Annotated in this window: 55 protein-coding genes and 1 pseudogene (1 of these 56 running past the window's edge); 42 read left to right on the plus strand and 14 right to left on the minus strand. The window is 36.5% G+C overall.

Annotated elements, in window-relative coordinates:
• Window positions 1–395: 395 nt before the first annotated feature.
• The 5 genes from ACQKII_RS18985 to ACQKII_RS19005 all read right to left on the minus strand — a co-directional run bounded on the left by ACQKII_RS18985 (window position 396) and on the right by ACQKII_RS19005 (window position 2560).
• A complete protein-coding gene (locus ACQKII_RS18985) occupies window positions 396–881 on the minus strand; it encodes a site-specific integrase (RefSeq protein ID WP_427461919.1) in 486 nt (161 codons plus the stop codon).
• Window positions 853–1062 carry an Arm DNA-binding domain-containing protein gene (locus ACQKII_RS18990; RefSeq protein WP_427461921.1) on the minus strand — a complete coding sequence of 70 codons (210 nt, stop codon included), beginning with the start codon at window positions 1060–1062 and terminating at the stop codon, window positions 853–855. The genes ACQKII_RS18985 and ACQKII_RS18990 overlap by 29 nt, the downstream gene beginning before the upstream one ends.
• A gap of 196 nt (window positions 1063–1258) precedes the next feature.
• Window positions 1259–1411, minus strand: a complete 153-nt coding sequence (locus tag ACQKII_RS18995; protein WP_427461923.1) for a hypothetical protein — start codon at window positions 1409–1411, stop codon at window positions 1259–1261.
• Window positions 1408–1977: a hypothetical protein gene (locus ACQKII_RS19000; RefSeq protein WP_427461924.1), complete on the minus strand. Its 570-nt coding sequence runs from the start codon at window positions 1975–1977 to the stop codon at window positions 1408–1410. Before ACQKII_RS19000 ends, ACQKII_RS18995 begins: the two co-directional genes overlap by 4 nt.
• Window positions 1978–2353: 376 nt before the next feature.
• Complete coding sequence (locus ACQKII_RS19005) at window positions 2354–2560, minus strand: hypothetical protein (RefSeq protein WP_427461926.1); 207 nt, start codon at window positions 2558–2560, stop codon at window positions 2354–2356.
• Window positions 2561–3006: 446 nt separating this feature from the next.
• Between ACQKII_RS19005 and ACQKII_RS19010 the strand changes: the two genes are divergently transcribed.
• Together ACQKII_RS19010 and ACQKII_RS19015 are read left to right on the plus strand one after the other, a co-directional pair.
• Window positions 3007–4644 carry a DNA/RNA helicase domain-containing protein gene (locus ACQKII_RS19010; RefSeq protein ID WP_427461928.1) on the plus strand — a complete coding sequence of 546 codons (1638 nt, stop codon included), beginning with the start codon at window positions 3007–3009 and terminating at the stop codon, window positions 4642–4644.
• 1 nt (window position 4645) lies between these two features.
• Window positions 4646–4984 carry a nucleotide pyrophosphohydrolase gene (locus ACQKII_RS19015; RefSeq protein WP_427461930.1) on the plus strand — a complete coding sequence of 113 codons (339 nt, stop codon included), beginning with the start codon at window positions 4646–4648 and terminating at the stop codon, window positions 4982–4984.
• A 96-nt stretch (window positions 4985–5080) separates the two neighbouring features.
• Here the strand turns inward: ACQKII_RS19015 and ACQKII_RS19020 are convergent, their stop codons facing one another.
• Window positions 5081–5434 carry a helix-turn-helix domain-containing protein gene (locus ACQKII_RS19020; RefSeq protein ID WP_427412229.1) on the minus strand — a complete coding sequence of 118 codons (354 nt, stop codon included), beginning with the start codon at window positions 5432–5434 and terminating at the stop codon, window positions 5081–5083.
• A 120-nt stretch (window positions 5435–5554) separates the two neighbouring features.
• Here ACQKII_RS19020 and ACQKII_RS19025 point away from each other — a divergent pair, with 120 nt between their 5' ends.
• Window positions 5555–5866, plus strand: a complete 312-nt coding sequence (locus ACQKII_RS19025) for a hypothetical protein (protein WP_427461932.1) — start codon at window positions 5555–5557, stop codon at window positions 5864–5866.
• Window positions 5847–6038: a hypothetical protein gene (locus ACQKII_RS19030; protein ID WP_427461934.1), complete on the plus strand. Its 192-nt coding sequence runs from the start codon at window positions 5847–5849 to the stop codon at window positions 6036–6038. The genes ACQKII_RS19025 and ACQKII_RS19030 overlap by 20 nt, the downstream gene beginning before the upstream one ends.
• A 534-nt stretch (window positions 6039–6572) precedes the next feature.
• Here the strand turns inward: ACQKII_RS19030 and tnpC are convergent.
• A pseudogene (gene tnpC / locus ACQKII_RS19035) lies at window positions 6573–8004 on the minus strand (IS66 family transposase); the annotation flags it as partial.
• A gap of 737 nt (window positions 8005–8741) precedes the next feature.
• Between tnpC and ACQKII_RS19040 the strand changes: the two are divergent.
• The 3 genes from ACQKII_RS19040 to ACQKII_RS19050 all read left to right on the plus strand — a co-directional run bounded on the left by ACQKII_RS19040 (window position 8742) and on the right by ACQKII_RS19050 (window position 12619).
• Window positions 8742–10265, plus strand: a complete 1524-nt coding sequence (locus ACQKII_RS19040) for a DNA cytosine methyltransferase (protein WP_427461936.1) — start codon at window positions 8742–8744, stop codon at window positions 10263–10265.
• Between the two features lie 634 nt (window positions 10266–10899).
• Complete coding sequence (locus ACQKII_RS19045; RefSeq protein WP_427461938.1) at window positions 10900–11931, plus strand: ABC transporter permease; 1032 nt, start codon at window positions 10900–10902, stop codon at window positions 11929–11931.
• 1 nt (window position 11932) lies between these two features.
• Entirely contained in the window at window positions 11933–12619 is a 687-nt protein-coding gene (locus ACQKII_RS19050; RefSeq protein ID WP_427461940.1) for an ABC transporter ATP-binding protein, read from the plus strand.
• 174 nt (window positions 12620–12793) lie between these two features.
• Here ACQKII_RS19050 and ACQKII_RS19055 read toward each other — a convergent pair whose 3' ends face one another.
• Window positions 12794–14347, minus strand: coding sequence for a bifunctional metallophosphatase/5'-nucleotidase (locus ACQKII_RS19055; RefSeq protein WP_427461942.1), 1554 nt, complete (start codon window positions 14345–14347; stop codon window positions 12794–12796).
• A gap of 190 nt (window positions 14348–14537) precedes the next feature.
• Here ACQKII_RS19055 and ACQKII_RS19060 point away from each other — a divergent pair, with 190 nt between their 5' ends.
• From ACQKII_RS19060 to ACQKII_RS19080, 5 genes are all read left to right on the plus strand, one after another.
• The gene (locus ACQKII_RS19060) at window positions 14538–15623 is read left to right on the plus strand and encodes a phosphate/phosphite/phosphonate ABC transporter substrate-binding protein (RefSeq protein ID WP_427461944.1); all 1086 of its coding nucleotides are present in this window, start codon (window positions 14538–14540) and stop codon (window positions 15621–15623) included.
• Window positions 15624–15706: 83 nt separating this feature from the next.
• The gene (phnC, locus tag ACQKII_RS19065) at window positions 15707–16492 is read left to right on the plus strand and encodes a phosphonate ABC transporter ATP-binding protein (protein WP_427461946.1); all 786 of its coding nucleotides are present in this window, start codon (window positions 15707–15709) and stop codon (window positions 16490–16492) included.
• Complete coding sequence (gene phnE, locus ACQKII_RS19070; RefSeq protein ID WP_427461948.1) at window positions 16467–17282, plus strand: phosphonate ABC transporter, permease protein PhnE; 816 nt, start codon at window positions 16467–16469, stop codon at window positions 17280–17282. Before phnC ends, phnE (ACQKII_RS19070) begins: the two co-directional genes overlap by 26 nt.
• A gap of 10 nt (window positions 17283–17292) precedes the next feature.
• On the plus strand, window positions 17293–18099 hold the full coding sequence (gene phnE, locus ACQKII_RS19075; RefSeq protein ID WP_427461950.1) for a phosphonate ABC transporter, permease protein PhnE: 807 nt from the start codon (window positions 17293–17295) through the stop codon (window positions 18097–18099).
• A gap of 69 nt (window positions 18100–18168) precedes the next feature.
• On the plus strand, window positions 18169–19731 hold the full coding sequence (locus ACQKII_RS19080) for a DNA-binding protein (protein ID WP_427461952.1): 1563 nt from the start codon (window positions 18169–18171) through the stop codon (window positions 19729–19731).
• A gap of 262 nt (window positions 19732–19993) precedes the next feature.
• Here ACQKII_RS19080 and ACQKII_RS19085 read toward each other — a convergent pair whose 3' ends face one another.
• The gene (locus tag ACQKII_RS19085; RefSeq protein WP_427461954.1) at window positions 19994–20893 is read right to left on the minus strand and encodes a 3-hydroxyacyl-CoA dehydrogenase; all 900 of its coding nucleotides are present in this window, start codon (window positions 20891–20893) and stop codon (window positions 19994–19996) included.
• A 327-nt stretch (window positions 20894–21220) separates the two neighbouring features.
• A complete protein-coding gene (locus ACQKII_RS19090) occupies window positions 21221–21853 on the minus strand; it encodes a LexA family protein (protein ID WP_427461956.1) in 633 nt (210 codons plus the stop codon).
• Window positions 21854–21998: 145 nt separating this feature from the next.
• On the opposite strand from ACQKII_RS19090, the gene ACQKII_RS19095 reads away from it, so the two are divergent.
• The 17 genes from ACQKII_RS19095 (at window position 21999) to ACQKII_RS19175 (ending at window position 37332) form a co-directional block, all read left to right on the plus strand.
• A complete protein-coding gene (locus ACQKII_RS19095; RefSeq protein WP_427461958.1) occupies window positions 21999–22367 on the plus strand; it encodes a helix-turn-helix domain-containing protein in 369 nt (122 codons plus the stop codon).
• Between the two features lie 231 nt (window positions 22368–22598).
• On the plus strand, window positions 22599–22799 hold the full coding sequence (locus ACQKII_RS19100; protein ID WP_427461960.1) for a hypothetical protein: 201 nt from the start codon (window positions 22599–22601) through the stop codon (window positions 22797–22799).
• Window positions 22800–23035: 236 nt separating this feature from the next.
• Window positions 23036–23431 carry a DUF1492 domain-containing protein gene (locus ACQKII_RS19105; RefSeq protein ID WP_427461962.1) on the plus strand — a complete coding sequence of 132 codons (396 nt, stop codon included), beginning with the start codon at window positions 23036–23038 and terminating at the stop codon, window positions 23429–23431.
• 398 nt (window positions 23432–23829) lie between these two features.
• The gene (locus ACQKII_RS19110) at window positions 23830–24141 is read left to right on the plus strand and encodes a hypothetical protein (protein ID WP_427461964.1); all 312 of its coding nucleotides are present in this window, start codon (window positions 23830–23832) and stop codon (window positions 24139–24141) included.
• 55 nt (window positions 24142–24196) lie between these two features.
• Window positions 24197–24394, plus strand: a complete 198-nt coding sequence (locus tag ACQKII_RS19115) for a hypothetical protein (protein ID WP_427461966.1) — start codon at window positions 24197–24199, stop codon at window positions 24392–24394.
• A 78-nt stretch (window positions 24395–24472) separates the two neighbouring features.
• Window positions 24473–24814 (plus strand): hypothetical protein, encoded by a 342-nt coding sequence (locus tag ACQKII_RS19120; RefSeq protein WP_427461968.1) that lies wholly within the window; start codon window positions 24473–24475, stop codon window positions 24812–24814.
• 26 nt (window positions 24815–24840) lie between these two features.
• A complete protein-coding gene (locus ACQKII_RS19125; protein ID WP_427461970.1) occupies window positions 24841–25419 on the plus strand; it encodes a major tail protein in 579 nt (192 codons plus the stop codon).
• Between the two features lie 59 nt (window positions 25420–25478).
• Complete coding sequence (gpG, locus tag ACQKII_RS19130) at window positions 25479–25793, plus strand: phage tail assembly chaperone G (protein ID WP_427461972.1); 315 nt, start codon at window positions 25479–25481, stop codon at window positions 25791–25793.
• 210 nt (window positions 25794–26003) lie between these two features.
• Window positions 26004–30578, plus strand: a complete 4575-nt coding sequence (locus ACQKII_RS19135) for a phage tail tape measure protein (RefSeq protein ID WP_427461974.1) — start codon at window positions 26004–26006, stop codon at window positions 30576–30578.
• Window positions 30575–31390: a distal tail protein Dit gene (locus tag ACQKII_RS19140; protein ID WP_427461976.1), complete on the plus strand. Its 816-nt coding sequence runs from the start codon at window positions 30575–30577 to the stop codon at window positions 31388–31390. Before ACQKII_RS19135 ends, ACQKII_RS19140 begins: the two co-directional genes overlap by 4 nt.
• A 13-nt stretch (window positions 31391–31403) precedes the next feature.
• Window positions 31404–33587, plus strand: coding sequence for a hypothetical protein (locus ACQKII_RS19145; protein ID WP_427461978.1), 2184 nt, complete (start codon window positions 31404–31406; stop codon window positions 33585–33587).
• Window positions 33588–33599: 12 nt separating this feature from the next.
• Window positions 33600–33893 carry a hypothetical protein gene (locus ACQKII_RS19150; RefSeq protein WP_427461980.1) on the plus strand — a complete coding sequence of 98 codons (294 nt, stop codon included), beginning with the start codon at window positions 33600–33602 and terminating at the stop codon, window positions 33891–33893.
• Window positions 33893–34057 carry a hypothetical protein gene (locus tag ACQKII_RS19155; protein WP_427461982.1) on the plus strand — a complete coding sequence of 55 codons (165 nt, stop codon included), beginning with the start codon at window positions 33893–33895 and terminating at the stop codon, window positions 34055–34057. The genes ACQKII_RS19150 and ACQKII_RS19155 overlap by 1 nt, the downstream gene beginning before the upstream one ends.
• Before the next feature lie 72 nt (window positions 34058–34129).
• Window positions 34130–35947 (plus strand): phage tail protein, encoded by a 1818-nt coding sequence (locus ACQKII_RS19160; protein ID WP_427461984.1) that lies wholly within the window; start codon window positions 34130–34132, stop codon window positions 35945–35947.
• A gap of 16 nt (window positions 35948–35963) precedes the next feature.
• Window positions 35964–36164: a hypothetical protein gene (locus ACQKII_RS19165; RefSeq protein WP_010861291.1), complete on the plus strand. Its 201-nt coding sequence runs from the start codon at window positions 35964–35966 to the stop codon at window positions 36162–36164.
• A 95-nt stretch (window positions 36165–36259) separates the two neighbouring features.
• Window positions 36260–36664 carry a phage holin family protein gene (locus tag ACQKII_RS19170; RefSeq protein WP_427461986.1) on the plus strand — a complete coding sequence of 135 codons (405 nt, stop codon included), beginning with the start codon at window positions 36260–36262 and terminating at the stop codon, window positions 36662–36664.
• Entirely contained in the window at window positions 36661–37332 is a 672-nt protein-coding gene (locus tag ACQKII_RS19175) for a M15 family metallopeptidase (RefSeq protein WP_427461988.1), read from the plus strand. The genes ACQKII_RS19170 and ACQKII_RS19175 overlap by 4 nt, the downstream gene beginning before the upstream one ends.
• A gap of 138 nt (window positions 37333–37470) precedes the next feature.
• On the opposite strand, the gene ACQKII_RS19180 is transcribed toward ACQKII_RS19175, so the two are convergent.
• Window positions 37471–37782 (minus strand): multicopper oxidase domain-containing protein, encoded by a 312-nt coding sequence (locus tag ACQKII_RS19180; protein ID WP_427461990.1) that lies wholly within the window; start codon window positions 37780–37782, stop codon window positions 37471–37473.
• Window positions 37783–38270: 488 nt separating this feature from the next.
• Here ACQKII_RS19180 and ACQKII_RS19185 point away from each other — a divergent pair, with 488 nt between their 5' ends.
• From ACQKII_RS19185 to ACQKII_RS19195, 3 genes are all read left to right on the plus strand, one after another.
• Window positions 38271–39335, plus strand: a complete 1065-nt coding sequence (locus ACQKII_RS19185) for an S-layer homology domain-containing protein (protein ID WP_427461992.1) — start codon at window positions 38271–38273, stop codon at window positions 39333–39335.
• A 470-nt stretch (window positions 39336–39805) separates the two neighbouring features.
• Window positions 39806–40378 carry a branched-chain amino acid aminotransferase gene (locus ACQKII_RS19190; RefSeq protein WP_427461994.1) on the plus strand — a complete coding sequence of 191 codons (573 nt, stop codon included), beginning with the start codon at window positions 39806–39808 and terminating at the stop codon, window positions 40376–40378.
• On the plus strand, window positions 40375–41325 hold the full coding sequence (locus ACQKII_RS19195) for a TRM11 family SAM-dependent methyltransferase (protein ID WP_427461996.1): 951 nt from the start codon (window positions 40375–40377) through the stop codon (window positions 41323–41325). Before ACQKII_RS19190 ends, ACQKII_RS19195 begins: the two co-directional genes overlap by 4 nt.
• Before the next feature lie 307 nt (window positions 41326–41632).
• Here the strand turns inward: ACQKII_RS19195 and ACQKII_RS19200 are convergent, their stop codons facing one another.
• Window positions 41633–42316 (minus strand): ZIP family metal transporter, encoded by a 684-nt coding sequence (locus ACQKII_RS19200; RefSeq protein WP_427462053.1) that lies wholly within the window; start codon window positions 42314–42316, stop codon window positions 41633–41635.
• Between the two features lie 481 nt (window positions 42317–42797).
• On the opposite strand from ACQKII_RS19200, the gene ACQKII_RS19205 reads away from it, so the two are divergent.
• On the plus strand, window positions 42798–44486 hold the full coding sequence (locus tag ACQKII_RS19205; RefSeq protein ID WP_427461998.1) for an FAD-binding protein: 1689 nt from the start codon (window positions 42798–42800) through the stop codon (window positions 44484–44486).
• 343 nt (window positions 44487–44829) lie between these two features.
• Complete coding sequence (locus tag ACQKII_RS19210; RefSeq protein WP_427462000.1) at window positions 44830–46530, plus strand: GNAT family N-acetyltransferase; 1701 nt, start codon at window positions 44830–44832, stop codon at window positions 46528–46530.
• Window positions 46531–47111: 581 nt separating this feature from the next.
• Here ACQKII_RS19210 and ACQKII_RS19215 read toward each other — a convergent pair.
• Entirely contained in the window at window positions 47112–47717 is a 606-nt protein-coding gene (locus ACQKII_RS19215) for a 3-ketosteroid-delta-1-dehydrogenase (protein WP_427462002.1), read from the minus strand.
• 509 nt (window positions 47718–48226) lie between these two features.
• Between ACQKII_RS19215 and ACQKII_RS19220 the strand changes: the two genes are divergently transcribed.
• Entirely contained in the window at window positions 48227–49837 is a 1611-nt protein-coding gene (locus tag ACQKII_RS19220; RefSeq protein WP_427462004.1) for a Na/Pi cotransporter family protein, read from the plus strand.
• A 166-nt stretch (window positions 49838–50003) separates the two neighbouring features.
• On the opposite strand, the gene ACQKII_RS19225 is transcribed toward ACQKII_RS19220, so the two are convergent.
• On the minus strand, window positions 50004–50993 hold the full coding sequence (locus tag ACQKII_RS19225; protein ID WP_107924188.1) for an alpha/beta hydrolase: 990 nt from the start codon (window positions 50991–50993) through the stop codon (window positions 50004–50006).
• A 74-nt stretch (window positions 50994–51067) separates the two neighbouring features.
• Here ACQKII_RS19225 and ACQKII_RS19230 point away from each other — a divergent pair, with 74 nt between their 5' ends.
• From ACQKII_RS19230 to hutI, 7 genes are all read left to right on the plus strand, one after another.
• Window positions 51068–51511, plus strand: a complete 444-nt coding sequence (locus ACQKII_RS19230; RefSeq protein WP_427462006.1) for an SACOL1771 family peroxiredoxin — start codon at window positions 51068–51070, stop codon at window positions 51509–51511.
• Window positions 51512–51704: 193 nt separating this feature from the next.
• Window positions 51705–52340, plus strand: coding sequence for a sugar transferase (locus ACQKII_RS19235; RefSeq protein WP_427462008.1), 636 nt, complete (start codon window positions 51705–51707; stop codon window positions 52338–52340).
• Window positions 52341–52392: 52 nt separating this feature from the next.
• On the plus strand, window positions 52393–53487 hold the full coding sequence (locus ACQKII_RS19240) for a glycosyltransferase family 4 protein (protein ID WP_427462010.1): 1095 nt from the start codon (window positions 52393–52395) through the stop codon (window positions 53485–53487).
• Entirely contained in the window at window positions 53480–55162 is a 1683-nt protein-coding gene (locus ACQKII_RS19245; protein ID WP_427462012.1) for a GNAT family N-acetyltransferase, read from the plus strand. The genes ACQKII_RS19240 and ACQKII_RS19245 overlap by 8 nt, the downstream gene beginning before the upstream one ends.
• On the plus strand, window positions 55113–55901 hold the full coding sequence (locus tag ACQKII_RS19250; RefSeq protein WP_427462014.1) for a hypothetical protein: 789 nt from the start codon (window positions 55113–55115) through the stop codon (window positions 55899–55901). The genes ACQKII_RS19245 and ACQKII_RS19250 overlap by 50 nt, the downstream gene beginning before the upstream one ends.
• Window positions 55877–56872 carry a polysaccharide deacetylase family protein gene (locus tag ACQKII_RS19255; RefSeq protein ID WP_427462016.1) on the plus strand — a complete coding sequence of 332 codons (996 nt, stop codon included), beginning with the start codon at window positions 55877–55879 and terminating at the stop codon, window positions 56870–56872. The genes ACQKII_RS19250 and ACQKII_RS19255 overlap by 25 nt, the downstream gene beginning before the upstream one ends.
• 371 nt (window positions 56873–57243) lie before the next feature.
• Window positions 57244–57671: the 5' end (the start) of an imidazolonepropionase gene (hutI, locus tag ACQKII_RS19260; protein WP_427462055.1), read on the plus strand. The gene runs 835 nt beyond the window's last position; 428 of the gene's 1263 nt are visible here — the first part of the coding sequence; its start codon is at window positions 57244–57246; its stop codon lies beyond the right edge, outside the window.

The following is a 57671-nucleotide window of genomic DNA, read 5'->3' on the forward strand; positions in this document are numbered from 1 at the left end:
TAGCCGTATATCTGATAAAAAAATCAATGATATACGGCTATTCGTGATGCGTACCGAAAAGGTGCGCCTATTTTTTTATAATTCGGGCTTACGTTAAGAATACAAATGCCAAAAGTAAAAAAATTAATCAAAACAATGCCAAAAGTTATAGGTAAATTCAATTGAAATCAATATAACAATATTAAATACATTGGGTATTAAAACCAAGTAGCTTGAAAAGGTTGGTATTACTGTGGTGGCAAATATATCGTTAAGAAATTGGCGAAGATATACTTAAAATCACAAAGTGTCAAATTCCTTGATATATCAAGGGTTTGGCGCTTTTTTTATTTCAAAAACTTTCAACAGATTTCAATCGTTTTTGGGTCAAACTAGGTCAAAATTAGGTCAAAGAATTAGCGTGCATTGATGTATGCTTCAAACTTATCAATGGTGCTGGCTTTTGTTTTTTTGGTCACATGTGTATAAATATCCATAGTCGTTTTTACTTCTGTATGTCCTGGCCTTTCCTGTACTTCTTTAATACTTGCACCCGCTTCAAATAATAGTGAGCAATGAGTATGGCGTAAACCATGTGTAGTAATTGGTTGTAATTTATCAATGTAGCCGTGTTTAATGGCATAATCGAGAACTTTCGCAGCATACGACTTAACCATGCGAAACCGCTTTAGCTTCTTAGCCCACTGATTTACATGCTTTTGACAAGTTGCAATATCAATCTTGTCCACTTTATAAGAACCCATAGCAGGTAAAATGTGATTTTTAAAAATACCTATAGTTTTTACAAATGTACTTTCTTCAACGCTGTTTTCGTACTGCTCAACCCACGTGTTATAAATATCTTGATAAGTCTTATATTGTTGTTTTTTTATATGTGCCACTGTATACCTTGAGCTGTAACTGATTCATAGCATCTTGCGCCTCTTTACGTGATTTAAAGCCATGTCGAGTAGTAGTTAAAGGCTTTCCAGTTAATGAATCTGTACCAAGGTAAAACTTAAACATAAAACGCTTTTCGCCATCTTTTAATGTGTACTCTTTGATTTGGGGATTTCTCGCCAAAGTAATTCCTCCTCTGTACTGCTTACGGAGACAGAGTGTAAAGTGAGTAGTACCTTACATACTTATCATATTATTTATAGCGTTTAAAGACAAATTAGAGTTTGTAGAAAAAAAAAGAACAAGTCTAAAAAGACCTTGTTCTAATAGTTCATATGTTAAATATAATTTTCAAATATTGGATTTGATTTCCTCTGTTTCAACAATATAAACCATCACCGCTATATTTGTTTTCATCCTTCACTGTGCTACGATACCCTACCGCTTCACAGGAGACGGAGAATAATTCTCCGACCTCCCATCCCGGCATATAATCATTAGAAGTTACTCCCTTCACGTCATACATAGTCATTGGCAATTCTCCCATCTATGTTTATTTCCGTAGAAGTTATCAAGATCATCAAACGAAGCTCTGAAGATATTTAAATTAAAGTTATTCACCTCCTGCGTACCTTGAATGAATCCTAGCATGTCATCTGAGACGTTAGAAGCGTCCTCAGCCCATTCGTTCACCACTTTGTATACTTCTTTGTCGTAAGCCGTTGAGCGGGTCATAAGGACCGATGTAGCTAAGTTCTGAGTGATGCCGTTATAAGCGTTGATTGCGTTATCGAAATTTAGTGATCCATCTTCATTAAGTGCCACACGTTTAAACTCTAGGTAATTCGCATACATTTTGTCTAAAGTGATTGCGTTTTCAGGTGACAGACAAGATTTATCAGTAGCGGGCTCGTGGATCACCTCAACCGCTTCGGATTCTACCACCTTAGCAATTTCACCTTCCGAGCTCAAACTTTCTTGCTTGATCTTTGTAGGATAACTATCGGTAGATACGAGATACCATATAGCTATGATACCCATCACTATAATAGATGTTAAAAATGCAATTATTACTTTGTAAACGTTATTCTTTTTCATTGTTCAATAACCTCCAAATTATGCCCTGAAATATAACCAAGTTTTGTTTCTCCACCACCACATTCTTAACTAACCATAAATCTCTCGCCGTTTTCGAATCCATTTAAGTGCTCTGAAATGTTACTTTTCAACTCCACCGGGCTACTGACAACCCAACCAGTCATCTATATAAGTTGAGCGTCTCTACTACGTTCACACTCTAAATTATCCCCGACCACATTGCACATTAACTTCTTCATCATCCATACCCTTTTACAGAGACAGAGTGTAAGATAGAGTAGTACCTTACATACTTATCATATTATGTATAATGTTTCAAGATAAATAAGAGTGTGTAGACAAATATAAAAAGAACAAGCTTAATAATGAGCTTGTTCTAATAGTTCAAATATTGAATAAAATTTTCAAATGCATTAGCTTTGATTTCCTCTGTTTCAACAATATAAACATTTGATGTAATGTCCATAAAGCTTACATCTGTAAGTAGGTCTACATAACGCTCCTTCACATAAAACGTCTTCTTAAAATCCAAAATTTCACTTTCATCTAACGTTAATAATTGCTCGAATTGGTCCATATTCATATTGCATCATTCACTTTCTAATTATTATTAGATTAATGGCGTTTTTTCTATATAATAGTAAGTATAAATAGTAAGTATACTAAAAAAGAAATATGAAATGTAAAAATTATGAAAAAAGCAGGTAATTAGGAGTGCAACAACAAACTTAGGCTTAGATTTAGTTAACAGGTGAAATATAGCTGTTTAAAAAACCTTAGTTACCGTTTAAATACGGAAACTAAGGTTCTGTATTGGTGGATGCCAAAAAGCAGGAATAAAAGATAAAAGCTATAACGAAATTATTAGTTTCTCAAAGTTGATGAAGAGAATTGATTATTTTTATAGGGTTTAATTTTATTAGTCATTGCAATTTATACTACAACTTTTAAGTTCAAAGTAGGATTTATGAGAATGCGTTAAAAAATATAATGAAGAAATAGCCTTGCAAAGTGATAAGGAGTAAAGAAATGACAGCTATCGAAATTCTATCATGGCCTTTTATACAAGAAAGCATTAATCAAATCAACAACAAAGAGCAGTATTTAAATTATCCAGTCATTTATGTTTTAAATGGCAATAAGGAAGCTTATATTGGTGAAACTGTTTATTTTAAAAATCGTATGAAAGCTCATTTAAAAGCACGTAAAAATATTAAACAAGTAAATTTGATTAAGCACGAACACTTTAATCGTTCAGCAACCTTTCATCTAGAGACAAAGCTGATTAACTACTTCCTTGGTGATGAAAAATATACGCTTCAAAATAAAAGTAAGACGGTTAGCGATTTTACTCATAACTACTACAATAAGCCTTATTACGATCAACAACTATTTAAAGAACTTTGGCAAAAACTATATGAACAAAAGCTTGTCGATAATGAGTTACATGTGATTGAAAACAAAGATATTTTTAAATTATCTCCTTTTAAAGAATTATCTTTAGAACAACTTGAATTAAAAGATAAAGTACTTGAATTTTGTGAGAAACGAGTAACTCAAAACTCAAGTAAATATGGAAGTCTATTAGTCATTGAAGGTGAAGCGGGCGTTGGTAAAAGCGTTGTCTTAAGTTCTATTTTCAACACCATTCAAGAAAGAGCTGAAGAAGCATCTTCAAACTTATATCGTACAGAAAATTATTTAGCTGTGAACCATGAGGAAATGTTCAAAACGTATAAAAATATAGCTAAACAGGTGAAGCATTTAAAAGGGAAAAACTTTGCAAAGCCTACATCTTTGATTAATACGTTGCAAAAAGAGGAAAAAAAGGCTGATATCATTTTCGTTGATGAAGCGCATTTACTGTTAACAAAGCCAGATACTTATAATGGCTTCCACGGCAATAATCATTTAGAGGAGTTTTTGAAGCTAGCAAAGGTAGTTGTCATCATTTATGATCAAGATCAAGTATTAAAACTAAAGAGCCTATGGGGAGCAGCAACATTAGAAGGACTCAAGAAATTAAGCACTTTTCACGAAGAATACCAGTTAACAAACCAATTCCGCATGCAAGCAAATGATGACGTAATCAATTGGATAAACGAGTTTAAGCGGAAAAAATTATTGCCGCTTCCTAAAGATAAAAACTATGAATTTAAAGTGTTTGAATCTTTGAAGGACATGCATGATGAAATTAAATCCAAAAATACACAGCACGGTTTAAGTCGTATTGTATCAACTTTTGATTACTTACATAAAAAAGATGGTGGGACCTACTACGTGAAAGAATCAAATGGTGAATACCAACTACCATGGAATACAACAAGTACAAAATATACGTGGGCTGAAAAAGCTGAAACCGTTTATGAGGCTGGTTCAATATATACAATACAAGGCTTTGATTTAAAATATGTTGGAGTCGTGCTTGGGCCTTCTGTTCAATATGACGTTACTAAAGATGAAATCATTATTGATACGAGTAAGTATATGGATAAAGGTGCTTATACAGGTATGGATGGAATTAAAAATGTAAATGAAGCAAAGGAAAAAATCGTCCTAAACTCAATCAATATCTTGATGAAGCGAGGAATTAAGGGGCTGTACATTTATTCAAGTGATGAAGCATTACGTAATAAACTTTTAGAATATCAAAAAGAAGGTGAATAGCATGAGTGAGTTAGAACAACTACGTGAAAACATTTTGCACTTCCGAGACCAACGAAACTGGCAGCAATTCCATAATCCTAAGGATCTAGCACTCTCCTTATCACTTGAAGCGAGTGAATTATTAGAGCTATTTCAATGGAAAACGAGTGAAGAAGCAGTTGAAAAGAACTTAGATAAGATGAAGGATGAGCTAGCTGATGTTTTGATTTATGCAATATTGTTTGCGAATGAAACGGATTTGGACTTAGTAAAAATAATAAATAATAAACTTCAAAAAAATAATGAAAAATATCCCATTGAAAAGTTTGCTGGAAAAAATACTAAATACAATGAGATATAAATATTAATACAAATATATAATATTCATCTAAATAGCAGTTTAAAAAACCTTAGTTTACGTTTAAATACGAGAAACTAAGGTTTTTCTTATGGGAAATTATCTGATATAGGGAAGTAACAGTACATATAATCCCTTTTTTTGTTCCTCTGATAAATTTTTAATTATATTAAATAATTCGTCATCTATATTTTCACTTTGTAGAGATTTATCTTGTGGAATCTTAATAGTTGTATCAACTTTGTTTTCCAGCAATAAAAAGAATGAGCTAAGCGTTAGTCCAAATTGTTCGCAAATTTCACTTAACAGTGCATAATTCGCTTCCTGAATACCGCTTTCTATTCGTGAAATAGATGCTTGAGAAATATCTAATTTTTGAGCAAAATCGCTCATACTTAAATTATTTTCTTTGCGTAACGAACGTATTAACTGTCCTATTTGCAAGTTATTCATATATGTTATTTCAACTCCACTTTATATCGTTTAATTAATCGTACAGTTATTGTATTTTACAATCAATAGAAAATAAATTATACTTAAAACGTAAATATACATAATAAGTAAATGAGGGGGTTGAACGTTATCGGAAACTTTGAATCAGCACTTATTTTATTAATTGATGAAAGGATTGATGTGCTTTATCATAACAAAGTTTTTAGGAATCACCAAAATGAAATGGTTAAAGATGTTAAACAGAAATTATCCAAAACTCTTTCAGGCATAAGTGAAAGAGAAGTTAAAGAGATTTCTGAGTCGATACAGATATCAATTCTTAATTATCAACACTTATTATTTCAAGATATATACAAGCAAGGCTTTTTAGATGGGATTGTACTCAGAGAAAAAATACCAGGGGGATTGATAAATGATGAAAGTACTTTTTAAAGGTCAACTCACGATGGATGTATACAAAATTGTAGAGAGTTTAGAGGATGAAGAAGCTACACGAAATTTAGCACATGAAGATATTACATCTGAATTGTTTAAAGAACTAAGGACATTAGTCGAAGCAAAAGGCTATCGCCGTTCCTTACGTGGGGATAAATTTAGAATATGAGGGTGTACCTACTACACAATATGAATCAATAGTAAATAAAGCTATTAATGAAGCAAGGCATCGTGAAATTTATATTCGTGGAAAAGGAACTATAACACATATAACTTTTTAATCTATAGCATTTAATGTTGCAGCTTTTTGGGGTTAAAATTACTTCTAAAAAACTGCTTTTTCTATAATTGTAAATTCAATATTGAAATCCTTGTATTGTAAGAGGTGACGCAGTTGAATAAAGACAACATAGAAATCGAAAAATTAAAAACATTATTTTCCAAAGATAAAATTTATAATGCGTTAATAAAGTATAGTGATCAAGAAGAAGTGCTTTTTCCGAAGTTTTTAAAAACTTTAAGTGTTAAACAACTGTATACATTTGTAGAAGTCTCGAAGATTCTTAAAATAAATGATAGTAGTTTACTCTACTACATTACAAAGTTATGTGTAAGCCCGAATTATAAAAAAATAGGCGCACCTTTTCGGTACGCATCACGATTAGCTGTATATCATTGTTTTTTTATCAGATATACGGCTATTTTATTTTCCACATGTAGCTTGGATGTTTTTTGACCAAGGCATGTACTGATTTATAATTTCTAGGTTTCAGTGGATTTCCAGATTCGGTAGATCCGTCATTAACTTCATCAGGTATTGATAGAAGTCCACACCATTTGCTTTGGCCGTTTCAGCGATGCTTAAGCAGATGGCGTTTGCTTTTGCACCTGCTTCACTGACAGAGAAAAGCCAATTTTTTCTCCCTATGACGTTGGATGAATGGCATTTTCAGCCAGATTATTATCGATTTCAAAACGCCCATCATTCAAGAATGCTTTTAGACCATTCACTCGATTGAGTGTGTATTCCGCAGCCTTTGCAAGCGCATTTTTTCCGTAGAACGGCGATTTTTCAACCCAATCCAGAAACTTTTCAACGATTGGTTTCGAATGCTTTTTACGTTGTTTTCGACGTTTCCCTGGAGACATGTGCTTAAACTTACGTTCAAGTCGATATAAATCATCGCAATATTTTACGCCGATTTGCCCGTTTTTACTATCCGCCTTCAACCAATAACGACGAACATGTGCCTAACAATTGGCGAAGGTTACACCTTCTAGTTTGCCATAAGCAGAATAACCATCACAAACAATTGTGCCAGTATAACCCTTCGTAAAATCTTCAAGGACAGACCGAGCTCGTGATAACGAACTCTGAAATAGAATAAACGTGGGATCTTGGCCCGGCACACTTCGGTAAACCCAATTTAATTGTAGGCATTCGATTGACCGGACTTTCCATCCGAACGCTTAAGTATTTGTGCATATGTTTCATCGACATGTAAAACTGATTTCGCCATCATGATTGATTTCATTTGTTCGTAAACAGGTAATAACCAATCCCCCGCTGCGCGAATGACCCAGTTTGAAAGGTTTTTATCATTCGTATGTAAGCCATGACGTTCCCATTCCTTTACCTGACGGTAAAGAGGTAAGTATTGGACAAATTTATCATGGATAAGTTTTGCTAGAACACTTGAGCCTGCAATACTACGTTGAATGGCAGGTTGTGGCGCTTTCCCACGTTTAATCTGCGCTTTTTGGGATGAATCGCTTTTGCAGCTTTTACATTCGTAAGCATGTTCAACGTGTTGAACTTTCATCATCGTTGCGGGAATGAATTTCACTTCTTCACGTGCGATAGTTGAGCCAATTTCAATCATTTGTCCATGGCAACAGTCGCACTTCGTACTTTCTGGAAGATGGTGAATCGTTTCTATTTTTAGGCCATCACGAAGTGAATCATTGCGCTTTTTCTTATGTATTTTACGTACAACTGTATAGGAAATTATGTGAGTGCTTTGTTCTTCTGTGTGCTCAGAATCGCTAAAAGACGGATCATCATCAAATAATGATCCTTGCCCGTCTGGCGCAGTGTATTTTGATTTCTCGGTTTTCGATCCGTATAAAAGTTTTTCGGCTTAAATGTTAATAATTTACGTTTAAACATAAAAAACAAAGAGATTAAACCAAATGTCTCTAGAGATAAATTAGATTCTGGTAACTTCAAAAAATTAAGGAATTCTATAGTGCAAGCTATCTATCTGTTTGTTTTAGAAAATTCTCGTGATAGTATTGAAAAATTACTTTTAAAAGAGTATATATACCAGTATCATAATTACAATGAAACTTATTATTTGAAAATAGAGTATCAACAAAAGATACAGAATTTCGGGGGTTAGTTTTTATAATATGTTCTTATTTTAGAATGGTTTGACAGAGTTAGCTATTCAACGTGGAATTTCAGTGAAAATTATTACTTTTAGTTTTATTATTGCGGTCTATATCTCTGATTGTTATTATGGGGTGAAAATTTGTATTCACAAATTACAACAATTAAATTACAATAGGACGTATAATAAATTGTTAGAAAATAGTAATTGCCCATAATCGTGAACTAAAAATGAAATTTAACCCAAGTAAACCTAGTAAAAGTAACTCACTCAGTTCTACAAAATGTAGCATTTGTTGCAACTCACAACTGAAGAAATAATAGTAAACTCAAAAGAGAATCTTTTTGATTCTCTTTTTTTTGCTCGTGGTAATGATAACTCTAAAATAAATGATAATAAAGAATATATTTAATTCATTAAATACATAATTTTCTAATTATTAAATGATAACAAGTTAATTTAAAGGTAGGAGAAGGGATATGACATTGAATTCACAAAAACCAACTGTTGTTTCGTTATATTGTGGTGCAGGTGGTTTAGATTATGGTTTTAGTAAAGCAGGATTTGAAATTATATTAGGAATTGATGTGGACAGTAATAGTTGTAAGACTTACATAAATTCTTTAAATACAAAAACACTTAATACGGACATCCGAAAAATTAATGCTCATAGTCTTCCTGATTCTGATGTAATAATTGGTTCTTTAATAATAAGTGCTCCATTTGCTATTTCTAATAAATACTTGGTGAATGAACATACTGAAGTAATTATTGAAATTTTAAAGATAAAAAAGCCTAAAGCGATTGTATTTGAATCGGTAAAGGGACTTCTGAATTTTCAAAAAGGTTCATTATTTAAATACTTAATTAACGAATTTACTTTAATAGGTTACGATATAAAGTATAGTGTATTAAATTCAGTTAATTATGGAATGGCTCAAAAAAAAGAAAGACTGATTATTGTAGGAATTTTAGATAATGGACTAGGTAATAAATACGAATTTCCATCTGAAATAAATGGAGTAGTTAACTTAAAACATGTTTTGGGGGATTTTGAAAAAAATATTGAAGAGTATGAAAAAGTTTCGAATGTGAATTTTTTGTCTAAAAGAAATCACATTTTACTTAATCTTGAGTCAGTAGCGCCTACTTTGTTTTATAGGCATATATACTACCTAAAGCATAAGGATTATTTTGTTCGTTTAACCTCAAAAGATGCCGCTGCCATACAATCTTTTCCTAAAAGTTTTGAGTTTATAGGTAATGAAGCATCTAAGTTTAGGCAAATTGTGTCTGCTTTCCCACCTAAATTAGCATTTTTTGTTGCTAAAGAGCTATTTAGTATTTTTAATTGGGAAGCTAATAAAGGTGATTCTCTACAGTTTGATAATGATAATGATAATGTAAATGTAAATGAAATTAACGTCGTTATGACCGACCAATTAAAAATAAAAAATAATTCAAATTTAGATATAAAGAAGAATATGGAAAGGGACCTTAGTTCGATTAAACCTGGTACAATACAAGCAAGTGATTATCATGAATTTATATTTAAAAATTTAAAATATATTTTCGACAAAGACCTTAGAAGAGGGAAAAAAGAAGTGAAAATAAATGGGGGAAGAAAACGCATCGATATTACATTTGATAATACAGTAGGAGATGGTTTCTTTTCAGATTTGAAGAATTTGTATGATATTAAGTCTGCAAAAATTTTAATAGAATGTAAGAATTATAGTTCAGATTTAGAAAATCCTGAGTTTGACCAACTTCTTGGAAGATTCAATAAAAAATATGGTGAATTCGGAATATTAGTTTGTAGAAATATTTTTGACAAGAGCAAAAATATTGATAGATGTAAAGATATAGTTAATAGTGGAAAAGGTTGGGTTATAATGCTTTCTGATAAAGATATAAATGCATTACTATCATTGAGAGGTAAAAATGATTATGAAGGTATCAATGATTACATGAGTGATTTATTTAATGAAATAATTCTGTAAGATTTCCAAACTTTTAAATAATAAAAATAAATTTTATAGATTAAATTATAGATTGTATATCTATATTTAAATATTTCATATTTTAATATTATTGTGTTAATATTAAAATTATGGAAGGTCTTAGAACCAAGTTCGTAAATATGTAATACTCCCTAGTGGAGAAAATCGTTAAATATAAAAGTATGGAAAACTCTCAATTGCTTGTGGCTCTAAGGACGCCTGTTTGTCGGCATAATGCTACGTGAATTGCGAATAGGCAAACTACACGCGTAGAAGCTAAAGTATTGGAGTCTTTGGACGCGGGTTCGACCCCCGCCGTCTCCATACACCGAAATCATATAGTTTCAAAACAGTCAAAACCCTTAATCCTAAAGGGTTTTGGCTTTTTTGTTTTGTCATAAAGCATCAGTGAATATCATTCTATCGTAGTTAAAATCTTAATTGATTTTTCAATAGGTCGATCTGTGATGGGCAAGTATGCATCAATAGCTCGCGAAATCGTTAGCCAATGCTCTTCTTGCAAAGCGATATTTCAAAATACTACAGCTTTGTTTTGAATGTAATGGTTTGTTCATCTTCCGTTCATATAGGCGATGTATTGTAAGCTTATAAAAGTGATTGGGGGCGTTTATTAATGAACCTTGCTTGGAAAGAAATTAAGAAATATAAAGTGAAATTCTTGATATTGGGTTCAATTGTTTTTCTTGTGAGTCTACTAACCTTTATAATTTCGGGTTTGGCAAATGGATTATCGCAGGACAATGCTGCTTTAATTAAAGATCTACCAGAAGGGCAATTTTATATGAATAAAGATGCAGATGAAAGTTATAATCTGTCAAGAATAGATAGTCGTATCCAAGATGAAATTTTAAACCAACAAAAGGATGCTGTAGCGTTTTCCATTCAAATGGGCTTTGTAAATGATGAGGCTGGTAAGCAGCAAAGCATTGCTTTTGTAACTTCTACGGCTTCAACATTATTTGCAAATGTTAAACATGAGGAAGTTATTTTAGATAGCTCATTGAAAGATAAAGGTATACAGGTTGGAGATACATTAACGAATAATCAATTTAACGGCAAGTTTGTTGTAAAGGGTTTTGTGGAACAAAAGAAATTTAGTCATGCCCCAGTTGCTTATATTAGTATAGAAGATTATAAAGAAATGTATCGTGTTGAAGAAATGCAATTAGTGTTCACACCAGGTGGGGATGCGTCACAATTTACAGGGTTACAATCCTTTTCAAATAAAGATTTTCTTAATACTATTCCCAGCTACAGCGCAGAGCAGATGTCCCTTAATATGATTGTTTGGTTTTTAGTAGTAATTAGTGGCATGTTGTTTGCAATCTTTTTCTACATGATGAATGTTCAAAAAATTGGTTTATACGGTATTTTAAAAGCAATTGGTTTAAAAACAAGTAGATTATTCAAAATGATATGGACACAGATGGTTGTTATTACAATCATTTCTCTTGTGCTGTCTATTATACTGAGTCAAATTTTTAATGCGATTGCACCGAAAGGAATGCCTTTTAGTTTAACGCTTGAAACAACAATGCAATTGTCTTTAGTATTCCTAATTATTGGATTTATAGGCGCTACCATTTCTGGGATGCAAATTAAAAAAATAGAGCCATTACAAGCGATACAGCAAGGAGAGATCTAATATGACACTATTTACAATGGAGAATGTTAGAAAAACTTTTACGAATGGTGAAGTGCAGGAAGAAATACTAAAAGGCATTAGTCTTTCCCTGAATGAAGGTGAAGTGACAGCATTAGTGGGCGCCTCTGGTTCTGGAAAAAGTACATTGCTTACTATAGCTGCGGGACTTCAACCTACATCAGATGGTCAAGTCATATTCGAAGGGAAAAATATGATGAGTTTGAGTGCAGAGCAAATTCGAAAAGTGCGAGCAAGTAAATTCGGTTTTATCTTTCAATTTGCGCACTTAGTGCCATTTCTTACAGTAGAAGAACAACTCATGCTCATGCTAGATGTTTCTGAATCAAAATTAAAGAAACATGAACAAAAAAAAGAGGTTCATCGGATACTAAAATTAGTGGGGATGGATCATCGAACAAATGCCTATCCTCCTTCATTATCAGGGGGGGAGAAACAGCGGGTTGCCATTGCACGTGCAATTATCCATAAGCCGAAAGTTCTCTTCGCAGACGAACCAACGGCAAGTTTAGATTCAAAAAGATCTGAAGATGTTATGTTGTTAATCCGAGATCTGACTAAAACATTAAACATTACTACTTTAATGGTGACACATGACGAAGAAATGCTTCCATATACTGATAAAGTAATTAAATTGAGCGATGGTCAAATTCTACAAAATGACGATTAAATGTGTACACTATAGGTAAAATTGACTGCCACAGCCTTTTGGGTTGTGGTTTTTTATATGCTGATTGGAAAGTTTATGCTTTATTGCTTTTTCGGAAACTTTAAGAAGCTTATTTTCTGTTTTGTCCGTACATATAGAACCAGTTTAACTCTTATAAAGAGATTTAATTTAAGTTCAAAATAGTATCTTCCAATTCTGATGATGCGTCGCTTGTATGATTGGATGCTTTTCAAAATAACGCGTAATGAGTTCGGTCATATCAGTTTGAACATCTTTTACAATGGGACATTCTGCAAAATAGGGGAAGTTCCCAGCGCCGGTAGCACGATAGTTATTCATCACGACATCATAGGAGGTTTGCAGATTTAATGGCTCGCCCTGAAATGTCACTTCTGTTACTCTTTCTCCAATGGGACGACGAATATCTAGGGTGTAGTTGATTCCTTCCCACATATCATAGTTATAGGGTTGTGCTTTCGGATAAAGAAAGCTTTTTGCTATCGTTAAATCTCCATCCTTTAGTGAAAAATAGCTGGCATTTTGTTCAAGCGCTTGGATAATATGTTGCCCCTTCACTTGTAACACTTTTAAGGTATTGGGAAAAATATAGTTTGTCACAATATGTCTTCTCGTGACATCCTTTGGAAACCCTCCAGGTCCATCGTGAAATAATGCCGTACATGAGATGGAGGTGTTGGTCAATGCCATTTGTACATTTTGAATAAAGTCGATATATGGATGTTTATAGACACGTACATGAAAGGCATTTTCAAATAACATGTTTCCTTCAATGGTCCCTAGGGGCTCATCCAACCAGTTTTCCGTTTGTTGATGAATGGATGCCACGAGCGATGTTACTTGCGGGCAAGCGGGTGTATTTTCTTCTACGTAATGTAAGGCTGCTTCATGTTGCATGTTGATGATTTGTCCATCCTCTATATCGAGATCAATGGTAATAGCTGCTAAGCAATTTCCTTTCGTGCCAGGCTGTACTACGGATTTGGCGAAGGCTTTTGTCGCAATTTCTTGATGTTGATGGCCAGTGATGACAATATCGCAATCAAGTTCTTTACACAGGACATAACCTTGATTTTCTCCTGTGTATGGTTCGATTAATTCCCCTGATGATAAATCATGTGAAAATCCACCGTGATAACACAGCACCACCACATCTACCTTTTCATGTTGACGTATATGCGTAATCCACCTTTTTGCGCTCTCAAAGGCATCATGAAAATCTAAGCCCTCGATATGAGTCGCCTCCTCCCAAACGGGTACAAAATGCGTTGTGACACCAATGATACCAATGCGTATCCCGTCTAATTCTGTGACAATATAGGGTTGCGTAAATGTTGACCCATCTTTATGAAAAATATTCCCGCTTAACCAAGGGAATTGTGATTGTGTAACTGCTTTTTTTAAGAAGGGGAGCCCGTAATTAAATTCATGATTCCCAAATATCGCAACATCATAGTCTAAGAAATTGGCTACTTCGATAATGGGGTTTGGTCTATCGGAGCGACTGGCATGGTAATAAGAAGCTAGCGGACTACCTTGTATTAAATCGCCATTATCAATTAACAGACTTGGTGTTTGTTTACGTAATTCCTCTATAATGCTTGCTAATTTCACTAACCCTAAAGGTTCTAATGTACGACGATAGGTAGTAGGCATAAGGTAGCCATGGATGTCACTTGTTACAAGTATTTGCAGTTTTTTTGTCACCATAATATTGCTTAACCTCCAAATGATTTGAATTGACTTTAGTATACGATGTTTAAGCAGCTAAAAAAGAAGTAGTAAAAGAAATTTACAATAAATTTACATATTTTAGAAAATAATATAAACATTTCATATGTGTTTAACAATGCTTTGCTATATTTATGGAGCATTAAAAAAACCTGAGGGGGAAATACATTTGAAAAAGTTTCTTATGTTCGCAACAGCATGTCTGCTTGCTGTATTACTAGTAGCATGTGGAAATGAATCAACAGAAAATAATGAATCAAGCGGGGCAACGAATGCAGATAATTCAGAAGCAGAAGAGGCTTCTGGTAACAAACAGCTTGAAAAACTTTCAATTGGATTTGTGCCATCTCGTGATCCACAAGAAATTATTACAGCAACAGAACCATTAAAAGATTTGTTGAAAACAGAACTAGCAAGCTTAGGTTATGACGTAGATAAAATCGATATTACAGTTGGGACAAATTATGAGGCTGTGGGAGAAGCATTATCTGCTGGAACAACGGATATTGGCTTTATTCCAGGAGGTACATATGTCCTTTATGACGATGGAGCAGAAGTAATTTTAACAGCTACGCGTGCAGGATTAAACAATGATTCAGATAAACCTGCTGATTGGAATCAAAATGAACCAACAGAAGCAACGGCAGAGCAAGCAATTTCCTATCGTGGGATTTTAATTGCAGGTCCATCAGCAAAAGGTCAAGAACTGGCAGCAAAAGTAAATAAGGGTGAAGCATTAACATTTGAAGATTTAGATGGTGCGAACTGGAATGTTATGTCTTCTTCTTCACCAGCAGGCTATATTTATCCTGCACTATGGTTACAAGAAAACTATAAGAAAACGATTACCGATTTATCTAAAGTTGTACAAGCAGATTCTTATGGTACAGCCTTTGCTCGTTTAGCTTCAGGACAAACAGATTTACTCGTTACGTTTGCCGATGCTCGTCGTGATTACGAAGAAGCTTGGACGACTGACTTTAATCGTAAAGCAGATATTTGGGCAGAAACAGATTTAATCGGTGTGATGCCTGCTATTTATAATGACACAATTAGTGTAAGTAAAAACGCAGAGATTATGGACGATGAACTAAAAAAAGTATTACAACAAGCGTTCATTAATATCGGAAAGTCTGAAGAAGGTGAAGCCGTTATCGCTGTGTATAGTCATGAGGGTTATCAAGAAGCAACGGATTCAGACTATGATAATGAGCGTAAAGCACAAGAAATTGTACAACAATTAGGTTCAAAATAATGGACAAATGTTCAATCGAATAACAAGCGGAAATGAGAACGTTCTAGCAATGTTCTCATTTTTTCTAAGAATGGAGTAAGGACATGATTGCTTTTAAACAAGTACAAAAACAATATCCCAATGGTTTTTCAGCATTGAAAAATGTGGACTTGCAAATTCAACAAGGCGAATATGTCGCAATTATTGGGCTTTCAGGGGCAGGGAAGTCAACGCTATTACGCTGTATCAATCGAATGCATGAAATTACAGGAGGCACATTATTGGTTGATGAGGTGGATATTCATACATTGAAGGGAAAAAGTGTACGTCAATTTCGACGTAATATTGGTATGATCTTTCAATCTTTTAATCTAGTCACACGTATTTCGGTCATCAAAAATGTACTCGTGTCTTTCGTTCCGGAAATGCCTTTTTGGAGAAAATTGTTGGGGGTTTTCACAGAACAGCAGAAGAAGCAGGCTTTGATGGCATTAGATCGCGTAGGAATTTTAGATAAAGCCTATGTACGTGTAGATCAACTGTCAGGCGGGCAGCAACAACGTGTGGCACTGGCACGTACTTTAGCGCAAAATCCCAAAATCATATTAGCAGATGAACCAGTAGCCTCACTAGACCCAGTAACAGCCCATCAAGTAATGGATGATTTTCGACGCATCAATAAAGAACTCAACATGACGGTTATTATGAACATTCATCATGTGGAATTAGCGCTCGAATATGCTAATCGGGTTATTGGCATTCGTGCTGGTGAAATCGTTTATGATGGAGCGGCAAAGGATGTCACAGAGGCAGTGCTTCAGCAAATTTATAATGGTCAGGTTGAAGAAGGGAGTAGCGTAGTAGATGTTCGAAAAGCTGTTACCAACTAAAAAAATAATACTTCCAAATGGAAAAGTAGTGACCGAAAAGCGAGCTCTTACGCCATTAGTTGTGGTAGCGATTCTTGTGCTTACTTATTTCTCAGCTGTAATTACAGGCTTTAATGTTGAAACGATTATGAAACGAAGCGCACAATTTTTTGTGATTTTACAACAGATGGTTCCGCCGACTTGGGCGTATTTCCCTTACATTTGGCAACCATTACTAGATACCATTAAAATGTCGCTTTTGGGCTCTTTAATGGGCGTTCTATGTGCATTACCGTTAGCAATCCTTGCAGCAAGTAATATGACGAAGTGGAAGTGGTTGTCAGCAACAATGAAGTTTCTTCTTAGTTTACTGCGTACGCTACCAACTTTAATTGTCGCATTAGTTGCGACCTTCGTTTTTGGCTTAGGAACGGTCGCCGGTACAGTGGCAATTTTCTTATTTACAGTCGCCTATGTAGGGAAATTATTATACGAGCAAATCGAAAATGCCAATATGGATGCTTATGAGGCTATGAATTCAATGGGCTTAACAAACATCCAGTCATTTCGTTATGCAATTTTCCCTCAAATTCTTCCTAATTATTTATCTACGTCTTTATTTTGCTTCGAAGGAAACGTACGGTATGCCTCTATTTTAGGGTATGTCGGAGCAGGTGGAATCGGGCTATTGTTAAATGAGAGTTTAGGCTGGAGAAATTATGCGAACGTCGGCATGATTTTACTCTTACTAGTCGTCACGGTCTTTATGATTGAAACCATTAGTGAACATTATCGAAAGAAATTAATGTAGGAGATTACGCATGGATGTCATTCAAAAACAATATAAACTAGAACCGAATCGTCGTATCACGCAATTAGTGACCATCTTCATTTTATGCCTTCTTTTTGGATGGTCTTTATCGGCAATTGAATTTGAGCAGCTGACAACGAATGGTTTTACAATTGCTAAAAATATTTTAGTCGGTATGGTTCAGCCAGATTTGTCCTTATTAGTGAATGTTACGACAAGTGGTGTGCCATATTTATTAATTGAAACAATGGCGATTGCATTTTTAGGAACAATCGTTGGTTCGATTTTAGCCATTCCACTTGCTTTTTTGTCCGCTTCTAATATTGTCCCAAAGCCAATTGCCTATGTTGTTCGATTTTTATTAATTTTGATTCGAACAATCCCAGCGATTGTGTATGGGTTAATGTTTATTCGTGTAACGGGACCAGGACCTTTTGCAGGTGTCCTTACAATGTCTCTCGTAAGTATTGGTATGTTATCGAAATTATATGTAGACGTCATTGAAGATCTAGATATATCCATTCTAGAATCGATGGAATCAATCGGCTGCACAACATTAGAAAAAATTCGATTTGGACTATTGCCGCAGCTTTTGGCATCCTTTTTATCAATTGTAATTTATCGTTTTGATATGAATTTACGAGATGCAACCGTACTTGGTTTAGTGGGTGCTGGAGGTATTGGAGCGCCATTAATCTTTGCGATGAATGCCTATCGATGGTCAGAGGTTGGTTCGATTTTAATAGGCTTAATCTTGCTTATTTTAATCGTTGAATATATGTCCAACAAAATTCGCACAAAATTAGTTAGGGGGTAATAAAAAGGTTTCGAATAATGTTTTTACTGCGGGCTAGAAGTTCATTAAAAAATTGGAGGTTGGTTTATTATGAGGAAGAAATCCAAATTTGTGTTTTCAGCAGTATTGAGTACAGTGATGATTAGTTCAATATTTGTTCATACGAGCTCGGCAGAAAATGCACAAGATCCAGCTCCTATTATTACGCCTGTGCAATCGAATGGTTATTCAGTATTATTTGATAATAGTCATGGACAAACAGCTGGCCAAGCTGACTGGGTAATTGATGGTGCTTTTTCTGATTTTGCTGATGGATTAGCTGCAGAAGGATATACAGTAGAAGAATTCCGTAGTGATGCGCCATTAACTTTAAATGATTTGATAAATTATGATGCATTTGTCATTCCAGAGGCGCAAATTCCATTTACCGCTTCTGAACAAGAAGCAATTGCTACATTTGCAGAATTAGGAGGTGGTGTGTTCTTTATCGCAGATCATTATAATGCTGACCGGAATTTAAATCGTTGGGACTCCAATGAAATTATGAATGGCTGGCGTCGTGGTGCTTATCATCATCCAACATTAGGCATGTCATCAGCCGAAGCAAATGCGTTAAATGGCGTTGAAAGCTCTACTTGGTTAAGTGACGAATTTGGTGTAGAGTTCCGTTACAATGCAATCGATAATACTGTGGCAAATCAAGTGGTCTCTACAAGTGAGTCATTTGGAATTACAGCTGGTGTATCAGAAGTTTCAATTCATGCAGGTTCTACACTGGCAATTACCAATCCAAATCTGGCGAAAGGGATTGTCTATTTACCAAATGGTTTAACTGGATCGGCAAATAAATGGTCGAATTCAGTGGATCAAGGAGTATATGCTGGCGGTGGTCTAGCAGAAGGTCCATATGTTGCAATTGGTAAAAAGGAATTAGGAAAAGCAGCATTTATTGGGGATTCTTCACCCGTTGAAGATGCAACACCTAAATATCGGAACGAAGAAACAGGAAATGTAAAAAGAACATACGATGGCTTTATAGCAAATGATAATGACGAATTATTAATTAATATTATTGACTGGCTCGTACAAGATGAAAGTTATACAACTTTTGCACAAACATCGATTACATTGGATAGTGTAACACCCAGATTGTCATTAGAGAATCCTCAAACTTCAACTGAGATTTTAGGTGAACCATGGCGTCAGCCTAATGCAGGCTATTTATGGTATGACCGTTCAACATTTGCAGATGGATCTTATGGTTCAGATGTAGGTCCTTTACCTACATTAAGTTATGCTGTAGATGTGCCCTCTGTATTGCCTAATAATGGTGATACATTTAATGTGACAGTTACTGTTAGTGGGTTAACACCACATGCTTCTGCTAATGGCTATCGCATTCAGGTTTATCTACCAGGCGGAACATCAATTTCTCAAGTGCAAAATTCAGATGGGACTTGGCCGACAAGCTATGGATACTTCGATATTGGTACCTTAACGGCTAATAACCAGGGAATCGCTCAAAAAATAATAACGATGCGATTAAACGCATCAACATCTGTTACGGAAGGTACTATTCGTTTAAAGAATAGTAATGGAGATAATGTAGTAACAAAAGCGGTCTCTATTGGAGCAGGTTCAAGTGTTGAATAACTGAACTGTGCCCAAAATATTGACTATCAAAATCTCCTAAAAGTGAGTGGTGCAGGTGATGATTTCTAATGAACAAAAAAAAGATTGTCGCCTTTATAGATGATAGGGAAAGTACACATCAGCTTGAAAAAAGATTACAGCTTGACCATCATACGCAATCGAGAAAGTAAAATGTATGCCTTTATTTAATTGAGTAAAGCCAAAAACCCTGTTGATTCATCATTTAGAATCAACAGGGTTTTGTTATTGGTTCCTAAAGCGATTAGCCTTTTAAGAAATCAGGTTTCGCAAAGTTAGGGTTTGGATATTTGTAGAAGCCTTCGCCCGTTGCTCGTCCTAATTTATCTTTGTCGATATACTCTGTTTTTAACAAGTTGGCTAATTTATTCATGTTGTCATCACCAGTAGCGGCAGCTTTAGCTTGGACAATATTAAATGCCGTGTTAATCCCTACAATGTCTAAAATAGCGAATGGGCCAAGTGGGGCACCTGTACCGATCATCCAAGTTTTGTCGATTGTTTCAGGGTCAGCAACTTCTTTTACTAATAGCATTTCAGCTGCATCTAATAAAGGAACAAGTAATGAATTTAAAATGTAACCTGGTTGTTCTTTATATAATGGTAGTGGTACCATGCCGATTGCTCTAGCGAATTCAACAACTTCATCGAAGACGTTCATATCCGTACCGGGGTGTTTCATGATTTCAGCTGTGTTGTTTTTCCAAATTGTATTGGCAAAATGTAGCGCTAAAAACTTCTCTGGACGTCCAGTTGCTTCTGCAAATTGACTTGGTAATAATGTTGATGAATTGGTTGCAAAGATGGTTTTTTGTGGTGCAAGTTTACCAAGATTCGTGTAAAAGTCTGTTTTGATTTTTACGACTTCAGGAATCGCTTCGATTACAAGATCGGCATCCGCAACGGCTTCTGCTAAGTTGCTATTAAAAGTCAGACGGGCATAGGCAGCATCTACTTCTTCCTGTGTCGCACCTAAATCTTGTTGATACAATGGTTTTAAGTTTGAAATACGATCTTGCGCATTTTTTAACGCATCGTCATTGATATCATAGACAGTTACATTAAAGCCTTTAAAAGCTGATTGATAGGCAATTTGACTACCTAGAACGCCACTTCCTGCAACCGTAATATTTTTATAATTCATGTAAACTCCTCCTCTAATATTGTTACATTAGTATAATAGTTTGGTTATGGACCAATTCCCTTAATACAATTCCATACTACTGCTTATTTTAAACAAAAATCAAATGATAACCATTATTATTATAATGATATAAAAATATGTGGGATTCGCACTTGAAAATGTCCTCTTCAAGTATGTGCGTAGCAGGTCCAAAAATACCTCCCTTGATATGCGGAAATTTGAAGACCACATAATATTGAAGAAACGTTAGAAGTTTTCATTTATATGAAATAAAAAAGAGCAGCTACTGAGCTGCTCACATAGGATTAGTGAATTTCTGCATACTAATTATAGGGTAACTTTGAAACTGACAGCTTTACCAATAATTTTTGCGGGATTATTTTCATTGACAATATAAGGTTCATGTTTAGGGTTGTCTGGCATAAGTAAAATCGTATCTCCCTGTTTTTTTACCCGCTTAAGTGTTGCTTCTGTGTCACCATTTACTAATACTGCTGCAATTTCTCCATACTCAACTTCACTTTGTTCTCTTATTAGAACTTTAGAGCCATCTGGTATGGTAGGTTCCATCGAATCACCTTTTGCAACTAAAGCAAAAATATTACCAGCTGGTAATAAATCGGAAAATTCATACATATAGCCTTCAACATTTTGTTCTGCTAGGATTGGATCCCCACAAGCGATGATACCAAGGATTGGAATTTTTGCAAAATTAGGTTGTATCTCTACTAAATTCGTTGGCTGTTCTTCCGTTAAATCTGAACGTTTTATATTAAAATAATCCGCCATTAATTGTAATTTATCAGGTCTAGGGTATGTGCTAGCTTTCATCCAATTAGAAACTGTTGTTTCAGGTATGTTTAAATCTCTGGCCATATCAGTTTGATTTAATCCTCTTTTATCTAATTGGGTTTTCAGGTTTTTAGAAAAGACTAACTTTAGCTTATCCGAATTATCCATAGTAAAGCACCTCCTTTATTCATTATAATACCGATATTCGGTATTATTGTAAACGAATTAATACCTATAAAAAGTATTATTCACTTGACTATACCGTTTAAAGGTATTATAGTATAATTACCATTTAAAAGGAGGTGGTGGTAATATGTTTCAAATTTCTTTAAAGGCAGCTCGTATAAATGCCGAATTAGAACTAGTTGATGCAGCTTTTAAAATGGGGATAACGGCTAAAACGTTGAGTAATTATGAAAAAGGAATCACTGCTATTCCAGAATTAATATTAAGAAAAGCGGCAAAGCTCTATGGCATTTCTGAAGAGGTAATAAGGTTACCCGTTGTTAATGATAGTTACTACGATAATTTTTTTGCACATAAGTACCGTTTAAAGGTATTTTGTAAAATTAGAAAAAACATATATTATTCTTGGAGACGGGATACCAATAAAAATTTGTGTCATCTAAATACGAAACGACAATTGGTAATTAGTTCAAATGCGATTAATTATATTAAATAATTTAGGGGGAATTGTAACAAATGAAAGCTAGATTAAATGTTTTAGGCAATAAAATGAAAGTAACAGCTATCAATTTTTATAGTGACAAAAATAACAAGTGCTCACATCGTGGATGAAAATGGAGATTTATTAACTTTTTACGACGAAAATTCAGGTGCAAATCTTAAGGATGCACTGACAATCAATCTACAAGAAGCACTTGAACTTTCTGATAAGAATAGAGAATAAGTAGTGGCACTCAACGATTTACTAGAGCAATCGGAGCAATATTTACTTGAATTGCAGCAACAAATAATTCAAGAAGTATTAAACCACGGTGATATGCCATTTGGTGATTGTACATTACCAAATCTAGTGAAGGAATACAAAGGGCATAAAGAATACATTGATGGGGTAGCTTCAGCTTTAGAAGTTGTTAAAGGTAGCGCATAGAATGAAGTAGCAAAATTAAAACAGTTGAAGTTACGTAAAGGGAAAAAAATGTACGTAAATAATAACAGTAAGTTAAGTAAAATAAAAACGCTCGTCAAAGGCTGCAACCTATAACGAGCATTGAAGTAATAAGTCTCTAAAAATATAACATAGGGTAGCAACAGTTCGCTACTCCAAAGTATACTAGTTTCCTTTTCTTTTAAAAAGTCGAAAAAAATGCAAAGTAGGTGCTGTGTATGTATGAATGGTTACGAGATTATCAACAAATTGAAGATGAAATTGGCTATCTTGAATTTAATTTTGAGCAGTCCCAAAAAGAATTGAAACGCTGGGTAAGTGGGGATTTAGCAGGAGTAAAGCTTACTGCCGAATCTGACGGAGCGAAACTAGAAGAACGTATTGAACGAATCAAAAAAGAATTACAAATTAAGCGTACTGAACAGAAAAATTTTTTGCAGCTGATTAGTAGGTTTAAAGGGTTAAATCATAAGATATTAAAGCTAAAGTATGTGGATGGTATGACATTAGAAGAAATAGCAGAAGAATTAAATTACAGCGCCAGCTACATATATAAAAAGCATGCAGAAGTTGCTAAGATGGTGCGATTTGCCCATGAAATAAAGTTTTCATAATTCTGACACTCAGTAGTGTGCATAGCAAGTATTGAACATCCATTATATGATGGTAAAGTAATAGTTCGGCAAACGAACAATGTCACAAAAAAATTCATCATAAGAGTTGAAGGCCACTCAAATAAGAGAGGCCTTTTCTATTTCTAGTTAGATAAGTAATCGATGGAAATACTATCACAAAAATGAACTTTCACTTAACTGACACTCAGTAGTGTGAATAGCAAGTGTTGAAGTTCCGTTATATGATGGTAAAGTAATAGTTCGGCAAAAGAACAATGTCACATCAAACAAATTACCCTTTTGGTTGAGACCACTCAATAGAGTGGTCTTTTGTATTGTTCTGATTTAAGGGACGGCGCTAAGCCAAATAACATGATAAATAGAAGGAAGTGGAGAGATTGATGGAGCCAATTTATGCTAAGTGCAATAAATCATGCGGTCACAAATTCTATGTCCAACATTTTAAAAAAGACAAACTGCAACATACTATTGAAAAGACTTATTTTACTTGCCCGAACTGTGGTCGAGAGTATATTTGCTTTTATACCGATGACTATACACGTAATCTACAATCAAGAATTCGAGAACTGTTTCGGCAGATGAAGTGGGCAAGTAGTGATGAACTGGAACGCTTAAAGCAAGAGGAGTCCAATTTAAAAGAGGAGATTATACACAGTATGTCTGAGGTTAGAAAATTAATAAAAGTCTAGTAACAAATCCTACGCTTTTTTAAATAATATCAGTATTGAAGGGAGGTGACTAAAAATGAATATGCGCATAAAGATGAAAACGTCAACTGACAAAAAATCAGTTGACGTTTTAAATTATCCGGAAATTTCTAAATACATGAATGCTGAAGAGCCTTCGTTGTTGGATGTATTACTCTATTATAGGAGTGCAATTTTCCATTCACTAAAGGGGGATGGTGCAGCAATCACAATGTCAAACAGTTGTCAGGGATAAATAGGACGATGGTTCACTTGTGTATTGAGCTTAAAGATAATTAAAGTATCGGCAGAAGTAGATTGAGGAGATAAAGTCATGAGAGATTTATTTGTGCACATTCCTACTATATTAAAGCCATTAGGTTTACCTGTCGTGTTTAACGGAGTTCCTACTGGCTTGGAAAAAACAAATCAGTTTATTACCTTTTTAGAGGTAAGTGCAAAGCCAATCTTCGAAGCGGGTGAAGAGGAAATAGAAACAGAGCGACTTATACAACTAAATGTATGGTCTGTCTCGAGTTACCATCACCTTGTAGAAAGCATCAAACAATTGATGAAGAAGGATGGCTATGAAAGAATTTTAGAATATGATGTACCATACGAAGAAGGCGAATCTCACTTTAATAGAGTGTTGCAATTCGTCTTTTTTGATGATTAATAATAACAAATTGGGAGGTCATGTAAATGACAACAACAGTAAATGAAAAACCACAAAAAATTAGCTTAAAGCGTATCCACTATGCACTAATGACAAACGAGCAAACAGAAACTTGGGGCGAAGTGAAAACATTAACAATGCCTATTTCTCTAACACTTACACCTAACTTCTCAGAAGCACATTTGGATGCGGGAGATCGTGTCGTAGACCAAGAGGCACAATTGGATTCTATTACTATTGCAGGTGAAACAGCAGATTTACCAACAGAAGTACTAGTTGACTGGTATGGGCATAAAAAATCTGCAGAAGGCGGTATCATCACAAATGCAAATGATACACCAAATGCTATGGCAATTGGTTTTGAATCAGGATCTAGACTTGTCTGGCTATTAAAAGCAAAACTAAAACCAGGTGAAGAATTGAATACTACACGTAAAAAAGGAGAAATAAGCTATAAAGTGTATCCATTTGGCGGTGAGGCGTTACCATTAATTGAAGGTATCATCAAACATACTGTCGATACGCGTGATGCAGGTGTGACAGCGACAGCAGAAACGTTCTTTGCTGCAGTAGCAAAACCAAGTGAAACAGTACCAACACCTTAAAAGAGAGAAGCCCTTTCGAGGGTTTCTTTTTTTATTTTGATAAAAAGGATGGATAAATTATGCAGATTACATTAAAAATCGATGGCCAAAAGAAAATGTTTAGCAATGACTTTGTAAAGGCTCGAGTATTCCGAAATGCCTTAAAGATGAACGAAAAAATGCGTAAAGAAGGTAATGACATTTCAGTCGAAACATTCGATGAAATGATTGGTTTCGTAGTAAATGTCTTCGATAATCAATTCACTGTGGACGACATATGGGATGGTCTAGAGGCAGGCAAGCTGCAAGATGAAATTATGCGTGTATTTAATAGCGTGTTGAACATTGGGGGGCTTGAAACAAAACCTGCTGTTAGTGGTGAAGAGGGAAAGTAAGCGGATTAACTCCATATCAAAATATTAAAAAGTTTTATCGTGAATTAATAAAAGAAGGCTACAAATTACATGAAATAGATGAAATGGATATTCATTTTTGGTTTGAGCTTTCAGAAGACTACGATGACTATGAAGATGTGGAAGAAGTTACAGCCGACGAAATTCCTTGGTTGTAATTTTGATTTTTGGCAAAAAGGCGGTGAAGAATAAATGACGAATATTAGTGCTGTTGAACTGAGTCTCAATACAGCTAATTTTAATGGTTCTATAGATCAGTCGATTAGACGATTGACTGCAATGGGAGCGGAATTACAGGCTTTACAAGCACGCGGTGGTGAATATGAAAACTCTATCGAAGGTTTATCACAAAAACAGAATATTTTATCTCGTTCTGTTGATGCCTCTAGCATTAAGTTAACAGAACAACGCAATAGATATGATGAATTAGTAGCATCGGGATCAGCCTCCACAGAAGCTATTGAACAACAGGCTATTGCTGTCAATGAAGCGCTCGCTGAATACAATGGATTAAATACGCAATTAACAGAAGTGAGCACTCAATTAGATGTTCAATCCTCTAAATGGAGTCAGTTTCAGGAGATAGGTGGGAAGGTGAAATCAGTTGGCGAAAGCATTTCTACGATTTCAACGCCTATCAAAGCTATTGGCGTATTAGCTTTTAATGCCGCAGTAGATTTTGAAACTGCATTTGCGGGTGTGCGGCAATCCGTCAATACGAGTGAAGAAAATTTTAAAAAGCTTGAAGACGGCATACGTAGTATGGCTAAGGAGTTACCGGTAAGTGCTACTGAAATAGCAGGAGTTGTTGAATCAGCTGGTCAATTGGGGATAGCTGAAGATCATTTACTATCTTTCTCACGTACGGTTATTGATTTAGGTGCATCCACAAGCATGACGCGGGAGCAAGCGGCAACAGAATTCGCACGTTTTGCTGGTATCGTTGGAATGAGCCAGGGGGATTTTGACCGATTAGGCTCATCTGTCGTCGAGCTTAGTAACAAGATGGGGGTAACCGAATCTGACATTATTGCAATGGGCATGGGATTTGCTAAACAAGGTGCGCAACTAGGCATGACAGAGGCTCAAATCATGGGTCTTGCTGGGACAATGTCTAGCTTAGGTATTCAGGCTGATACTGGTGGAGCTGCCATGACAACAGTTCTACAAAAAATTCAAAAAGCTGTCGGTGATGGTGGAGAGAGCTTATCTGGTTTTGCAAAAGCAGCAAATATGTCGAGTGCTGATTTTAAAAAGGCATTCGAGACGGACGCTGTTTCAGCATTAGATGCATTAGTGAAAGGGTTAGCTGAATCTTCAGAAGGAGGCGCCGACTTAACAAGTGTTCTAGCAGAATTGGGTGTTAAAGGCGACGAAACAGATGTGCTACTGAGTATGGCAAATGCATCAGATCTGTTATCGTCAGCAGTCGATACCTCTTCGCAAGCGTGGAAAGATAATACAGCATTATCCAACGAGGCTGCTCAAAATTACAAATCAACAGAATCACAAATGACCATCATGAAAAACCAACTTGTTGATATTGGTATTAGTATTGGAAACATTTTAATACCGATGGTTATAAGCTTGATAGAAAAGCTTCAACCTTGGATTGAAAAGTTTTCAAATTTAAGCGAAGGTACACAAAAATTGATTGTTGTAATTGCCGGTATTGCTGCTGCCATTGGACCTGTACTTGTAGTAGTAGGTACTTTAGCATCTTCAATCGGAAGTATTTTTGGTGCCTTTAGTGCTATTAGTTTAGCAATTGCAGAAGCTGGAGGGATAGTAGCTTTGCTTACATCGAAGCTTGCCTTTTTAGGGTCTGCTTTTTCTGTATTAACTGGACCAGTGGGATGGACTATTGCGGGTATTGCTACACTTATAGCTGGTGGAGTAGCACTATATAAAAATTGGGATGAGATAAGTGCAAAAGCGATTGAGATTTGGGAAGGCATTGCGAACTTTTTCTCTGAATTATGGACAAGCATTACAGAATTGGCGTCAGCGGCATGGACTGAGATTACTCAAACACTATCAGATCTGTGGATCTCAACTGTAGATGGAGCAGTAGCGATATGGACTGGTTTTGTAGAAATGCTTACTAATATTTGGACGTCTATTATTGAAATTGCTACTAATACATGGGAGACAATTGTCTCTGTAATTATCGATATAATTAGTCCTTTTATTGAACACGTAATGAATGTATTTAGTGCAATGAGTGATGGTATTTCTCAGATTTTTGAAGGCCTAAGCAATTATTTCTCTGCGGCCTGGGAAATTATTAAGACTATTTTCCTTGGAGCATTATTAATGATTATTGATTTAATAACATTCAATTTTGATGAATTAAGTAATAATGCAATAGAAATATTCAATCGACTTATGTTCTACTTTGGTGAGGCATGGGAGGCAATTAAACAAATTTTTGCTGGTGCGCTAGATGCTATTTATAGTGGTGTTGAAGTAGGTTGGAATAAATTAAAAGAAATTACTGAAATCGTATTTACTTCAGTAAAGGCTTTTGTTAATGAAGCATGGATAAATGTAAAAAATGCGATTGTTGGAACAATAGTAAATATAATTGAAGTGGTTGCAACGAGTTGGTCGAGATTAAGTCAGATTACATCTAACACCTTCAATGCAATAAAAAATTTCATAAAGAATATATGGGATTCTATCAGTACTTTTGTAGTAGATACGACTATAAAATTAGTAACAAACACTATTCAAAAATTTATTGATTTCAAAATAGCTATAGAGACAAAGATGAGAGAAGTTAAAAAGGCAATTTCTGATATTTGGGATAAAGTAGTTAATATCTTCAGTGAAATCGATTTACGTACTATTGGTAAAGATATAATTCAAGGCCTAATTAATGGAATTGGAGATATGGCGAAATCTGTATGGAAAAAAGCAACGTCTATTGCAACGTCAATCGGTGATGCAATAAAGAGTACGCTAAAAATAAACTCACCATCACGTGTCATGATAGCAATTGGTAAAGGCGTTGGCGAAGGTTTAGTAATTGGAATAGAGCATGGTAGTGAGGATGTTAGAAAAGCGGCTGAGGAATTAGCGGAGGCTGCAATACCAAATATTACACAGCATTTATCAATTACTAAAGAGGCAATGCAAAAAGTCCAAGAGGTTGTTAGTAGTGTTACAAAAGCTAATGCAGCGGAAATTGAAGCATTGCAAAAAGAGGCCGAGAATAAACGAATTGAGATTTCCCAAAAAGCTTCGGAAAAAATTGCAGCGATTAAAAACAATGCAACAAAACAACAAATCGCCCTTACCGTAAATCAGATAGCTCAAATTAAGCAGATAGAAGAACAATCCTTGAAAGATAGTGAAACCATTACAAAACAATACGCTGACAAAATTGCAAAAATCGAATCTAACTCAGCTGATGCAAAATTCAAAGCTTTGAAGGAATACGTAGAGGCTCAAAAGGCTGCTGGAGAAATGACAACAAAACAAGAGGCCGAGTTTTGGCGTTATAGTGCAACAACATTTAAAGAAGGTACTAAAGAAAAGACTAATGCTTTAAAGGCGTATAACAAAGCGTATTCTGAAATGGTTAAAGATCAATTCGATAATGAAAAGGAATATGTTGATAAACGTAAGAAATACAACACACTATCGCTTGCAGATGAATTGAAGATTTACGAGAATTATCTTGCACAGTATGAAGCGGGTACAGAGGAACGTACTTATTATGAAGAGAAGTTCTATGATACTAAAAAAGCAATTAGTGAAAAAATTAAGACAATCAATAATGATTATTTAAAGCAAACACAGGATATTAATAAAAAGCTATTAGATGAGGAACAGAAGCTCAACGAGGTGTATAACAATGCATTGGATAGTCGCACGAAAGGCATTAAAGGATACTTTGGACTATTTGATGAAGTGAAGATAGCCGAACCAGTAGATTCATCTAGCTTAACTCAAAATTTAAGTGAGCAAGTGAGTGCACTCTCTCAATGGCGAATTGAATTATCGCAACTTGAATTGCGTGGATTATCAAGTGTTATTATCGATGAACTTGAAGCAATGGGTCCTAGTGTTCTCGCACAATTAGAAGCCCTTAATCGAATGACGGATGCAGAACTGCTGGATTATCAAGAGTTATATGGAAGAAAACTTTTAATAGCTAGTGAAGCAGCAATTAAGGAGTTGGAGCCATTACAAGCTGAAACAGAAGCAAAAATCAAAGCTTTACGTGATACGGCAAACGCCGAATTGACCATCTTAAATACTGAATGGCAAGGGAAAATAAAAGAAGTCGTTTTTGGTACAGGCGAAATATTAGGTTCAATGAACGATATAGGAAAGAATGCTATTCAAGGTTTAATAGATGGAATGAAGGGGATGCAGTCAGCATTACAGCAAACAGCAAATAATCTTGTGAAAAATGTATCAGAGACAATTAAAAAAGTTTTCGATACAAACCCAACTTCTTCTTTAATGCAGAACGTTGGCGAAGGAATAGTTAATGGATTCGATTCGATCATGAATAAAGCTACAAATGTCAGTGAACGCTTGGCGAATAGTGTTGTGCCCGAATCACCCTCTTTATTGCCAACACAAAAATCCAAGAACAAAGCTGTAGCACAAAACTTAGGACCCTCAACTATTATTGTACAATCAGTTTTAGATGGACAAGTTTTAGGTGAATCAGTTGTGGATGTAGTCAGTGGCAGACAATATAACAATGCAAGTATCAATGCATTGACAAGGGGGTTAAACGGTATATGAAAATGATTTTAAAGGATGGTCGTGAATTATTGATGAGCGACTACAGTTTGAAATTATTGAAATATTATATCCCTTCCGTATCAATAGAGCATCAATCATCTGTAGTGGATGGTAGTGACGGAGCAATTTTTACCAACACCCGTTTTAGCGGACGTACGATTACAGCGAAGTTTATGTATAAAGCATTTGATTATCATGATTTTAAATTGTTTATTGCTGACATTAATGCATTGTTTGCCCGGAAAGAGCACTTTTACATTATCTTTGACGCTGAACCAGGTAAGCGTTGGAAAGTACGATTAGCTGAAAGTTATTCTCCAAATGAGTTGTTACGTAAAGTTGGAGAATTAGAAATTAAATTTATATGCGAAAATCTCTATGCTGAATCAGTGGCTACAACAAGTGATCTAAAAGAATGGGATATTGATAAGTGGCAATGGGGCATGGGTATTGATTGGGACGATGACCTAGTTTACGCATATAGCAGCAATAACTTTACAATAAAAAATTACGGTAATGTCGCTATTGATCCCCGGCAACATGAACTTGAAATAATATTAATAGGTTCATTCAGCAATAGTGTCACAATAACAAATCGTACAACCAGTGAAACTTATCAATTTAACGGATCAATAGATGGTAGTACAGATACACTGATTTTAAAAGGGATTCAATCATTTAAAAACGGTGCCTCTGCTTTAAAACAAACAAATAAAAAGCTACTCAGCTTGGCAGTTGGAGAGAATAGCTTTCAGGTTACAGGCGGTATTGTATACAGTATCGTTTTTAATTTTAGATTTTTATTTATGTAAAGAAGGTGAAAATATGGTTATAAGTTTACACACAACAGGCTCGCCAGTTAGTCGAGCAGAACGAAATAAAATAAACGAAAACTGGAATCGTATCATTACAGGTTTAACGAACCTGCAGATACAAATCAATATTCTAGCAGGTGGTGAAGTAGATGAACTGTTAGAGAGGCTAAATCAGGCTGTAAATGATGCGAATATTGCCGTACAACAGGCTATTGCAGCTAATGATGCAGCTACACAAGAGACGATTAATGCAAATAACACAGCTTTACAAACGGCTCTACAGACCGTGTCAAATACTCTAACGCTGTTGGATGGCGCTATTACAAGTGCTAATACTGCTACGGCAAGTGCAAATGACGCTGCTAACAACACAAATCAAGCTATTCAAAATGCTCAAAATGCCACACAGGATGCACTTAATGCGGTTACGACAATGCAGAACTTTGTTAATCAGTTAAGCCCAAAATCCGAATACAACAATGAGGTTCAATATTCTACCAATAACATTGTAACGTTAAACGGTAGTAGCTTTATTGCGTTAAAAAACACAAAAGGAAATGCCCCACCTATTCCACCATTAGTCGCTAATGCACACTGGCAGTTGCTCGCTTTGAAAGGGGCGAAAGGGGATAAGGGTGAAAAAGGAGAGCAAGGTGCAGCTACGAAAATCTTAGGTTCACTCGCTGACGAAAGTGAATTTCCAGCATCTGGTGAACTAGGAGATGGCTATTTAATTAAAGGTAATTTATATGTATGGAACGGTATTGAGTGGGAGAATGTCGGCACTATTCAAGGACCTAAGGGAGACAAAGGAGAAGAAGGTCCACAAGGTCCTCCTGGCAATGATGCAGACGTCACTGAATTAGCGCAGACCGTAACAACTTTACAGCAAGAGGTTACTGACAATAAATCAGAAGTTACTGCACATTTGGCAGAAATTAAACCTAAAGTTGATAACTCGTGGCAAAAAGGTGTTTATAACGATGTTAGCATCAGCAATCTAGGTATGAAAAAAGCAACTAAAGTATTCACTGTGAATCAATCTGATTGGAAAAACACAGGTAATGTAGAACAGTTAGGAATAGTAATGCCATTTAAGGGTTCATTCTCAGGTGTTATTAAAGTGACTTACTCAGTAATGTGGGGAGGTTCAGGAGCATGGGGAGCTACAGAAGTTGTTTATAATCTAGGTGTTTTCGGTCCTCCTGCTAGTGTAGATAAGCTAAATGAATTTACTATAACTACAGCTAGCACTGAAATGTTAAAAGGTATTAATATACTACGTCCTTATGCAAACACATCTACAGGTGATATTGCCATTCTGTTATTTAGAGCACCAGATGCTAACAACCCAATGCAGATAAGCGTAGAGATAGACGGCACATATAGCAGTAACGTCTACTTAAACAATATCTACTCCTTATTAAATGATTCTTTCATAGATATATCTGATACAGGTTCACCGACTACAGGTGGTTATCCTTGGACACCACAAACGACTTCGTTTGTAACGAAAACAGGTAATAACATTATGGCAGGCGGATTAACAATGGGCGGTAACTTGTCTATTACTAAAGGTGTTCCGACGTTTGAAATGATTGTGCCCGGTTCTGCTACTTCTTCCAGTGCTTCTATACAGTTGAACGCAAGCTCTACTGTAGACTACGGTTTAGAGTTCAAGAAGAATAACACACCGTTTCAGATTGTACACGACCAAACGAATGTAGTGTTTATGGGGTATGACAGTAAGTGGTTCTCTATACAAGATTTAAAGCAATCTGCCAGTGATGTAAAAACAAATGTAGCTGCGGCGATCACTGAGCAAGGGGTTACAACAAGTCCAACAGCTACAGGCGCTCAGATGGCGGCAAATATTCGAAAGATACAGTCATCTAAAAGTGCTACAGGACGCGTTAGTCCAAACGGTTCCACAACTGTAACTGTTAGAGGTCTAGCTTTCAGACCTAAGACCATATCACTTAAGATGGTAGGTGTTAGCTACACATCTAATGGCTTTGCATCATACGTTCCAAAAGCACTTACTAGTAATACGTGGGAAGACACTAAAGTGTTTATTACCACAGGTGGTTCTACTGGATTAGACAGTGCTACCACTGTATATGATGATGGGTTTACAATGCAAATTCATAATACGGGTACTTATGAAGAGTACGGGTATTATGTAACGGGATAAGGAGGGCTTAAGATGGAGAAGTTTATAGGTGCTCGCATTATAGCTAACACTTCGGGAGAACTTATAGCCATACTTCATGACATATCAGGAGAGGTTTTAGACCGTCCTGATACAACAGAAATTTTTGCTATCGACCTTCCATTCGGATTTCTTGATGATAAAAAGATTATGGGAGTAAATCCTGAAACTAAGGAATTAATATATGAGGAAATTTTCAAACCTTTAACTCCTGAAGAACAGAAGATTAAAGAATTAGAAGACGAATTATTATTAAAAGCAGATGTAGAAAATGGAGGGATTTTATAATGGAAAAAGTTAATAAAATAGTAGTACGTATTGCTTCAGAACGAATCATTAATGGAGGTTTAAATCCAAAAACAGAGAAAATTTATGTTATTGATGATATTACAAATGTCGATTATCGTGCTGCTGTGGAGGATTTTATTTTAACGAGCACTGAAGGAGTATAACCGTTCCATATTGTTCAGTAAACGTTGCTCGCTTCGAGTAGCGTATTTTTATTAAAAAGAAGGTGATGTAACTTGCTCATTGTCACAAATGGTTCACGAACTGAACCTCTTTTGGAAACAAATTACGGAAAATTTGAGGAGTTGAATGGGGCATTACGCATCTCATTTAGCTCTTTTTTACATGAAAAGAATCCAGGACATGAATTGCTAGACTTTGAAACGATTATTGAAGACGAGGATGGGCACGAATATGTTGTTAAAGATTTTGGCGGTGACACATTCACAAAAAAGGCAACTGCTGTTCACAGTTATTTTTCACTAGCAGATGATTTCAAATATGGTATTCATGGTGGGACAAGGACTTTGGATGATTTCATGTCGTTTGTCCTTGATGGCACTGGTTGGACTTTTACAAATGTGGATGTTGAGGGTTATCAGCTACTACCGAATTTTGGGGAAGCTAATCCTATTGTGTTGATTGAGCATCTTTGCTCCGTATTTGAATGCGAGCGTCAAATTTTGCCTAACAAGGTTATACGATTCGCAAAAAAAACTGGCGTAGACAATGACTTGCAGTTTCGTTATCGACATAACATCGAGACGTTATCTTATAGTATTCCTTCAGCTGGTTTAAAAACTCAAATTAGAGGCTATGGGGCTAATGGCATTGATATTACTTATACGTCGCCATTAGCAAGTTCACCAAGAATCGGAATACGTATTGCCGATCCAATCCATGACGAGAACATAGAAACTGTTGAAGATATGACAACACGTTTAGCTAGTGAACTACCTGCAGCACCTGAGACAAGTATCAAAGTAAAGGTGACTACAGTAGATGGTAATGTGGGAGATATGGTTTGGCTCATTCATGAAGACCTACAGCTCGAATACCAAACACGTATTATAAGCAAAAAAACAAAGCGTGATTATAGTGAATCTGAAGTTGATGTAGGAAATACACAGGCTAAAACAATTGTGGATGCACTACTAAATCAACGAGCAACTATTAATGCCAATGACAAACGTTATCGTTCAAAGTTTGAGCAGACAGACGACCGGATTGACTTAGAGGTTGAAGAAATAGGCGTATCGATTGCAGCTATCAATATACGTGCTGATAGCATTACACAAAGCGTAACAGACTTAAATAACAACTTAAGTAGTCGTATTACTCAAACTGCAGCTGAAATACGTAGCGAAGTATCGGCCCAAGTTGTAACGATTAATAATGATATTCGAACCGTCCGTAATGACGTTTCTGTTGTCTCTCAAACTGCATCACAAATACAGTCAACAGTGACTAGCCAGCAAACGCAAATAAGTGGTATAGGTACACGTGTAAGTAACGCTGAAAGTAGCATTACGCAACAAGCGAATCAAATCAGTCAAAAAGTTAGTACGATTGACTATACTGGTAATAAAATTGCATCTTTAATCAACCAAACCTCGACGACCATTTCTATTCAAGCATCTAAGATTAATCTAATTGGTGCAGTTAATGTATTGTCTGACATTACTGGTAATCTAGGTTCTATTCACACTGGTACATTAAACAGCGTAAATATTTATTCAGCTAACATTAATATCAGAGATGATGTTACTATCGGAAAAGAGTTAAAAATAGGTTCTCATTGGAGTGATTCTGAACCTAAGGCGATAGTGTTTGGGGGGGGGTTAGGAGGCTCTGCAATAAGACATTCTGGTGACCAATTACATTTAAGTGCTTTATACGGAATTAATATTGCAGGAGACTTATTTGTAGATGGAGATTACGGCAATGTCGTTAAAACTGATACTACAGGCTTAAGGCTTGCATATAGTTCTGCTACAGGTAGATTGTATGTAAGAATAAATGGATTAGAAATTGGATATGTAAAATTAACATAAAAAGGAGGATTTTAATATGAATTATCAAGTACAATTAAACAATGGAAAAGCAATAAATTTAATGAATGCGGAATTTGATGCAACAGCATTTACCGTCACATTAAACGATCAGAAAATTAACTTTGTAAATATTGGTGGGGCCATTATTAATAAACATATTATCATCAGTGTATTACCATCAACAGCAATAGAAGAACAACCAGAAACGCAGTCATAAGACGAGCGTTATTTTTTATCTAATTTTTGAACAAGGGCCTTCCATACTTAGTTATGGAGGGCTTTTTATTATGTACTAAAAAAGGAAGTGTTGTAATGGACAGATGGATTGCAACAATGGGTGGCGTTATTGGCACAATTGTCTCTTTTTCTGTAGATGGATTGGGAATGGCGGTAACCGTATTAATAGGGTTTATGGCAATTGATTATGTGACCGGTATTCTGACAGGTATTGTTAATCATAATTTAAATAGTCGTATTGGGTTTAATGGCATCATACGTAAAGTTTATTACTTAATGCTAGTTAGTTCTGTGTATTTATTGGCTGTTGTTGTGCCTGGTATTGAGTATGCAGGCGATGGTGCAGCGATTGCATTTTGTGTGCTTGAATTTATTTCAATCACTGAAAACGGTACAAAAATGGGATTACCCACACCAAATTTTATTAAAAATATCTTAGCCATTGTGAAGGATAAAACTGATGAGGGGGACACTAAATGAGTACAAGCGTAACAGCAACATGTAGAGACTTAGCTGAGTTATTACCTCCTGCACAATCAGCGAGTCGTTTATTATTCCAGGAGTGTTACAAGGCTGGCATCATCAACATCTTTATTACAGAAACATATCGCTCACAAGCGAGGCAACAGTATTTATATGCGCAAGGGCGTACTAGACCAGGCCAGATAGTCACTTGGACATTAAGTAGCAATCATAAATCACGTTTAGCTTGGGATATTGCTGTTAGTCCTCCTCAATCTTTGTATGATGTAACGACGTTAAATAAAGTCGGCGTAATTGCCAGAAGACTTGGTATTACATGGGGCGGAGATTGGGTGGGTTCTATCGATCGTCCGCATTTTGAGGTGAAAACATCTTGGAAAATGCCCATTGGCTACAAATTAGAAGGTGTAGTAATCGTACCGAGCAATAGCAAAATGAAGGTACAACTAATTGTAGAAGATAAAAAGGAGGAAATAAAGGTGACTCAAACGTGGAATCCTGCATCACCCGCTATGCGTACTGCAACCGAAAAATATATTACACAAGCTGTCAATGATGGAATCATACAAGAATCGCATTTAAAAGACTTACAAAATGGTATGATGACCACTGACCGATTATTAGGTTTATATATTACTATCCAACAAAGACGAGGTTTGTTATAAGAAAAGAATCTGCGATACTCCTACGTCTTATCGGTAAAAGTGCGCAGATTCTTATGGTTTACTACTAAATTTCTATTTATAGAAGCGTTTATGAGACAGCTTTAGTTTCCTGAAAAATATTTTCTTATCAAAACTCCTCTAATAATAATGTATGGTTGTAGACATCCCGCCAACACCAGGTGCTCCATTATTCGTGACATGGTGTGGCATATGGCAATGGAATGGCCATATGCCAGGATTGTTAGCTTGAAAGCTGATATCCCATGTTTTACCGGAAGCAACGAGAATCGTATTTTTACAAATTTGCGTGTGTTTAGCAATGGGGAAACCATCTGCTCCTACAACACTAAACTGATGCCCATGTAGATGCATGGGATGATGATTCATTTGGATGTTGCCGAAACGAACTTTTACAGTATCCCCATATGCAACCGGCAAAGGCTTTGACAATGGATAGCATTTACCATTGATCGTAAAAAAAATTAAATTCTGGTTTGACAAAATTTAAGGGATACGTACCTTTTGTCAAATCACCCCAAGGTAGCTCACCAATTGCCCATTCTTGCAGTAAACATAGATAATCTCTATACATGGGGATGTTTTGTAGTGTTGGATCTTCGACAATGATGCCACCTAACAGCCCCGCATTATATAAAGGCTTCTATGCTCTTTAGCTTGGTTCCTTTCAACAGGGTGCACCTATTAGTCGAAAACATAGGACAGTACGATAATATATCGGGTTTTTCTTTTGTGTTAAATTACCTATTTGGTAATAGTGCTTTACAATTAGAATTTGCAATTCTGATGAATAATTTGGAAGTCTTTTTTGTCGTAAAGAATAGGGCTTTTTGATATTTTTGCAGTACTTACATATTTTTGTAGATTTACTAACTATTGTTTTAGTACACTAAATTTATGAAAAGAGAGGGGCAAGAATAATGAAAAAAACGATTTTAGCGGGAGCACTTAGTATTGCATGTTTAACAGGAGGATTTGGACTGCAAGCACAAGCACAAGAGAATGTAGGTGTTACAAAAATTGTAAATGAACAATTGTTAGTGGCATCAACAAACACTAGTCAGGTACAATCGATGTCCTATCAAGACATCTATAAAATGTTATTACTTTCTAAACTAGATTTTACGGATGATCAAATGACATTAGTATCAACTAGTAATAGTATTACGGTTAAATTATCATTAGCTTCGCTTATGGAATCCTACAAGGATGGGACAAACCTATATCCAGAGGGTGAAAAGGAATTTAAAGAGAACTTTGAAGAGTATAAGAAAATTTTCGGAGATTCTATTCAAATGAAGCTTACGCAATCGGGGAAAGCCTTTAAAGCTGAAATATACATAGCAGGAAAATGGGAAGCTGTAAGCGGTCAAGATTTAAATGATCTAATTATGATATTTAATCGAGCGAATTTTGAATTAAAGCCAGGTGGATATTTCACAGATACAATTGGACATTGGGCTGAAAGTTATATCCAATTACTTTATCAAGCTGAGATTGTAAGCGGCACTACTGATACAACATTCAATCCAAATGGACAAGTAACGCGTGGTCAATTAGCCGCTATGATTTTCCGTGCATCTGGTCTAGATGTAAATGAAGATTATGAAGGACCTGCTACATATAAGGATATGCAGGGTTTTTGGGGTGCAAAAGAAGTAGCGATTTTACAAGAGTACGGCTTAATCGATATTTTTGACGGCAATAATTTTGAGCCAAATAAACCAGCTACACGTGAGGAAATGGCCTATGTAACGGCAAGCTACTTGGAAGGAATGGAGTTTGATGTAGCAAAAGCTAGTAAAAATAATACATTTACTGATAAGGATCAAATGCGTAAGGAAACTGTAGAATCTATTGGGTTATTACAGCAATTGGGAATTATAGATGGTGCGAATGGCAAATTCAATCCTAAAGGCAATCTGACACGTGGGCAATTTTCTAAAATTTTGTCTCTAACGTTGATAACGATAAGTGAAGAATAACATTGAGTTATTAAATACCGTTTCGATGCTCATGACTTAAGTAAATCTAATGGTTGAAAGACGTTACATCAATGCTTAAAAGGGTGATTTGATAGGGGAGTTATGCCTATCAAATCACCCTTTTTGTTTTGTTACGGATTGCTTGATAGAGATAAGCTGTCTGCAACATTTGATAAATAGGAAGATTTCTATTATCTAACGTGAAAGTATTAGGTTAAAAAGAATCTTAGCTACCAGTATCACCGGATATATTTCATATTGTCACGCAAACTAAGTTATACTGGTTGTTAAGATAAATTTATCTTCATTCAGCAAATGGTTTTAATGTACCGAAAGCGTTGCGGCAGGTACAGAAAACTTACATCTCTATAGATGGTGAGAGGCATGTGATTTCTCTTTTTTTAAGTAGGCGTACAAATACTGACTGAATGAAGATAAAGCTTTAGGTGTAATTGATTGGAGCTGGCGAATTGCTAAAAAAACAAATGGAATTATTAATGAATGAGCAGGTTAACCTTGCGCTATTCGATGTGGAAAAGGCATATGCAGAAAAACATACGTTGTTGTTTGATGGGACAGTGCAAGATATGACTTCTTTACATTTTAATGTGATCGAACGATGCGATAAGTTGAGTGAAGAGTTATTAGAGGAAGAAACAGAGTTGTTCTTGGCAATACCCGTACAATATTTAAAGGAGCATTCGCACGAATTTATGTATGTGGAATCTGATCGTTTTGACGTCATTCGAGTGGACTCCTTGGCGCTAGAGTTTGATGAGGCGTTCGGTGTGTACAGTGCCTTATTTGGCCTTCGACTGCAAAAGAAGCAAGGTGAGTTTTTACATGCGTATTTAACATCACATTTACAACATGAAAAGATGACGTATAGTGTGGCATTTTCAGGGCAGGATGGACTTTGGGAAGTGAATCTTGCGTTAAATGCACTTGACGAATTTAGTGAGCAGCAATCATTTGCCGAAGTATTGGTACATTTGTATCGCTTTGTTTTTGGGCTACTTGAAGAACTTGAGGAGACTGTATGATAAAGCAAACGATTATTTCTTATCTTTATATGTATGCGTGGCAAACGAATGAGCAGGAGCTTTGTCGATTAGAAATGCGTGCATTGTTTGGCTTTGATGTAACTTCAAATATACTACTAGCATCCCAAAAAGTTGAGCCCAGTAGAAGTCCATTTATGCGGAGTCGTTTAGATGTGTTATTCGAAGCAGAGAATATTGCAGAAATTGCCCATTTTGCACAAAATCTAGTATTAGGTGAAGTAACATTTAAAGTACTTTGCTTAAATAAATTTGACCTTGGGGATATGAAGAAAATTCAGCAGGATGAACGTCATCAGGTAGAGCGAGAGATTGGCTTATGTATACAGGCAGAGCCAGATCTGACGAATCCTGAAGTTGTATTCGGACTTGTTTGGCATAATAATCGTTGGTATTTTGGCTCTTATGTTGAGGGGGAGGCAATTTGGTTCAAGCATCAGCAAAAGCCTGAAATGTATTCGACAGCTCTTAGCACACGTGTAGCAAGAGCAGTTGCAAATATTGCCATTCCGAATCCAGCGGGTGTACGAGCAATTGATCCTTGTTGTGGTATCGGCACCGTTTTAGTAGAGGCACTATCGATGAACATGGATATTGTGGGGCGTGACATTAATCCACTTGTCGTCAAGGGGTCGCGGATTAATATCGCTCACTTTGGCTTACAGGGAGAAGTGTTAAAGGGCGATATAGCACAAATAACGGAAAGCTATGATGTGGCGATTATTGATTTGCCATACAATTTATTTACACATATTTCAGTGGATTCACAGTTTACGATTATTAAATCGGCACGTCGGATTGCTAAGAGAGTCATACTTGTGACCATCGAAACAATTGACAATATGGTAAACGAAGCAGGGTTTGAAATTATTGATCGTTGTGTTGTAACGAAAGGTACTTTTAAGCGGCAAGTATTAGTATGCGAATAAACTTTTTGACCCAAAAAAGGAAGAGTCTGGGACATAACTTTAAATTTTAAGAAAGAGGAGCAAAGGCGTTATTAAATTTTTGCTATCTAAAATGAAGAAAAATTTAGACGTTCTTCCTTTTGAAATAAATAAAATTCAGAAGAGAGTACTAGTTGATGGTAGGCTCAGGCCACGCCCCCCGGAAAGTGTCCGCCGTAGCGGACATCAACGCATACAGCAAAAAAGTGTTAGATCGACAGCAGTCAATCTAACACTTTTTCTCTTTTGTCCCAGCCTCTTTCTTGAATTGAACGATTTGTACAGTCCTTCACAGCATTAAATGGAACGCATAACTCAAAAAATAGCCCAGTAATATATATATCAGAAATGACCTCATCGATACGGCCCGAATATGATGCAAGATAAATTCAGAAATACTCGTCGTGGCAATCAAACCGATGGATACGCCCATGAGTATACCTTGCACTTTATCGGGAAGGTTTGTGTATTGACCAATCCAAATAAATAGACTAAAGAATATTGAAAAACCTACAAAATAAAGTAACAGTCTCCAGAGTCTTTCTCCTTGGGAGAGAAAAGCCGTACTAAAAGCAAAACCCTCAGGTAGATGGTGGAGAATGATTGAGGCTGTAATTGTAATGCCAAGTGCTGAATTTCCTAGTAAATTTCCGACGGTGAGGCTGATGGGAATGGTGTGGATAATCATGGCGAATGCAAGTAAGGAAACGGAGGGATTTTGTGAATTCGTAGGGTGAAATAAACTACTAAGAATTTGAAACATTAGATAGCCGATAACTATGCCAAGAATTATGCCAAAGGACTTGTACATGTGAAAAGAAGTTGGAATGATATCTAACGCTAGTAACCCCACTAAAAATCCACCACATAATAGTGATAAACCTGCATTCGTATGCTGAAATAGTTTTGAAAAGACCCAAGCAATAGCTCCGCCTACACTGACACTGAAAAATAGAAAACCACCAAGTATCATTGCACTCAACTACAATATTCCTCCACCCCATCATAATCTTAAAGCTGTTTTACAAAATATATGCAAACTAGCGCTTTATATGATAATTGTTGCATGTTCTAAAAAAAAATTACACTATGTAATGTATGTAAATGAAAATAGACTTAATAAATACATAACCGTTTAAAAAGGCTTTTAATTTTAGCTCCTTCTTAGAGTTACTATTTGAATTAATTTCCTAAATAGTTTTTCTATAAAGAAACTTGTGCTTGACCGCGGAAAGGGTCCGCCTGTAACGGAATATAATGATGTGATAGGAACGATTACTTTATTTTCTTTCATAATATTCGCCTTTATTGATATGAAAGTGAATGATGAAATTGATTCATTTGGGAAAAAATTGATAGAATAAATTGACTGAATATTGGTTTAATTCTATACTTTTAGTAGTTATACAGATTCATTGATTTAGTAACTACTAATGAGAGTGAGGAATATGTGTATGAATTGGGATGCGAGTTATGATGTGGTAGTTGTAGGTTCGGGAGCAGCAGGGTTAACGGCAGGGCTAACAGCAAAGCTTCAAGGAATGAAGTCATTAGTGATTGAGAAAACTGATCGTTATGGGGGGGCATCTGCTTTATCTGGTGGTGCGCTATGGATTCCAAATAACCATGTGATTAAAGGTGCGGGAGTTCCTGATACACACGAACAAGCTCGTTTATATTTGGATTCAACCATTGGGGATCGCGTGCCAGCCGCATTAAAAGAAGCTTACATTACACGTGGACCTGAAATGTTAAAGTTTTTATACAATAATACCAATCATATACGCTTCCAGTATGCGACAGGTTATTCGGATTATTATCCTGAAAAACCAGGAGGCTTCGCTCAAGGACGGTCGATTGAGCCACTTTTATTTGATTTGAAAAAGATGGGTACATTAGGAGATACAATGCGTCGTTCGACAATGTCTACGAAGGGATTCACAATGAACAGCTTTGAATTCCATAAGGTAAATATGATTAGACGTACAACGATAGGTAAAACAACTGCACTGAAATTAGGCGCGAGGTTAGTGAAATCTAAAGTAACAGGAAGTCAGCCAGTAGGCTTAGGACAGTCATTGATTGCACGACTAAGAATGTCATTAGCGGAGGCGAATGGTGAGCTTTGGCTTTCAACGGCTTTTAAAGACTTTGTCGTTGAAAATAATCGTGTTGTTGGTTTACTCGTAGAGCGAGATGGACGCGAGCTGCATATTGAGGCCAAGCGTGGTGTTGTCCTTTCATCTGGTGGTTTTTCACATAATCAAGCGTATCGTGAGAAGTACTTACCGAGTCCAACCGATGCTAAATGGACCTCTACACCAGAAGGGCAGACAGGTGATGTTATTGAACCAGGTTTACGAATCGGTGCAACCTTAGATCTAATGGATAAGGTATGGGGGGCACCATCAGTAATCGATCCAAATGGACAACCTTTCTTCCTAGTAGCAGATCGAGGCGTGCCAAATATGATGGTTGTCGATAATGTAGGGAAACGCTATCTAAATGAGGCAGCCCCTTATCATGAGTTTGTAGAGTACATGCAAGCGCATCATAAAGACACGAATGATGCTGTGCCATCTTGGATTCTGATTGATGCAACAGCAAAGAGTCGATATATTTTCACCGGGTTATTTCCCGGGCAAGCATTCCCACAAAGCTGGTTTGACCATGACATTGTGAAAAGTGCACAAACAATTGAAGAACTAGCGCAGCAAATGGATGTACCGACAGCGAATTTAGTAGAAACAGTTACGCGTTTTAATGTTTTTGCTCGTAATGGTCATGATGATGATTTCCAAAGAGGAGATAGTGCCTATGATAATTATTATGGGGATCCAACGTTGAAAAATCCTAATTTGGCTGAATTGAACAAAGCACCTTACTATGCTTTGCGTTTATATCCTGGTGATATTGGTACAAAGGGTGGCTTAGTTGTGGATGAGCAAGCACGTGTTGTAAAGGCAGATGGCACACCAATAGAAGGTCTTTATGCCTCTGGAAATTGCTCTGCGTCGATTATGGGCGAAACATATCCAGGACCAGGTGCGACACTGGGGCCAGGAATGACTTTAAGTTATATTGCAACCTCTCACATGGCGAATGCAAGTAACAAACAGCAAGCAACTTTTGTAGAGGTATAAAACTTACTCATACTAAGGGGCTTACCCAAAAAGTAAAAATAGTGTGCTAGGAGTACTCATGGCATGCTATTTTTTTTTGATGGAAAGGGTAAAATCCGCGTAGACGCTTGCGGGAAAGCAAAGCTGATTTTCATCATATAGAAAACGATTGTATTATTTGAAGGACTGTTGGGGCCTCTTCTTTTTAATAGGCTTAGAAGCTTGTGAATATAACTGTTCTAATGTTTTGTATCTAAGAATAGAGTAGCTACTGAGTGCAAAATTGAAAATGTATAAATTTATTTGGTTTGCTCGAAAACAACGAAGCATTTTCATCGAAAGTAAAAAAGGAGTGACAAAACACGTGTTAGTGTATAGACTCGTGACAACGATTGAAGAGCTAGAGTCGTATAAGGACACTTGGTCAGGGATACTGGAACGTGAAAAAAATGACAATCCTTTTATAGAGTATCAATGGGTTTCTACTTGGTGGACGACACTTGGAAGTGAAGAAAATGTAGAAATTTACATTGTCGAGCACAAAGGAGAGAGTATTGCATTTTTCCCTTTCATCCGGACTGTTCGCTTTGGTGGAATCCATCAAGTTAGCTTTTTAGGACAAGGATTTGCCACTTATATGGGCGTGATTGCTGAGGGTGTTTGGAAGGAACAAGCTATGGAATATTTATTAAAAGAGCTTACTCGAAAATATAAAAGAATTATTTTTGTGTTGCATGGCTTATTAGAAAGTAAGAAAACATCTTATATACTGGAAAAATATGCGCAAGAACGACAACTACCTCATTCAGTTTTCCGCACTGTGACACCTTATATAGATTTTAAATCTATGGAACTCAATGCTTTTCTTCAGAAGCATCACAAAAGGTTTAAAAGCATTAATCGTCGCGAAAAACGCTTAAGGGCACTTGGTAAATTAAAATTTCAAGAGGTTAGTGCCAAGAATTTAGATGGGATGTTTGAGTTATTTGAAAGAAGATGGCGCAAAAAAATCGATAAAAGTGGGTTTACTGAACGTCAAACACGTCTTTTTTTTGAACGTTTAGCAATGCAACAAAGTAAAGCATTTCGTGTGGAAGTAGACAACCTAGAGTTTGAAGACCAGTGGATTGGCTTTACAATTGATATTTGTTGCAGAGATCGGAATTTTTGTCAGGCAATGGGTCACGAGCCTGATTTTAATATTTTTGGGCCTGGGCGATTAATTGAAAGAGCAAATATGTTGAAGGCACATCGTTTAAACTATCGATTTTATGATTTTGGAAGCGGTTATGAGCCGTATAAGTTTGAATGGTATACACATTTGGATTTTACGCGAAAATTTGTAATGAGTACTGAAGGAACGAGAGAGCGTATTATCCGGCTGATGATGGTGGTGCGTGATACATTGAAAAGAAAATTAAGTGAAAATCACCAACTGGTAAAACTGAAACGGGATCGATTAGGTGAGCTTCAATATTTTTTAAAAGAAGCCCGTCTGAAAGATTGGTTTGTTACCTTAAAAAAAGGAATAAATCGCATGATCGTTGTAACCAGTTTTGACTTGTATTATTTAAAGAGTACGGTACGTCAAACAACTACTGATTTAAATGAAATTTCCATACAAGATGTATTGGAAAGTGACAATCGATCAGAACTCATTTCACAGTTTTTTAGAGGTTATAAGCTTTATGGTGAAAACACACAACAAATATCATTTTTGCGCCATGATAATTTAATACGTGAGGAAGCTGTCGATTTTACACAGGAACTTCCGCCTAATTCTACGTATATTAAAGATAATGCCATTCAGCTATTTCCGAAAATAGTGGCACAAGTGCAGCAAGAAGGAAGGGCAATATGCACCGCTGTAAATTGGTATGAATGGCGCAAACGAAAAACGCTTGTGAAGTTAGGATTTGAAAAAGTGGAACGAGTACGGATTCGTCGTTTATTTAAATGGGAAAAAATTTCTCGTCAAGAAAATAAGTGGGCAAAACATATTCAGTATAAAGGACAAAAGTTTGAACATATATGGCACTTAGTGTTGTTCCCTTTGCTTATATAAGAAAAAATCCTCAGCGCCTACAGTTTTTTCTTTTTGAATAAAAAGTAAGAAACCGTTGATTTCCGTTCCAGGCGCACCCTTTCCGCAGGCACGGCTCCAACTAATTTTTGTGGCGGGTCGCCGCAAAAATGGATTTTCGCACGTGCTGTTCCTGCAGGAGTGTCACGCCTTCCACTCCGATCAACTTGTATCGCCTACTGATATCCTATTCTGCTCCTAACCTGCTAAAAATAATTGAGGTGATGATAAACATGAGACGGAAAATCAAATCAAAGCGCGTGAACAGCTTGAAATGCACCTTCAAAAACGACAAAAGGTATTCGGAATAATCACATTCCGAATACCTTTTGAAATTTTATCAGAAAGAAAAATTAGTGACAAATAGCCCCTATTAACGAGAGTAGCACTCTGTGATCAACTATTTTTTGCTATTTTTGGACTTTGCCACCCCCGCGAAAAGCGTCCACCGTAGCGGAAATCAACGGGTTCATATAGATACTTCTATTTAAAAGAAAAAAGACTGTCAACAAACTCAATTTTTTGAGTTTGTCGACAGTCTGGCCTTTTACTTGGCATGGAGTTTAGAAGTGGATGCCTGGCTTGTCCGTAAGTTTGCAACCAGTGCCATATTTTGCTTTTAACGAGCCTTTGAAATTTGTTTGTTCAAGTTCAGGATATGTCTGTTTCCATAACTCAAATACATTATGATTAGATGCTACACCTTCTTTTGTTAAACGGACGATATGGAAACCATACTCATCATTACATCTAGCTAAAGGACGATTTTCACGAACTGTAAGTATACGACCGCTCGCAGTAATTTCATATAAACCTTCAAAATCAGGCACTGCTCGTTTTTCTTCATGTAGCGCTGTTGTATTTTCATCAGCTTCTTCTTCAGAAGTTTCACCAGTTTCTTCTTCAGCAGCCTCCACCGCTGTATTTTGCATAGGTAGGTTTTCTACAATTATAAAATCTTTATTCGAAGCTTTGTCGCTCATAGTGGCCATCACGTTCATGATTGAGCCCACATAGTGCATTGGTTTTTCGTTACTTTCTTCATAAACAAAAATATTATAGTCGGTTTTATTGACCTTTTTGATAATTATATTGCCTGTTGGTATCGTAAAACCGATAAATTTTGTTTTATTGAGTGCTTGTAATGCTTGTTGCTTTGTTAAAATCATCATCAAATCTCCTAAAGAAATGTTTTCTCTAGTTTACCATAAAATGAAGGACACTGTTTTTCATAAAAGTGAAACAAACATAGCTATCCTATAAAATATAAAGATGGTAATATTAAGTATTATTAAATTTGTAAGTTAATTTCATAAATAGTTTTTTTATAAAGAAAACACGAACATTTTTGTAGGAGCGTAAGGCGGCGACTCCAGCGGGAAAATCAAGCGAAGCGAGACCCTGGACTGAGCTTTTATGGGAACGAAGGCTAAAAGCGTCACGTCCTGTGACAACGCCTTCGTGATCAACATCCTATTGCCCCGAAGCGGCTCGGTGCTTGCCTGCGAAAAGCGTCCGCCTGTAGCGGAATAGTACTATGTGATAGAAACAATTACTTTATTTTCTTCCATACTATTCGCCTTTATTGATATGAAAGTGAATGATGAAATTGATTCTTGTAAATATTTATTAATCTTTCATGACATTTGTAAAATATTTCATAAGGAGTGTAGATAGTTTGATTAATGTATTAGGGGGCATTGGTTTATTCTTACTCGGTATGACGATGCTTACTAACGGTTTAAAAGAGCTTGCAGGGGATGCACTAAAAAAATGGTTGAACCGTTTTACGGGTGGCACAATTAGTTCGGTGTTATCAGGCACATTGATGACGATGCTTGTGCAATCCTCCACTGCCACTACGCTGATTACAATCGGCTTTGTCAGTGCAGGACTATTAACATTTGTGCAATCCATTGGTGTCATTATTGGTGCAAATATTGGGAGTACAAGTACAGGGTGGATTATTTCTTTAATTGGCTTCAAGATTAATATGCAAACAATGTCATTACCTTTCATTGCACTTGGGGTATTTGTACAATTATTAGCTCCTCGCGATTTTAAAGCGGCAGGAGGTCTTTTTACAGGCTTTGGCTTATTATTTTTAGGTATTGATGTACTTCAAGGCGGTATGGCCTCCGTACAGGATATGATTCCATTTGATGCGTTTCAGGCGAATACAACCGGGGGTAAAGTCATTTTGATTGTCTTGGGTCTGATTATGACAGTTATTATGCAGGCATCAAGTGCAGCAATTGCCGCTACATTGACAGCGTTATATGCAGGGGCTATTGATTTTGAACAAGCGGCATATTTAGTCATCGGCCAAAATATTGGTACAACCGCAACTGCACTTTTTGCGACGATCGGTGCTTCAACAGCAGCCAAGCGAACAGCAATGACGCATGTGCTATTTAACGTAGCAACAGCAATCATTGTAACGTTCGGTGCAACGTCCATGTTTAAACTGACTGAATATGTAACAACCATCATTCACAATGGCTTCGATGAAACACTTGGTATTGCAGTATTTCATACATTATTTAGTGTAGTAGGTGCAATTATTTTTGTGCCATTTGCACGTCCATTTGCACGAATGATTGAGAAAATAATCCCTGAAAAGGGCAGCTATTTAACGCGCAATCTTGACGATAGCGTAGCAAAGGTGCCAGGAGTTGCTGTAGAGGTTTCATTTAATACGCTTCAGGATATTACGAAAGAGTTAACAACAGTTATTGTAGCGCTTATTCAAACTCAAAAAATGACAACGGAAGTTGAAAGTAAGCTAAATCAAATTGATGAAGCAATTGAAAAAACACGATTGTTCATGGATTCTATACAATCAACATCTAAGAAAGATCGCTACAAGCATATTTCATTGTTACATGCATTGGATCATTTGTATCGTTTGGCAAAGGCACTTCGTGAACAACATCCAAATTCACTCCAATTACAGCCAATATTAACGAAAAAATGGCTGACAGTGTTGGAAGAAGTACTTCTGATCATTGATGAGGATACCCGTCTACCTGAGATTTCGATGCTTTTACAGGAAACTTCAGCCGGAATGGCAGCTGAACGGCGAGATAAACGCAATGCTTATTTTGAGAACTCTGTTGGCAACATGGTAGAGTTAGAGACGGCGGTTTCAAAAGTAGAAGCATTATTGTGGATAGATCGCCTCGTCTATCACTACTGGCGTACAACTGCGCGGTTAGCAGAATATCAAACCGCGACGAAAAAAAGCCGACATGGGGAAGCAACGAAAGACTTTGCTTTAACAGATTAAAAGAATGCCCGACTCTCTTGGTTGTTGCGAGAGCGGGCATTTTAATATGGACGACATTTGCTATTCTTACAGATTATTGGACACCGCTCGGGTAAGGGAGCCCCAGCGCTCGGTTTCCAGCTAGTATCGGCTCAGGTCTCCACTGAAACTACATTCTTTATGCCCCTTATTTATGACTCCTTGTTTGTAAGAAGGCAATGACTTTTTCAAACGTCTCTATAGCTTCAGGGCGATTCATCATAAATTGATATTCATGTGGAAGTTCAGATCCATCTTCAAAAAATTGACGGACAACAGGAATATTGAGTGACTCAAGCTTATCTGCCATTGTCATGCCATCTTCTGTGAAGGTCATTTCTGTACCATCAGTTATAAAGGTTGCTGGGAAATTTGGCGAAACATATTCTAACATATTGGCATATGGAAGTTGCTCGTGTTCTTGCCATTTTTTTTCGCCGATATAACTCCATGCTATTCGAGTGAATAAATAATTGATAACAGGATTATTACTCTTTTCTGTAATATTGGAGAAGTCATATGGACCACAAAATAGTAAAGTCCCTTGAATAGAGTGAGCAGGAACAACAGCAATTTGTTTAAGAAGTTTTGCATACTGGGAATCGACTTGAATATTGACAAATTGGCTGGCAATTTGTGCGCCGGCAGAATCGCCAGCAAAAAATATTTGGTCTAAGTCGAACGGGTAGTCGGCGGCAATTTCAGTAATATACTGATAGGCTTCTGTTAATTGAATAATAGGTCCTGGATATGTGGCGCTAGGAGCAAGTTCATAGTTGATGTTCACGACAGCAAAGCCATGACTGGCAATTTGAATGGCATATTCCGTAACATCTTTTTTATCGCCGCCAACGTAGGCACCACCGTGTATCCAAAAAATAACAGGTATTTTATCTTTTACATCCTTTGGGAAATGCATATCTAACAGATTATCTTTGTGGTTAGAGGGATAAATAAGGTCTTTAATGGTTGAAACGGTTTCTTCTATTTCATTATAATTAGGTGGCTTTACGGCCATGCCATTTTTGAATAAATTATGAACAAGCCAAGTAGTAGGTCGAGGGGAAAAATGAACCCAACCTGTAAAAGATACAAGTATAGCAAGTAATATTGTTATAAATACTTTGAATATTTTCAATGACAGCACACCATTCTAGTTAGTTTTAAACAATTATAAACAATCACTAACGATATCGAAAAGGGGAGATTTAAGTGGTTCAACATAAGTTTAATATGAATTTAACGTGGTCAGAGGGAAGAGATGGTGCAGGGAATTTAACAGCAAGCAAATTGAACACTAAAATTTCTATTCCACAGGAAATGAATGGGCCAGGAATTGGTACAAATCCAGATGAAATGTTACTTGGTGCAGCGGCTACCTGTTATTTAATAACACTGGCAACGCTATTAGAAAATTCGAAAGTACCCGTGTTGGATTTGTCGATGCAAGCACAAGGGTTTGTAGATGTAACAAATGGTGTTTTTACATACGAGCGCATTGTCCATAATCCAACTATTGTTGTCAAAGATTTAACTGATCGTGAGCACAGACGCATTCATCGAATAGCTGAGAAGGCAGAAAAAACATGTATGATTAGTAAAGCGTTACAAGGAAATGTTCGAATTGAATGCCAAATTCAAATTGAACAAGGCTAAATGAAAAAATTTACTAACTAAAACAATAAGTCACTTTTATTTTCAAACTTTTGAGGAGTTATTTCAGAAATGTCTCTGAAATGACTTTTTTTTTGTCATATAAACTGTGTATTTGCTTTGTCTGAAATAGTTCTATTAGTGTGGGAAATGAATATATAAAGTTAAGTGCTAAAAAAATGCAAAGGATGATGTATTGCACGTACAGGCAACTGAGACAATCACATTTTACGGTCAGTACGGGAAGCGAATTTTTGATATTGTAGGGGCAATACTCTTACTTTTCATAACAATTCCTCTTATGTTAGCAGTATTCCTCCTATTATTAATTACTACAGGTCGCCCCATTTTCTTTAAACAAATTCGAACAGGCTCTGATCATCAACGGTTTATCATTTGGAAGTTAAGGACGATGAACATTCAGGCAATCCCTGTAAATATGCCTACTATGTGTGCGGATGGCATACCTGATGATTACTATTTCAAAGCTGACCAAGATGCGCGTATTACAAAAGTGGGGGTTATTCTTCGTAAGTTAAGCATTGATGAAATTCCACAGCTCATTAATGTTTTAAAAGGGGACATGAGTATTGTCGGACCCCGGCCAGAAGTTCCAACGATAACAAATGCTTATAACACATTGCAGTCACGACGCTTAGAAGTTAAGCCAGGGTTAACAGGGCTTGCTCAAATTAATGGTCGATCAAATATTTCTCATGGGCAAAAAATATCATATGACATTCAGTATGTAGAAAACTTTAGCTTTTGGATGGATTTAAAAATTGTCATCAGAACACTGTTCGTGGTATTAGCGAGAACAGGAGCTTATTAACAAAAAAATAGGGCGGTGTTGGATACTGAAAATTGTTCAGCTGATTACGCGAATGGATAAAGTAGGTGGCGCGCAGAAACATGTAGAGGAACTTGCCATAAAATTAAAACAAGACGCCCATGAGGTAACGATTGTCACGGGCTTATATGATGCATCTTTATGGCGTTTACAAGAGGAAAAAATCGAGGTAATCAGTATACCAGCCATGCAACGTGCGATTCATCTATCAAAAGATTTACAGGCTCTTTGGCAACTGAGATCCGCTTTAAAAATCATAAAACCTGATGTTATAGCTGCACATTCCTCAAAAGCAGGTGCCATTGGACGTTTAGTCGGTAGATTTTTACGCATCCCGACAGTTTTTACTGCACATAGCTGGAGCTTTACGGAAGGGGTTCCACCAAAGAAGAAACTGATGTATCGACAGCTTGAAAAAGCAGTGCAGCCGTTAACGACAAAAATCATAACAGTATCGGAGTATGATCGTAAGCTGGCACTTACAAAAGGCATTGCTCCTGCTCATAAATTAATGACGATTCATAATGGCATTGCGCAATTAGCTGATCAACATGCACCAAAGTATGACAGTTTAGACTATCCACTGATTATGATGGTTGCTCGCTTTGAAGTGCCCAAAAGGCAAGATGCATTATTGGCAGCATTGATGGAACTACCAGAAGTGCCGTGGCGCATTCAGTTTATCGGGGATGGTTCACTACGTCCAGCTCTTGAAAAATATGTTACTGATAAAGGTTTTGCAGACCGAGTAACGTTTTTAGGCAATCAATCAAAAGTCACCGAACTGCTCGCACAAGCCCAACTATTTGTATTGTTATCGGACTGGGAAGGATTGCCGATATCAATTATCGAGGCAATGCGAGCTGGCCTTCCGATCATCGCAACGAATGTGGGGGGCGTAAGTGAGTTAGTTACTGATAATAATAATGGTTTTTTAATTGACCGTGAAGATAAAGAACTGCTCAAACAAAGACTGAGACAATTATTAACAGATGCAGCACTTCGTCAAAAAATGGGAGATGCCAGTGAACGTCGCTTTTTAAGAAATTTTACGTTCTCTCCGATGTACCAGAAAACATTATATGTTTATGAACAGGCCGTCTCAAAGTTATCTAAGAAAGGTGATTAAATTGCAATTAATACGTATTAGAACTGATGATGAGCTTACCTTATATAAGGAAATCTGGGATGAAATTTTAGCTAATGAACAGAATGATAATCCATTTATTGAATATGCTTGGTTTTATAATTGGTGGAAAATTGTTGGAAAAAAAGAGCAGGTAGAGTTATATGCTGTTAAAAAGGAAAACCATATCATCGCTTTTTTCCCATTTACTGTGCGCAGGCAATGGGGTGTCCGTATTTATGCTTTTGCAGGTGAAAATATGGCCAATTATTCAGGCATTATAGCGCCTAATAAGTGGCTATTATCGGCTGCAACCTTTGTATTTGATGAATTAATCAAAAAGCATCGCCATCTAATCTTTTCGTTTCATGGTCTATTGGAGAGTGGTGAATCTTCGAAAGGTATTGAACAATATTTCGTTGAAAGGCAGATGCGACCAAGTATTTTTCGTGTAATAACACCGTATCTTGCCTTTAACGAAATAGATTTTTCAAGTTTTTTCAATAACCGTCGCAAGATGCATGGGGTAGATAGGCGAGAAAGAAAACTCAGAAACTTAGGCTCCTTAAGTAGCAAAATTCCAGGCCAAGGTGAACTTTGGCAGATGTTCAGGCTGTTTGATAGACGGTGGGCGAAAAAGGTGGATACGAGCAGTTTCACGAAGGGCAAGAAAAGGGAGTTTTTTGAGCATCTAGCGCTTCTTAAAAGCGATGCGTTGAAAGTAGATGTAGAGGCTCTGCTATTTGAAAATCAGTGGATTGCTTTCACTTACGGGGTATGCTGTCGAGGACGATATGTGTCCTATGCACTGGGACATGAGCCGAATTTTAATCACTTTGGAGCCGGTCGTATTGTGAACCAACATATGATAAAGCGCTCCTTTAATGAGGGCTATAACAAGTTTGATATGAGCATCGGCTATGAGCCCTATAAATTTGACTGGCGCTCAGGCATAGATTTTACTAGGCGCATCATTATCAGTAACGGTACGAAGCGTGCAAAATTTGTAAAATATCGCTTGGCTTTAAAGGAACGTATAAAGGAAACGTTAAAAAGTAATCATCGCGTTGTGGAGTGGAAACGTAATACACTTGGACAATTGCGTTATTTAGCAAAGTATGGAAAAGGAAAAGATTGGCTAGAATATGGACAACGATTCGTAGAAAAGTTTATTCGTTTTAAGCAAGTAGATTTATTCGAATTAACCGCCACCGATAGTGTTACACAACTTCAACCGGTCGGGCTGTTGTTTGAGGAAATGTCGATTCAAGAGGCCGTGCATCTCGATCAGGAAGCCATGATTTCCTTGTTCTATCAGGGGTATACAATCTACAAAGATTCCTTTGCAGAGACGACTAAGCCTGCTTTTGCGTTGCACACGAATAATTGGCGTGTAGACGCATTGCAAATCGTTGAATCTTTGCCTAAGCAGACCTGTTTTTTAACATATGATGTCTATAAAAATATTGATATTATGACAGCTTTCTTCCAAAAAATAAAACCGACACACACACTTTGGGTAACTGCAAGCATTTGGCAATGGCGTAAGCGTAAACGATTGCAGCAACTAGGCTATAAACGTATTTCTCGAATGAAACATTTCAAATGTGCTCGCTATGAGCGAAATCATGTGGAAAAATACACAGAGAGTGGGGGCGATGTTCATTCTGTCCATTAGAAGTAAACGATGGAATATCGCAATGCAGCATATTTATTTTGCAGAGAAGCCAGCAAATATTAGAAAGCCGATGAAGCTTGTATGTCATACACATTCACTTGTACCGAGTCGCAAGCTTGTCAAAAGTGAAACTGTTCATATTCAATTAACGGATCATGAGCGTACAATGTATACAGCATTGTCGAAGAGCAATCAAAAAATGCTCCGCCGTGCACAGCAAGAAGCTTATCAAATCTTTTTATATGAAAAACCGACAGAGGAGAATTTGCGTGCATTTCAACGGTTTTACAATAATTTTGCGAAAAGGAAAAAAATCGAGCAAATTAGTAAAGCCCACATGGAGTCCATTACATTATTAAATAACAAAGGCGCTTTATTATTGTCCGAGGTACGTAGCATCTGTGGACAAACTCTATGCTATAGACTCGATATAGTCCATGCTAAAAAAGCCATGTCTTATTTTGTGGCGACCTGTCAGCCCCTTTCGATGCCTACACATTTAAAGCGACCGATTCGTTATGCTAACCGCTTTTTACTATGGCATAATTTATTGCATTTAAAGCAACAAGGCTGTTTGCTATACGATATGGGTGAGTTGACCGATGTAGAAACCATACGCACATTTAAGCTTAGCTTCGGAGGACAAGTTGTAGATGTTTATTCTGGTTTCATTGCACAATCGAAAATAAGTGCACTGTTACTGGGCGTGCAAAAGTGGAGGAAACCGCAATCAAAGTAAATCGTGGTGGTTTCGTTATTTCCTTGGATTTTGAGCTGAACTGGGGTGTCCATGATGTGTTTAGACATGGACAATATGATGAAAATTTATATGGAGTACGCTATGCTTTGCCTAAAATACTTACATTATTTGAGAAATACGGCATTCATGCAACGTGGGCAACGGTCGGTTTATTGTTTGCGGAAACGAAGGATGAAATGGCGCATTATTTACGAGGAATCCCAGTAAAGTATGAAAAAAAGCGCTATGCAGCGCATTTGCAGCTTGCGAATGTAGGTGTAAATGAGCAAGATGATCCCTTACATTTTGGTAAATCCTTAATTGAAGAAATAATGCGGACACCACATCAGGAAATCGGTACCCATACATTTTCACATTACTATTGCGTGGAGAATGGTCAAACAGAAGATGATTTTCGAGCAGATTTACAGGCCACAACGTTGATAAGTGCTGATTACATCGCACCCATGAAGTCTATAGTTTTTCCTCGCAATCAGGTGAACACCTCTTATTTTGAGGCATGTCTGGAGGTGGGGCTTGTATGCTATAGAGGAAATGAAACACATGCATTATACAGCCCTAAAAAGTTCACAAAAAAAAGTAGGCTATTGGGTGCGATGAAATGGCTAGATAGCTATGTGAATATAACAGGCAATCATTTGATACGATTAGAAGAGATGAAGAAAGACGTATTCGTAAATGTACGTTCGAGTGCATTTTTAAGACCATACTGTAAGCGACTAAGTGTATTGGAAGGACTTAAAGTAAGACGTATCAAAGAAGGAATGCTTGCCGCTGCAAAGGCAGAAGCTTTTTATCATTTATGGTGGCATCCTCATAATTTCGGTAAATATACAGAAAAAAATTTAGCTATACTTGAGGAGCTTTTGCGGTATTTTCGAGAACTACAAACAACATATAATTTTCAAAGCTACTCCATGCATGAGGTAGCAATGCTTTGCCAGCAATAACATTTCTAAATCAGAATGTTATTGCTTTTTTTTTATCTCGCATCAACTGACCGTAAAAGTCCGATTGGTTCGGGCAACAGATGTTTTATGTGCGAAAGCGAAGCGGCAGCGACAGGATGTTTTATGTGCGAAAGCGAAGCGGCAGCAACAGGATGTTGGTCACACAAGCTTTTTCACAGGATGTGAAGGTTTTAGCTTGTGTTCCTCTATTTATTGTGGGGGATGAAGAAAATTCCCACTGATTGAAGTTTCACTATATGGGTCCTGTTGGAGATATTTTGTGAGAATAAGAGGAAAAATACCGAAGGATGACGAAGTTGGTTGATAGAAGATACGCTTTACGCATATAGGGGGAGTTAAGGATGACGGGAATGTCACAGAAGCCGATCTGGATTCAAAATATTTCACAATTAGTGACACTGGCTAGCGATAAAAAGGGACCACGTGTACGTGAAGAAATGCGAGAGCTCGGTATTATTGAGGGTGGAAGTGTATGGATTGAAAATGGATTGATTCAAGATTTAGGTACGACACGTGAAATGATTCTGAAATATATACATCGCGCAGAAGAAGCTGAGATTGTAGACGCAACTGGGAAAATTATCACACCTGGATTGATAGATCCTCATACGCATGTTGTTTTCGGAGGGAGCCGCGAGCATGAATTTGAGATGCGTTTAGAAGGTGCGAGCTATATGGACATTATGAATGCTGGGGGAGGTATTCATGCAACGACACGAAAAATGCGCTCATTATCAGAAGAACATATTTTCAATCAAACCGCGAGGCGATTGGACTT

Source organism: Lysinibacillus sp. NPDC048646 (assembly GCF_050272295.1).
GTDB lineage: Bacteria > Bacillota > Bacilli > Bacillales_A > Planococcaceae > Lysinibacillus.

Bases quoted from the DNA above. Each gene is read 5' to 3' on its own strand.
- ACQKII_RS18995 (WP_427461923.1), bottom strand. From the start codon at position 1,411: ATGACTATGTATGACGTGAAGGGAGTAACTTCTAATGATTATATGCCG.
- ACQKII_RS19000 (WP_427461924.1), bottom strand. From the start codon at position 1,977: ATGAAAAAGAATAACGTTTACAAAGTAATAATTGCATTTTTAACATCT.
- ACQKII_RS19005 (WP_427461926.1), bottom strand. From the start codon at position 2,560: ATGAATATGGACCAATTCGAGCAATTATTAACGTTAGATGAAAGTGAA.
- ACQKII_RS19010 (WP_427461928.1), top strand. From the start codon at position 3,007: ATGACAGCTATCGAAATTCTATCATGGCCTTTTATACAAGAAAGCATT.
- ACQKII_RS19015 (WP_427461930.1), top strand. From the start codon at position 4,646: ATGAGTGAGTTAGAACAACTACGTGAAAACATTTTGCACTTCCGAGAC.
- ACQKII_RS19020 (WP_427412229.1), bottom strand. From the start codon at position 5,434: ATGAATAACTTGCAAATAGGACAGTTAATACGTTCGTTACGCAAAGAA.
- ACQKII_RS19030 (WP_427461934.1), top strand. From the start codon at position 5,847: ATGATGAAAGTACTTTTTAAAGGTCAACTCACGATGGATGTATACAAA.
- ACQKII_RS19040 (WP_427461936.1), top strand. From the start codon at position 8,742: ATGACATTGAATTCACAAAAACCAACTGTTGTTTCGTTATATTGTGGT.
- ACQKII_RS19045 (WP_427461938.1), top strand. From the start codon at position 10,900: ATGAACCTTGCTTGGAAAGAAATTAAGAAATATAAAGTGAAATTCTTG.
- ACQKII_RS19050 (WP_427461940.1), top strand. From the start codon at position 11,933: ATGACACTATTTACAATGGAGAATGTTAGAAAAACTTTTACGAATGGT.
- ACQKII_RS19055 (WP_427461942.1), bottom strand. From the start codon at position 14,347: ATGGTGACAAAAAAACTGCAAATACTTGTAACAAGTGACATCCATGGC.
- phnC (WP_427461946.1), top strand. From the start codon at position 15,707: ATGATTGCTTTTAAACAAGTACAAAAACAATATCCCAATGGTTTTTCA.
- phnE (WP_427461948.1), top strand. From the start codon at position 16,467: ATGTTCGAAAAGCTGTTACCAACTAAAAAAATAATACTTCCAAATGGA.
- phnE (WP_427461950.1), top strand. From the start codon at position 17,293: ATGGATGTCATTCAAAAACAATATAAACTAGAACCGAATCGTCGTATC.
- ACQKII_RS19080 (WP_427461952.1), top strand. From the start codon at position 18,169: ATGAGGAAGAAATCCAAATTTGTGTTTTCAGCAGTATTGAGTACAGTG.
- ACQKII_RS19085 (WP_427461954.1), bottom strand. From the start codon at position 20,893: ATGAATTATAAAAATATTACGGTTGCAGGAAGTGGCGTTCTAGGTAGT.
- ACQKII_RS19090 (WP_427461956.1), bottom strand. From the start codon at position 21,853: ATGGATAATTCGGATAAGCTAAAGTTAGTCTTTTCTAAAAACCTGAAA.
- ACQKII_RS19095 (WP_427461958.1), top strand. From the start codon at position 21,999: ATGTTTCAAATTTCTTTAAAGGCAGCTCGTATAAATGCCGAATTAGAA.
- ACQKII_RS19105 (WP_427461962.1), top strand. From the start codon at position 23,036: ATGTATGAATGGTTACGAGATTATCAACAAATTGAAGATGAAATTGGC.
- ACQKII_RS19115 (WP_427461966.1), top strand. From the start codon at position 24,197: ATGAATATGCGCATAAAGATGAAAACGTCAACTGACAAAAAATCAGTT.
- ACQKII_RS19120 (WP_427461968.1), top strand. From the start codon at position 24,473: ATGAGAGATTTATTTGTGCACATTCCTACTATATTAAAGCCATTAGGT.
- ACQKII_RS19125 (WP_427461970.1), top strand. From the start codon at position 24,841: ATGACAACAACAGTAAATGAAAAACCACAAAAAATTAGCTTAAAGCGT.
- gpG (WP_427461972.1), top strand. From the start codon at position 25,479: ATGCAGATTACATTAAAAATCGATGGCCAAAAGAAAATGTTTAGCAAT.
- ACQKII_RS19135 (WP_427461974.1), top strand. From the start codon at position 26,004: ATGACGAATATTAGTGCTGTTGAACTGAGTCTCAATACAGCTAATTTT.
- ACQKII_RS19140 (WP_427461976.1), top strand. From the start codon at position 30,575: ATGAAAATGATTTTAAAGGATGGTCGTGAATTATTGATGAGCGACTAC.
- ACQKII_RS19145 (WP_427461978.1), top strand. From the start codon at position 31,404: ATGGTTATAAGTTTACACACAACAGGCTCGCCAGTTAGTCGAGCAGAA.
- ACQKII_RS19150 (WP_427461980.1), top strand. From the start codon at position 33,600: ATGGAGAAGTTTATAGGTGCTCGCATTATAGCTAACACTTCGGGAGAA.
- ACQKII_RS19155 (WP_427461982.1), top strand. From the start codon at position 33,893: ATGGAAAAAGTTAATAAAATAGTAGTACGTATTGCTTCAGAACGAATC.
- ACQKII_RS19165 (WP_010861291.1), top strand. From the start codon at position 35,964: ATGAATTATCAAGTACAATTAAACAATGGAAAAGCAATAAATTTAATG.
- ACQKII_RS19170 (WP_427461986.1), top strand. From the start codon at position 36,260: ATGGACAGATGGATTGCAACAATGGGTGGCGTTATTGGCACAATTGTC.
- ACQKII_RS19175 (WP_427461988.1), top strand. From the start codon at position 36,661: ATGAGTACAAGCGTAACAGCAACATGTAGAGACTTAGCTGAGTTATTA.
- ACQKII_RS19185 (WP_427461992.1), top strand. From the start codon at position 38,271: ATGAAAAAAACGATTTTAGCGGGAGCACTTAGTATTGCATGTTTAACA.
- ACQKII_RS19195 (WP_427461996.1), top strand. From the start codon at position 40,375: ATGATAAAGCAAACGATTATTTCTTATCTTTATATGTATGCGTGGCAA.
- ACQKII_RS19200 (WP_427462053.1), bottom strand. From the start codon at position 42,316: ATGATACTTGGTGGTTTTCTATTTTTCAGTGTCAGTGTAGGCGGAGCT.
- ACQKII_RS19205 (WP_427461998.1), top strand. From the start codon at position 42,798: ATGAATTGGGATGCGAGTTATGATGTGGTAGTTGTAGGTTCGGGAGCA.
- ACQKII_RS19215 (WP_427462002.1), bottom strand. From the start codon at position 47,717: ATGATTTTAACAAAGCAACAAGCATTACAAGCACTCAATAAAACAAAA.
- ACQKII_RS19240 (WP_427462010.1), top strand. From the start codon at position 52,393: ATGGATAAAGTAGGTGGCGCGCAGAAACATGTAGAGGAACTTGCCATA.
- ACQKII_RS19250 (WP_427462014.1), top strand. From the start codon at position 55,113: ATGTGGAAAAATACACAGAGAGTGGGGGCGATGTTCATTCTGTCCATT.